The following is a 57,671-nucleotide window of genomic DNA, read 5'->3' as shown; positions in this document are numbered from 1 at the left end:
GGCAGCGAGAGAGCCGGATAAGATTCACATCATTGCTATGAGTATCTTTATTTTAAGTATGATACTGCTTTATGCGGCAAGCACGATTTACCATACCGTAGATTCCACGGAAAAGGTGAACAGAAGACTGCGAAAGATAGACCACATGATGATTTTTATTTTAATTGCAGGAAGCTATACGCCGGTATGTCTGATTGTTCTGCAGGGAAAAACAGGGATTCTTCTCTGCGCGGCTGTGTGGATTGTGGCGATTATCGGAATTTTGATAAAAGCGTTCTGGATTACTTGTCCGAAGTGGTTTTCTTCTGTTATTTATATTGGAATGGGCTGGCTTTGCGTTTTTGCCTTTGTTCCGATTGTACACTCTTTAGCGCCGGCCGGTTTTGCCTGGCTTTTGGCAGGAGGCGTGATTTATACAGTGGGCGGAATTATTTACGCGCTGAAGTTGCCGATTTTTAATTCCAGACATAAAAATTTTGGCTCCCATGAAATTTTTCATTTGTTTGTCATGGGAGGAAGTGTTTGCCATTTTATTGTAATGTATTTTTTTGTTATGCCCATGCATGTGTAAAATGAAATAAAAATGTGGATAAGGAGTCTTCCTGAAAATCGGAATGTGGATTTAGGGAAGCTCCTTTTTTATCTATTTAACTCAGAAATGCCTGTCGGAACTTGCGGGGAGAAAATCCTGTCTGCTTTTTAAAGTGGTTACAAAAGGAAGAAGAATCTTTAAACCCGCAGGAAAAGGCGATTTCTGTGATGGTATAGGAAGAGGAACAGAGCATCTGTGTGGCAATCCGTATTCGGTGGCGCATCAGATATTGTTTGGGGGAGATTTGTTCAGCCTCCATAAAGATTTTATACAGATAAGTACGGTCAATGCCCACATGGCAGGCAATGTCGGAAACCTTAATGTCATAGGAATAATTGTTGTCAATATATTCCCTGGCTCTTTGCAGGTATTGATGTGTTACCTCTTCCCGCTTTTTGTCAGAAGGATTCTGCATGCAGGACAGGAGAAGCAAAAAGTTGCCTGTGAGCCGAAGTTGGTTTTTATCAGGACTTTGAAAAGACTGCAGCAAAAGTTCTATAGAATCGCAAAGACGCCGGGTTGTTTCTTTAGAGGTGCTTCGGAAGACAAAAGAATCTGCAAATACGGTTTCAGCCAAAATGTGATTGCAGTTTTTGCCGTCAAAGCCTACCCAGGCATAGCTCCAGGGGCGTTCCCGGTCTGCTTCATAATAAGTGGATTCCATAGGCGGAATGAGAAAGGCATCTCCTTTATGAAGGGTATGCGTGATTCCGTTTTTTCGATAAAAGCCTTTGCCGTCTAAAACCACATGCAGCAGATAATGAGGGCGTATGGCAGGGCCGAAGGAATGGCAGGGGTCGCAGTCTTCTTTACCGCAAAAATAAACAGACAGAAAATCCTGTTCTGTGCTTTTCTCATATTCCATATGAAAACTCCTTTATGCAACAAATTAACAACTTTTATATACAAAATTGCATAGTAACTGTTTCTTTGAAATTATATAATAAAGAACAAAGAACAGCAATGATAGAAATCCTTTTACGCATTGACGGTTTTTTTGAAAGAGGTCTATAATGGAAACAAAAATACCGAAAAGGAGACCAGATAGATGAAAGAAAAGCTGTTGTTTTTTGATATAGACGGAACGCTGATTACAGAAGAAGACGGGACAATGCCGGAAAGTACAAAGAAAGCTCTTATGCAGGCAAGGGAGCAGGGACATTTCCTGTTTATAAATACAGGACGAACATGGAAAAGTCTGCCGGAAAGGATTTTGCATCTGAATTTTGACGGGTATGTCTGCGGCTGCGGAACTCATATCTTTTTCAGAGAAAAGGAGCTTTTGGCAGCAAGACTTTCCAATAAGCTGTGCCGGGAAGTGGCAGAAACGGTAAGAATGTATCATGTTCCTGTCTTTTATGAGGCCTCTGATGCAGTTTATATGGATTGGAAAATGCCGGAGGCTGCCAAATGGGAGCAGACGGCAAGGGACACTTTTCATGTGGAAAGCGGAGATATTGAGGACGTGCTGGGCAGTGAAACAAAGGTATATGACAAGCTTCTTCTGTTTCTGGAAGAAGGAGAGAAAAAGGAAGCGCTGTTAAAGTATCTGTCACAATACTTTTTTTGCATTGACAGACTGCATGGTATGTATGAAATTGTGCAGAAGGATTATTCAAAGGCAACGGGGATTCAGTTTATCTGTGACTATCTGGGAAAATCAAAGGAAGACTGTTACGTGTTTGGGGACAGCGAAAATGACAGAGCAATGTTAGAAGCAGTACCAAACAGCATTGCCATGGGGAATGCACAGGAAGCAGTGAAACAAATCTGTTCTTATGTAACAACAAGTATACAGGAAGACGGAATTTACAGGGCAATGAAACATTTTGACCTGATTTAGAAAGGGAGGCAGAAAAATGGCAATTTTCTACAATAATCAGATATTTTCTCTGCATACAAAACATTCAACATATCAGATGAAGGTGGACAGAGATTTTTTAATTCATACTTATTATGGCCCCTATGTGGGAGATATGGATATGTCCTACCTGATAAGGGAGATTGACAGAGGATTTTCCGGAAATCCGGACGGAATTACAAATAAGGGCTATTCTCTGGACACGCAGCTTTTGGAATATCCTTCTTACGGAACCGGAGATTTCAGAAACGACTGCCTGCGGGTAAGATATGCTGACGGCAGCCAGGTGACGGATTTGAAATATGTTTCCCATGCGATTAAGGAAGGAAAATATGCCCTGGAAGGCTTACCCGCCATGTATCAGGGTGATGAAAAGGCAGAAACTCTGGAAATTGTATTGAGGGACGCGTATAAAAATCTGGAAGTTGTGCTGTATTACGGTGTTTTTGAAAATCTGGATATGATTACAAGAGCCTGCAAAATTGTGAACAAGGGTGATGAGAAAATTCATCTTTTGAGAGTTTATTCCATGTGTCTGGATTTTAACAAAAAAGATATGGATTTCGTGCATTTCTACGGACGTCACGCCATGGAGAGAATTATGGAGCGTACTCCTTTGCACCATGGAATTCAGAGTGTGGGAAGCAGAAGAGGATTTTCCAGTCATCAGCACAATCCGTTTGTGATTCTGTGCGATAATGATGCAGGAGAAGAGCATGGAAACTGCTACGGCGCTTCTTTTATGTACAGTGGAAATTTTGCGGCAGAAGCAGAGGTGACACAGGCAGACTGTACCCGTCTGACCATGGGAATCCATGACGCACAGTTTGATTTTGAACTTCAGCCTCAGGAGTCCTTTGTTGCGCCAGAGGTTCTTTTGAACTTTTCCCAGGAGGGCATGGGACAGTTGTCCAGAAATTATCATAAAGCCATTCGCTACAACGTGTGCAGAGGCAAGTATAAAACTGCCCGCCGTCCGATTCTGATTAACAACTGGGAAGCGACGTATTTTAAATTTAATACAGAAAAGCTGCTGGATATTGCCAGAGAAGCAAAAAAACTGGGAATTGAGATGCTGGTTATGGACGATGGCTGGTTTGGCAAGAGAGATGATGACGTCAGTGGTCTTGGGGACTGGTTTGTAAATGAAGAAAAACTGGGCGGAAAACTGAAAGACCTGGTAGACGGAGTAAATGAAATCGGGCTGAAGTTTGGTATCTGGTTTGAGCCGGAAATGATTTCAGAGGACAGCGATTTATACCGCGCACACCCGGACTGGGCTTTAAAGATTCCGGGAAGAGCGCCTACAAGGGGAAGACAGCAGCTGGTTCTGGATTTTTCAAGAGAAGATGTGAGAACTTATATTTTTGACAGAATGTGTGAAATTTTGGAAAGTTCCAATATTGAATATGTAAAATGGGACGCAAACCGTCATCTGACAGACGTGTGGTCAGCACTTCTTCCGGCAGAGCGTCAGGGAGAGGTGTTCCACCGTTTTATTCTGGGCTTGTATGATTTCCTGGAAAAAATCACACAGAGATTTCCAAATGTACTTTTTGAGGGCTGCAGTGGCGGAGGCGGCAGATTTGACGCTGGCATGATGTATTATCACCCGCAGATTTGGTGCAGCGATGACACTGATGCAGTGGAACGTCTGGAAATTCAGTATGGTACTTCCTTTGCTTACCCGGTTTCTACCGTAGGCGCCCATGTATCTGTATGTCCAAATCACCAGACAGGCAGAAGCGTATCTATGAAAACAAGAGGTGTAGTGGCTATGGCAGGAACCTTTGGATACGAACTGGACATTACAAAACTGTCTGAAGAGGACAAACAGATGGTAAAAGCGCAGGTAGAGGAATTTAAGAAATATTATGATTTAATTCAAAACGGCGCGTATTACCGCCTGACCGATGACGGCAGAAAATCCCCGATTGTGGCATGGGAATTTGTGTCAGAAGACAAAAAGGAAGCCCTGGTAAATGTGGTAGTGCTTCATACAAAGGCAAATCCAATGCTGCATAATGTGTATGTAAAAGGTCTGAATCCGGATATGTGGTATCAGGACGAAGAAACAGGAAAGAAATTTACAGGGGCAGCGCTTATGAACGGCGGTTATCCTGTACCGGTAATGGGAGACGATTATCAGGCAGTACAGATTCATCTGATTCTATGTGAATAAGAGGAATGCGTATGAATGCAAAATTTTTGGAAAATGAGTTTTTGGTATGGAGGCGCTGTTTACGAGGGTTACAGACAGCCTGTAGGAGCAGAGGACACAGTAGAATGGGATTACAGAGAAAATCCCACAGCAAATCAGATGATGCCTTTTTTCATATCCACAAAGGGAAGGTATATATGGAGTGAGGAGGGCTTTCAGATTCAGTTTCACAGAGGAGAAATCCGTGCAGAGGGCAGAAGTGAAATCCTTTTGAAGGGGGGATTCAGAACCCTCAGAGGAGCGTATCTGGAGGCTATGAAGCAGCATTTTCCGTTCCATGACATAAAGCTTTCTAAAAGATTTTTTGAAGCACCGGTTTATAATACCTGGATTGAATTAACCTTTTATCAGGAGCAGGAAAAGGTTTTGGAATATGCCAGAGGAATTTTGAAACATGGACTTCCGGCAGGTATCCTTATGATTGATGACGGCTGGTCCCCCTACTATGGAAAGTGGCAGTTTCGGAAAGATAACTTTGCCGATGCAAAGGGAATGATAAAACAGCTTCACGATATGGGCTTCCAGGTCATGCTCTGGCTGTGTCCGTTTATTACTCCGGATACTGTGGAATACAGAGAAACCAGGGATAAGCATTTTCTTATCGAAACACCGGAAGGAAAGCCCAGAATTTTGGAGTGGTGGAACGGCTATTCCGCAGCGTTGGATTTAACCAATCCGGAAGCCTTGCAGTGGCTGAAAGCGCAATTAGATGACTTGCAGGAATTGGGCATTGACGGATTTAAGTTTGACGCAGGAGATTCCCTTTACTATACAGAAGGGGATAAGCTGCATAAAAAGGCTACCACAGATGAATTATCAAGACTGTGGGCAGCTTTTGGCGAACAGTATGCGTTTAATGAATTGCGCGTATGCTTTAAAACAGGCGGATATTCTCTGATGCAGCGTCTTTGCGACAAGCATCATACCTGGGACGAGAAGGGGGTAGGCGGACTGATGACCGGTATGCTTTTACAGGGGCTTACCGGACACCCTTTTGGAAGCCCGGATATGATTGGCGGGGGCGAGTATCTGAACTTCCAGGAATGTACCAATGGAAAATTTGATGCAGAACTATTTGTGAGATACTGTGAAATTGCTGCGCTTATGCCGGTTATGCAGTTTTCTGCAGCGCCCTGGCGGATTTTGGGAAAAGAAGATTATCAGAAGGTGCTGACGGCTATGCAGGTGAGGGGGAAATATCTGCCGATTCTGTTGGAAGTTGTGCAGCAGGCATATGAAACAGGAGAACCCATTGTGCGCCATATGGAATATGTATTTCCGGGACAGGGTATGGAACGCATTATGAATCAGTTTATGATTGGGGACAGGCTTCTGGCAGCGCCGATTCACGAAAAAGGCGTGACTGCACGGGAAGTATGGATTCCAAAGGGAAAATGGAAACTGGGAGAAGAGGTTCTGGAAAGCAGCGGAGAAAAAGTGGTGCTGGAGCAGAAGGCAGGACCGCTGGTGCTGGAAAGAATTTAAAGGGAAAATTTTATAGAAAATGTGTAGATTCAGGGCTATCCATAAGGACGATATACGGACAATGGATAGCCCTGAATTTGTATGGAATATGGGGGAAGTAAAATAAATTAGCCGATAACTGACAAATGTGTATAAAAAAGATACAAAATAACATGTAATATATGCTGTATTTACGTTAAAATGACGTCATACAAAACAGATATTACATCTGACCGTGTCAATTCATTGAATGATAAAGGTATGTAGAAAAAATTACAGGTTTTTTTTGTCAGATAAAACAAGGGTGTTAGAAGAGCTTCGGAAAGCTCTTGGGCTGATTCCTGTTTTCTGCTTGAAAATTTTGGAGAAGGCAAGGGCATCATGATAGCCGACCATAAGGGAAATCTGGTTAATCGGCAGGCTTGTAGTTTTCAGTAAAGAAGATGCTTTATTTATGCGTATTCCCAGAAGATATTCATATGGAGAGGTATGCAGACTCTGCTGAAAAATATGAGTGAGATATCCTCTGGTGATTCCTACATGGCTACAAATATCCTGAACCGTGATTTCTTTCTGGTAATTGTTTTCAATAAATGTAATGGCATAATCTACATAAGACTGCTGAGGCAGAACAAGATTTTCTTCAGGGTTTGCTGTAGATTCCTGGTACTCCTGAATTAAAATTGCCAGAAAAGAAAAGAGCTGGCTTTCCCGGATTAATTCATTGTAATAAGTGAGTTCATGGGAAGCCAATATGGTTTCAATACAATGTATGAGTTTCGTTTCTCTGTGGAAATGTCCAATTCTTTTTGCTTTTGAAAAACCTGCCTGTTCCAGGCACTCCCATGCCTTGATTCCATCAAAGGCAATCCAGACATAAGTCCAGGGGTAGCTGGAATCTGCCGTATAGGTAGTGATTTCTTCCGGGAAAATCAGAAAAGCATCGTGTTTTTTCAAGTGATAAGTGGTGTCATTGGCAATAAAGGTGCCTTCTCCGTCAATAACATAATGGAGAAGATATTCCTGGCGGCTTGCCGGACCATAGGTATGGCTGGGAGGACAGGTTTCCTTTCCGCAGTAGTTCAGGTAAAGCTCCACAGAATTTTTTCTGAGAAATTCCAGGCAGCTGTATTTTTCAATTTCTGTGTATTTAACTTCTTTTTTTGCAGAGTCCATTATCATTCATGCTTTCTTTCGAACAAACAGATTTACAGTGACAAGATGTATTATAACACCGGCTGTAAGGTTTGGAAAGAAAAACGGGGTATGGAAAGGAGAATTCTATGATTAAAAAGAAAAGAATCACTAAAAGTCTTTCTCTGTTTATGGCAATGGCGCTTTGTGTGGGAAACATCGCTCCCGTGGAGATAAAAGCTGAACCGGCGACAGAAGAAAGAAATGTTATGGCGGGATTGGAACCCACCACAAACGCAGACGAGGGGGTATTAAATCCTCTTGCAGCTACAGATGGCAATAAATCAGGAAGCAATTTGGACAGCAATAATACAAAAATTGTTGCCGGAGAAGAAACGGGAACAGAGGATAATGGTTATGCTCAGTGGCAGCCGGTATATCTGGAGTATGACTTAGGGGAAAATTATAATCTTCAGGAAATTTCTCTTTATCGAAATACTTATGACAATGCAGTGTCTACTTTTAAAGACGTAAAAGTAGAAATTGCAACAGATGAAGAATTTACAGACAGCAGTGTGGTATATGAAACAGCAGATGTAGAGGAAACCACAGAAAATAAAGGACAGGCACAGATTATTGACTTGCCGGAAGGAACAGAGGGCAGATATTTGCGTGTCTGGGGAAAAGGGCATTATATCCAGAATACAAACAGCGACTGGAAGGGTTATAGCAACGGTGTTCTGTTTAATGAAATCGAAGCCATTGCAACCGTGCCTGTGACAGAACCGGAACCTGAGCCGAATCCGGATCCAGACCCGGAAAATCCGGGAACAGGGGAAGAACTGGTAGATGCCAATATTATGCTTGGATTACAGCCGACTACAAACAGCACACATAAAATTGTAGTAGGAGGTCCTACGGTTCCTCAGGTTCTGATACAGAATCCTTCCAGCGCAACAGATGGCATAAAGGCTGGAAGTAATGATGACAGTAATAATACAAAAATTATTGCAGGTATGGAATCAGGAGGAGAAGACAATGGATATGCAGGTTGGGACCATGTGTATCTGCAATATGATTTCGGAAAGGTAAGAGATGTTAAGCAGATAGACCTGTATAGAAATACTTATGATACAGCGGTTTCTGATTTCAAAAATGTAAAGGTAGAACTTTCAGATACAGAGGATTTTGCAAACAGTACAGTGGTATTTGCGGAGAGTGATTATAAGGAAACTACAGACAACAAAGGGCAGGCACAGTCCATTGTTTTAGACGCGCCTGTAAAAGCACAGTATATCCGTATCTGGGGAAAGGGAACACTATATTCAGAATACAAATAGTTCCTGGAAAGGATACAGTAATGGCGTTCTGTTTAATGAAATCGAAGTCATTGCATCTGTTCCAAAGTCTGAGATTCCGACTCCGCCTCCAGAGGCAGAAGCGAGAAATATTGCTGCCGGAAAGATTCCATATGTACGGGGATTGACTCCAACCAATATTGAGGCGATTACAGATGGAAAAGCAGATGATAATTATGCGGTTCATAACAGCCTTGGAGAAAGATGGCTGCAGTTTGAATATAGAAACAGTTATTTCATGAAAGAGATTAAATTCAAACTGGAAAAAGGGACTTATAAATCTGTAAAGATATCCGTTTCCTCTGCGCCTACCAGTGAGGGTGAGGTTGTTTTTAATGAAAGCAACTGGACACAGGGAAAGGACATGACTGTCATTGACCTTGGAGAAGGAAAGCCCGGAAAATATGTCCGGTTTACCGTGAATAAAGAGGACAACAGTCCTGCGAAATATTCGGAAATTGAAATCTGGGCAACCGGAAAGAATTTTGATGAGTCCAAACCGGAATATGTTGCGCCGGAATCAAAATATGACACCCTGGTGTGGTCAGATGAATTTAACGGAGATACGGTAGATGAAACAAAGTGGAATATTATAGACGGAATGGCAAACCATGGCGCCATTTATAACAGAGGCGCTGTAAGCATTAAAAAAGACGGGGAAAACAGCTATCTGGCTATTAATTCTAAAAACTATGAAACAACAGAAAAGCTTATTGAAGCAGTAGGCTGGGATCAGTACCAGGATCAGAAATTAAAAGACAGTGTTACCTGGTCTTCCGGACGCGTGGAGTCTAAGGACAAATTTTCCTTCCAGTTCGGACGTATGGCAGTTCGAGCCAAACCAAATGATTCACAGGGAATCTGGCCGGCAATCTGGCTGCTGTGTCAGGACGAAACAGGACATGATGAGATTGACGTACTGGAATATCTTGGACAGGACGCATGGGACGCCTGGACCACAAATCATTTTGGGATTTTAGATGAAAATAAAGCTTCTGATGGCATTGCAACAAAGAACTATGAGGCGTGGTGTCAGGATTTCCATGTTTTTGAGGTAGAGTGGGATCCGGAAATCATAAAATTCTTTATTGACGGTGTGCAGGTGCACAGCACAACAACCGGAAAAGACGACGGTAGAGATGGTATGCATACCCGTCCGATGTTTGCGATTTTAGAAACACAGGTAGGAGATGGCTGGGTTGGACCTGTAGATTATACAAAGCAGGAAACCAAGCAGGACAGCGATTATCTGATAGACTGGGTAAGGGTATATCAGACAGCAGACCAGCCGGTTGCCAGATTTGATAATCTGGAGAGCATTTCCGGTGGGAAGAATGACAGCTATTATATTGCGCCGGAATCACATACAGACGGATTGATGGAATTATCTGACGGTGAGGAAAGCTATGAAAGCAAGGACAACTTCTATTATGGCGGTCAGCCAAGATATGAAGCCAGCAGAGTAGCGGTAAAAGAAGGCGCGAAAGACCAGTCCCTGGTTTATCATATACCGGAGGTTAAAGATGTACATCTGACCGCTTATTATCAGACTTTAGAGGGTGTGAAATTCCCTTCCTCAGTCGGGGATTTGAAAGGCGAATCCATGCGTTCTTCCCTAAAAGACGGAGCAGACCTGGACTTTAAGATTTATGCTTCTGTGGACGGAGCAGACTGGACAAGGTTTGAAAATGTAAAAGTTGTAAATAATTTCCCGGAACCAAATCCATCTTATGCAAGACATACCTTTGATGCATACGGCCTTCCTGAGGGAACAAATTATGTAAAGGTGGAATTTCCGAATTACGAAGGTGCGGAATATACACAGAAAAACGGAGAGGTTACGAAAGTTAAGAATACAGATATTCAGTTAGCTAAGGTGACATTCCTTCAGGAAAAAGATGCTGCAGTTCCGGAGCCGGAACCAGAACCGGAAGCAATGTTGGATTTCATCAAAATCACACAGGCACCGGAAAAGAGAGAATATGTTGAAGGTGAAATCTTTGACGCCAAAGGAATGCAGGTAACAGCAATCTACAGCGATGGAACAGAAAAAGATGTGACAGAAGCAGTAAGTTACAGCAAAGAGCCGCTGCAGGTAACAGATAAGGAGATAGAAATATTTTATACAGAAAAAGAGGTTACCAAGACAGCGAAACAGGCAATTATAGTGAGCAAGAAGGATATACCAAGTCCGAATCCAAACCCGAATCCAGACCAGAATCCGAATCCAGACCAGAATCCGAACCCAGACCAGAATCCAAACCCAGATCCCAATCCGGACGATGGCGATAATGGAGAAGAGCCTCAGAAGGGAGAAATCCTGAGTGTGAAGATTTCCCCGGATAAGGCAGAGATGAAAGCAGGAGAATCCAAAGAATTTACTGCAGAAGTCGAAACTAAAGGAGAGGTATCAAAAGAAGTCACCTGGCAGATAGCCGGAAATAAAAGCAAGGATACAAAGATTGACGAAAATGGAAAACTGACAATAGGAAAAGATGAAACTGCACACGAAATCAAAGTAAAAGCTGTTTCCAGGGCAAATTCCGACAAGTATGGAGAAGCAGTTGTAACAGTGAAAAAAGAAGCAGACAAGAAACCTGGTGCAAAACCATCAAATCCGTCAAAACCATCGGGAAGTAATAAAAATCCTTCCGGTTCTTCTGTAAAGACAGGAGATGAGGCACAGCTTGCATTGTGGGGAACCGTAGGACTTCTGGCAGCAGGAGCAATCCTTGTCTTAACTATCAGAAAAAGAAAACAGCATTAAGAGGTGAGTCCACCGCTTTCACAGAATTTATGTGGAAGCGGTGAATTTTTGTTCTTCCATACGTTTCTTCCGCTCTGCTTCCACAGAGGGGTAATTTTCCAGATTCGTGTGAGGAATCGCAGTGGCAGCCACCATTTCATGAAGGAAGTTTTCTACAGCACCAAACTGGAGGTAGGTCATCATAGATAAAAGCTTTGGAATTTTATCTATGAGATTTCGATTCAGAAGCAGTTTTGCAGCGCCGTTTAAGGAACTGTTTCCGGCCTGCTGAATACGTTCTAAGGGAATATCCGGATACATGCCAATGGTGACTGCGGATTTTTTGTTGATGTGAACCCCGAATGCCCCTGCCATATAGAAGGTTTCAACGTCCTGAATACACAGTCCCATTTGCTGCAGCAGAATTTCCACCATAGTGCTGGCAGCAGCTTTGGCTTTTAAAAATTCCTGAATATCGGATTCGTAAAACCAAAGTCCGGGGCTGTAGCAGACAGCGTATTCCTGTTCCTTTGGCTGCCAGGCAATCTTTTCAGACATATCAGGGACAAAATGCCCTTTGTTATCTACCCAGCCGTTCAAATATAATTCGGCAAGTAAATCTACAATTCCGGAACCGCAGATGCCCACAGGCGGTAAGTTATCTACCGTAGAGAGAAGAAACGCGCCCTTTTGGAGTTTGACATCAGTAACAGCACCGGCAGTTGCCCGCATACCGGTACGGACGGCTTCACCTTCCAGAGCAGGACCGGCAGCGCCTGCGCCGCAGAGCAGGAAATCTTTGTTTCCGATAACCAGTTCTCCGTTTGTTCCTACATCAAAAAATACCTGAATTTGTTCTTTCTCCTGAATATTGACGTCTATCAGACCGCTGGTAATATCTCCGCCCAGATAGTTTGCTCTTGCGGGAACCAGATAGACCGGGCAGGAGAGGGGGAGTCCTAATTCCTGTGCAGGATAAAAGCCAAGCTGATCTGCCCATACAGCATAGGGAGAGGAAAAAATAGGAAATGGGTCCAGTCCAACAAGAAAATGAATCATGGCATTGTTGCCGGAGATAACCATAGCGCCGCACTGATGAACCTCTATACCCGTATGCTTTTTCAGGTTTTCCATACCTTCCAGAATACTTTTTAAGGTGAGCTGACGCAGTTCTTCCAGATGTTCAGGATTATCTTTGGAAAAAAATATCCGGGACAAAATTTCCAATCCCTTATCCCGCTGATGATTCCGAACGCTGGTCTGTGCCAGGACTTTGCCTGAGATGCAGTCCAGCAGTTGCATGACAACTGTGGTACTGCCTAAATCTACAGCTAGTCCATAGAGATTAGAAGATGTATCACCTGTTTCCAGATTGGTAATCAGCCATTTGCAGCCGTCCCAGCTTAAAGAAACTGTAATTTCCCAGTCTGCGTTTACACAGACAGAGGAAAGCTGCCGAAGCGCTTTCATGGAAAACTGAACAGGGTCTGTTATGTCAGAAAGCTCATCTAAAATCCGTACTTGAGCAGAGCGGGAATCTTCTTCTGTGGGTGGTGTCAGTTTCAGATATTTTTTGTGGCATAGTCCGGTCATGTTTTTTCCTCCGATGGTGTTTATTTTAACTGCTTCTCCAGAATGGAGATGCGTTTTAGGGCTTCCTGCATTTCGTCAATCATATATTGCACTGTATTTTTGTCTGGCTCCAACAATTCTTTTGAGAATATTTCCATCACTCTTTCTGCGTTTTCACAAATTTGTTGGTTATATATTTATTTTGCATATGGGCGCGGAAGAAGTCAAGGGAAATAAAGATGTATTTTTGTAATAATTTTCCGTAAGAACAAAAGTGTGCAAAAATTCATTTAAAATCTTCATTTTGGAACTGGTTATACCAGATTCCAGAATTCGTAAAAACCTGGATTTTTTTCAAAAACCTGGATAAACCCTGATTAAATTGCTCAATAAAGCTAGAAATATTGACAAAGACATCATCAAACTATATAATGATAAAATAATAACAATCTTCTGGTATGACCAGATTAAGAGGCGAGGTGAGAGAATGAAAGAATTTAAGGTGATTGAAGTAAAACGAAGTATCTTTGAAGATAACGATGCAGACGCTGCCAGACTCAGACAGACATTGAAGAAACAGAAAACCTTTTTGCTGAACCTGATGTCTTCTCCCGGAGCTGGAAAGACCAGTACGCTGAAGCGAACCATTTCCATGCTCAAAGACGAAATGAGGATTGGGGTTATGGAGGCGGATATTGATTCTGACGTAGATGCACAGACTATTTCAGAAACCGGAGCCAAGGCGATACAGATTCACACCGGAGGCATGTGCCATCTGGATGCGGATATGACACGTCAGGGACTTTTGGAATTTGGCACAGAAGACCTGGATCTGGTTGTGCTGGAAAATGTGGGAAATCTGGTCTGTCCGGCAGAATTTGATACCGGGGCATGTAAAAATGCCATGATTCTGTCTGTGCCGGAGGGCCAGGATAAGCCCCTTAAATATCCTTTGATGTTTTCTGTGTGCGACGTAGTTTTGATTAATAAAACAGACGTGCTTCCGTATTTTGACTTTGATATGGAAAAGTGCAGGGAATACATAAAGGAACGTAATCCAAAGGCAAAAGTAATTCCCATTTCCGCAAAGACCGGGGAAGGATTTGCAGAATGGACAGACTGGCTGCGCCGGGAAACAGCGGACTGGACTGGTAAAGAAAAGCAGAAGTAAACCATGCGAACACCGATGTTCGAGAAGGAAAGTCGGATATAAGCAGAACAACAAAAGAAGCTACAGAAAAAGAAAGAGGGTAAAAAATGTTATTTCAAATCTATGGAGAAAACGCAGGCTGGCAGCTTTTTGGCTGGCTTATGGTATTTGTATGTCTGATTGCAGTAAATGAAATTGCGCGCCGTTCCAAGGTGGGAGGAATTTTCTGTTTCTTGATTCTTCCGGCAGCGCTTACCGTATATTTTATCGCTATTCAGGTGGGCGCGGCAAACGGCTCTGAATGGGCGTTGAACAATGATACTTATGTACATATGAACGGCTGGTTCCATTACGCCAAACTTTATGCAGCAACCGCAGGTTGTATTGGTTTCATGATGTTAAAGTATCACTGGGGAATCGGAAAGAAAGACTGGTTCAAGATTTTTCCATTTGCCATTGTAGCCATTAACATTCTCATTGCTGTGGGAAGCGATTTTGAATCCGGCGTCCGCGGCGCTATGGCGTTGGCAGCACAGGGCGACCGCTGGTGGCTGTCTTCTGAAAACGTATGGCTTTACGGCGGCTGGTGGAACTGGGTCAATGGAATTGCGGGAATCTTAAATATCTTCTGTATGACCGGCTGGCTTGGTATTTATACCTCCAGGAAAAAACACGACATGCTGTGGCCGGATATGACCTGGTGTTTTATTGTTGCTTATGATATCTGGAACTTTGCCTATACCTACAACAATCTGCCTACACATTCCTGGTACTGCGGCGTTGCGCTTCTTCTGGCTCCAACCTTTGCAGCTATGCTGTGGAATAAAGGCGGCTGGATTCAGAATCGCGCCAATACACTGGCGTTGTGGTGCATGTTTGCCCAGGTATTCCCGCTGTTTCAGGAACAGGGGAAATTTGCAGTGCTTCCCGTGTTGTATAAGGACGGTGTCATGGACGCGGCCGTTCGTCCTGTATCTGTAAATCCTACTATGCAGGGTGTGATTGCACTTCTGGCTTTGGCTGCCAATGTGCTTTGTCTTGCAGCGGTTATCAAACGTGCAAAAGAGCAGAAAAAGAATCCGTACACCAACGAAATTTTTACAGATCAGAGAGATTTCAAGCTTGCTATGGCAAGAGCAGAAAAACAATAAACAGATATTGATATAAGGAGGAGATGAACTATGGCAGATTCCCTGTTTCCCAATCCACACCCGGAAGAACCTTTCCGTGAACCCATTGCAAAGCTGGCAAAGATGATTACAGACCGGGCGCCTGTTGTGCTGGGACTGGAAAAAATCACAAAGGAATCCCCGGAATATATCGGGCTTTCCATTCTTTGTACAGATGAAATGGCAGAGCTTGCACTGAAAATGGGCAAACGTAAACCAAGAACCCTGGAGGACATGGTAAAACTCACAGGGAAAGATAAAGCGTATGTGGAAGAAATGCTGCAAAAGCTGGCAGTGAACGGAGTTATTGAGTATAACTGGGAGAATCCAAAGCATGAAAAGCAGTATGTGCTTCCCATGTTTGTACCTGGCAGCGCAGAGTTTGCAAACATGAATGAGGATATTTTAACCGAGCACCCGGAAATGGGGCGTTTCTTTGAGCGTATGAGCCGTGTGCCGCTGGAAAAAATCACCCATATGGTACCGCCGGGAGGCGCCGGAATCGGTATGCATGTCATTCCTGTGGAAAAAGCCATTCAGATGGAAAATCAGTCGGTATCTGTGGAGCATATTTCCCACTGGCTGGACAAATATGAAGGCAAATATGCGGCAAGCCCCTGTTCCTGTCGCCGTTCCCGCAAAACCTTTGACGAGGGCTGCGCTGACGACCCGGAAGGCTGGTGTATTGCTGTTGGAGATATGGCAGACTATGTGGTGGAAACCAACAAAGGCGGACGTTACATTACCAGAGATGAGGTTATGGAAATCTTAAAGCAGGCAGAAGAAAACGGCTTTGTTCACCAGATTACCAACATTGACGGCGAAAATAAGATTTTTGCTATCTGCAACTGTAATGTAAACGTGTGTTATGCACTGCGTACTTCACAGCTTTTCAATACGCCCAATATGTCACGTTCTGCCTATGTGGCGCATGTGAAAACAGAAAACTGCGTGGCATGCGGACGCTGTGTGGAATACTGTCCTGCAGGGGCAGTAAAACTGGGACAAAAGCTGTGTAAAAAAGACGGAAGCCAGGTGGAATATCCAAAACAGCCTCTTCCGTCAGAAGTACCTTGGGGACCGCATATGTGGACAGAGGATTACCGGGATAAAAACCGTATCAACTGCTATGATACCGGAACTGCGCCGTGTAAGACTGCCTGTCCGGCACATATTGCTATTCAGGGATATCTGAAAATGGCTGCACAGGGCAGATATACCGATGCTCTGGCGCTGATTAAGAAGGAAAATCCATTCCCGGCTGTGTGCGGACGTATCTGTAACCGCAGGTGCGAGGACGCATGTACCAGAGGAACCATTGACGAGGCAGTTGCCATTGATGAAGTAAAGCGGTTTATCGCAGAACAGGATTTAAAAGCAGAAACAAGATATATACCAAAAAAGGTGGTGCCTTCCTTAAAAGGAGAATTTACAGAAAAAATCGCCATTATCGGAGGCGGTCCTGCCGGTTTGTCCTGTGCTTTTTACCTGGCAGAAAAGGGATATAAGCCTACTGTTTTTGAGAAAAATCAGAAGGCCGGCGGTATGCTGGTTTATGGTATTCCGTCCTTTAAGCTGGAAAAAGATGTGGTACAGGCAGAGATTGATGTTATTAAAGAAATGGGAGTGGAAATCCGAACTGGTGTAGAAGTGGGAAAAGATATTACCCTGGACGAACTGCGGGCGCAGGGCTATCAGGCGTTTTATATTGCTATTGGCTGCCAGGGGGGAAGACTGCCGGGAATACCGGGGCAGGACGCAGATGGTGTGATGACAGCCGTGGACTTCCTTCGTGCCGTGGGAGAAGATCACAGTTATCCGATTTCCGGAAAAACCGTAGTTGTCGGCGGTGGAAATGTGGCTATTGATGTAGCAAGAACCAGTATGCGCTGCGGCGCGGACAGTGTTTCCATGTACTGTCTGGAGAGTCGGGATATGATGCCTGCATCAGAAGAAGAAATTCTGGAGGCAGAGGAAGAAAACGTATCCGTTCACTGTGGTTGGGGTCCGAAAGAAATTCTTACGGAAAACGGCAGAGTGAAAGGCATTGTGTTTAAGAAATGCGTATCTGTAAAGGACGCGGACGGACGCTTTAATCCGAAATACGATGAGCAGGAAACCATGACCGTGGAATGTGACCATGTATTTATGAGTGTGGGTCAGAGTATTGTCTGGGGCGATTTGTTAAAGAACGAGAAGGTAGAACTTGGAAGAGGAAACGGTGCAGTGGCGGATACTGTGACCTATCAGACTGCACAGCCGGATATTTTCGTGGGCGGAGATGTGTATACAGGACCGAAATTTGCTATTGATGCCATTGCAGCAGGCAAAGAGGGTGCTATATCTATTCACCGTTTTGTACAGCCGCACAGCAGTCTGACCATTGGACGAAACCGCAGACAGTTTGTGGAATTAAACAAGCAGGATATTCTGGTAGAGGAATATGACAATTCCAGCCGCCAGATACCGGGATATGATAAGAAAATAGACCGGAAAACCTCTTTTAAAGAGGCAAGACAGAGTTTTACAGAAGAGCAGGTAAAAAAGGAAACTGCCAGATGTCTGGGCTGCGGCGCTTCTGTGGTAGACGAAAATAAATGTATCGGCTGCGGTATCTGCACCACAAAGTGCGAATTTGATGCCATTCACCTGTACCGGGAAAATCCAGAATGCAGCACCATGCGAAAGAGTGAGGATAAGCTGAAATACATTCTTCCATATGGGGCAAAACAGGCAATTAAGATTAAGTTCTCCAAAAAGAAATAGGAAAAGGAGAGAAGCATGCACGAACTTGGCGTTGTATTTCATGTAATTAAAACCGTGGAAGAGGTGGCAAAGGAGAACCAGCTCACAGAAATAGAAGCTGTAACCCTGCAGCTTGGGGAAGTTTCCGGTGTGATAGAATCTTATCTGCAGAACTGCTGGAAGTGGGCAGTTGAGAAAAAGAGCGAAATATTAAAGGAAAGCGCCCTTGTGGTAGAAACCATTCCTGCAGTTACTTTTTGCGAGGACTGTGAAAAGACTTATGGGACAGTGGAGCATGGGAAAATCTGTCCTTATTGCGGCAGCGAGCGCACCTATCTGCAGCAGGGAAATGAATTTTTTATAAAAGAAATAAGTGGGTGTTAAAGAAGAGAAGGACTGGTACAAAAAAGCGGGGAGAAGAAATTTCTTCCCGGAACTTTGCACCAGTCTTTTTACTATCATAGAACATTACTCATAATAGATTTTTCTGTTTCCGTCAATGCTCTGGGCAACGGATTTGTTTATCCATTCAATGGCTCCCTGAGTATCTCTGTTTTTCAGAAAACCAAGGAGAGAAACTGTGTTTTCGTAAAGGGCGTCTGTGCCGTACAGGACGCAGAATCTTTCCCACAGGGAGGTGACTGCCACCTTAAAGGAGGAGAAAATCAGGGGAATTAGGGTATTGCCTGAGGCAAGGGCAAATTCGTGCTGAAATTCATAGGCAGCGTTTACTGCCTCGTCGATAGAAACAGCGTCTTTTATGCGTTCGGTAAGCGCCTCAAGATAATCCAGTTCTTTATCTGTGATATGGCTGGTACAGAGTGTGGCGGCAAGGGTGTCCAGGGCAATTCGTACCTCCAGGATGGAGCGTACTTCCTCCTGTTTCAATCTTCCGCCGTTGTAATTCATAATGGCAAGAAGTGTTTCGGCAGTGCCATTTCGCCGGTAATCCGCCACATAGGTTCCGCTTCTGGGTTTTACAATCAGGAACCCCTTTTTTTCCAACTCCGAGATGCCTCCGTTAATGACTGCCCGGCTTACCTGCATTTCCTGGGAAAGCTGTCTTTCCGGCGGCAGTTTTGTACCAACCGGGAGTTTTCCGGAGAGAATCATATGTTCCAGCTGCTGAACAAAAAGCTCCCGAAGAGAGGGAGAACTGATTTTTTCAAATTCCATGAGTTTCCTCCTGTGTCTGAGTTTTGTCTGTGGTGATGGCAGTGGGTTTTTCTGCTTCCTCTGCTTTTTCTAAAAACGGTTTAAACATTCTGTAGAGCAGTGATGAATTTATCAGGGCAGTCAGTGCAAAGCCAAAGAAGAACCAGCAGCAGGCATACAGGGGCATGAGCTTTAAATCCTGATAGGTCATATACATGGGAAGAATGGAAACCACTGCAATGACAAGGGTGGAAGGAAAATGCATAAAGGCAAAAATAAAGGCATTTTTAATCAGGTTCAGGGTTGTATTTGCAAAGGCTGCAATTACAGGAAAAATATACAGCGCCAGGATAATGAAAAGTCCGGCGATTCCCAGGGAAACATAGAAAAGAGGTTTCCCCATAGGGGAGGCGCTGTGCTGTAAAAAGCGTATGTTGGTAAACAGAACAAAAGCCGTGGCAGTCAGAAGCAGGGAAACCAGGAGGGATTGCAGGAAGTTCTGTTTAAAAGCGCGGAAGAAAGTTTTGGTTGTGCCGTTGTTGTTTCCCTTTATAGTTCTTAACATACAGTGGTACAGGGCGGTCAGGGACGGTCCTATGGTAATGATTGGAATGCAGCAAAAGACAAAAAGAAGATTGGCAATTACTACATCACCAATTTTGTTCAGAAAAATATGAACAGGATTGTTGTCGTTCAATAAATTCATATCCGTATCCTTTCCGGCATAAGCCATAAATTCTAAAAGGTATTCTAGCATTAATGAACGGAAAATGTAAAGGAAATATCACATGTGGATTTGAATAAATGAGCAAATATGGAAAAATGATAGAATAAACATGTATAAATGTCATAAATATTAATGGGGAATGAAAAGGAACATGTAAAAATACAGGAAAAGTCAATAAGAAATTAGGGAAATGAACATTTTGAATGGATAAAAAAGAAAAAAATATTGGGAAAAAGCCGACGCTGTGCCGGATAAAAGTCGAAAAAAGTATACAATACGCACAAACAAGTAACATTTTTCCATATATTAAAAACATATGGATATTTAACATAATTCCATATGCAATTATAATGAATGCATCGGTCGATAAGACGTGAAAAGTTGGTAATTATGACGAAAGACTTTTATTAAAGGAGGAAAAAACATGAAGTTTAAGAAAGTAATGGCGTTGGCACTTGCAAGTACAATGGTATTTTCCATGACAGCCTGTGGTGGTTCTTCTGATTCCGGAAAAGATGCAGACAAAGGTTCTGATTCCAAGGACGTGGAATTATCTGTTTCTATCTGGGACGCAAACCAGGAACCGGGTATTAAAGAAATTCTGGCAGATTTTACAGAAGAAACAGGAATCAAGACAAAACTCAGCGTTGTAAAATGGGAAGAATACTGGACAATGCTGGAAGCAGGTGCACAGGGCGGTTCTCTTCCTGATGTATTCTGGATGCACTCTAATGAAAGTGAAAGATATATGTCCAACGACATGCTTCTGGACCTGACAGACAAAATTGCAGAAAGTGATAAGATTGACCCTGAAAACTATCCGGAAGATATCTGGGGCTTATATACATATGAAGACAAATACTTTGCAGTACCAAAAGATGTTGATACCATTGCTCTTTGGTATAACAAAGCTATGTTTGATGAAGCAGGACTGGCGTATCCTACAGCAGACTGGACATGGGACGATGTAACAGAAGCAGCTAAAAAGCTGACAAAACCAGATGGAAGCCAGTATGGTCTTGTTTTAAGAAATGATAATAACCAGGCAGGCTATTACAATATGGTTTATGATAACGGCGGATACATTATCAACGATGATAAGACAAAATCCGGTTGGGACGATCCCAAAACAATTGAAGCTATGGAAATGTTGGAAGGCTGGATTAAAGATGGTGTAATGCCTCCTCTGGAAGTAATGTCTGAAAACGGTGAAGATGTACTCTTCCAGTCCGGCAAAGTTGCTATGGTTCCACAGGGCTCCTGGATGGTTGCTGCGTACAGAGATAATGAGTATACGGCAAAGAACTGTGATTTAGTAGAGCTTCCGAAGAGCGCTACAACAGGCAGAAGAGTTTCTTTATATAATGGACTTGGCTGGGCAGCGGCAGCAAACGGAGAACATACAGAAGAAGCCTGGCAGTTAATTGAATACCTGGGTTCTGAAAAAGCACAGAAGAAACAGGCAGAACTTGGTGTTACAATGTCTGCATACAATGGCACCTCTGATGCATGGGCTAAGTCAGCAGATTTTAATCTTCAGGCTTACATCAACATGATGGAAGATATGGAAATCAGACCATATTCTAAAACTACTGTAACATGGGAAAACGAAGACAACGAAATCCTGAAGAGTGTTTACACAGGTGAAAAATCTATGAAAGACGCTTGTAAAGAAATGGCAGCACAGATGAACGAGAAGCTGGCAGAAGAAGGTAAATAAATTCTACTGAAAAATGTTTTGCAACAGATAGTTAAAAATGAGAGGGCTGTCGCTGGGAAAATGTTATAGCGACAGCCCTTTATTAAAAAAGGAGTGAAGTTTTGTGGCAAAGAAAGGAAAACCTGCACAGACAGGCAGACAGCGCAGTGAAACAATCTGGGGCTGGCTGTTCATTCTTCCAACAATGATTGGATTGATTGTACTGAATATTATTCCTATTTTCCAGACCGTTTACCAGAGTTTCTTCAAGACAGGTGATTTTGGTAAGGGAAATATTTTTATCGGAGCAGAAAACTATGTAAAGGTTTTCGGAGATTCAGAAGTATGGCAGGCATTGCTGAACACCGTAAAATATGCGATTGTGGAAGTTCCGTTTTCCATTATTATTGCATTGGTGCTGGCAGTGCTTCTGAACCGGAAAATGAAAGGGCGTTCTGCCTACAGGACAATTATTTTTCTTCCTATGGTAGCTGCACCGGCGGCTGTTGCCATGGTTTGGAGATGGCTGTTTAACTCCGAGTTTGGTTTGATTAATAACGTATTCCATACAAATGTAAAATGGATTTCAGACCCGAAGATAGCTGTTTTTGCCATTGCGATTATTGGTGTATGGTCTATTATCGGGTATAACATGGTATTATTCCTTTCCGGTTTACAGGAAATTCCTCATGACTATTATGAGGCAGCGGAGATTGACGGAGCTACAGGGATTAAGAGCTTTTTCCACATTACAATTCCGCTGTTGTCCCCAACGATTTTCTTTGTACTGGTAACCCGTGTTATCGGCTCTCTTCAGGTATTTGACCTGATTTATATGGTTATGGACAGAACAAATCCGGCGTTGGATAAAACACAGTCACTGGTATACCTGTTCTATCAGTATACCTTTGTAAATAAGAATATGGGCTACGGGGCTACGATTGTAGTTCTTCTGCTTGTTATTACTATGATTATTACTGTGTTCCAGATGATTGGACAGAAAAAATGGGTATTCTACAATTAAGGGGGAAACAGAATGAAAAGTATGGAAACAAAAAAGAAAATTGTTACGGTTGTAATACATACTGTGTTGATTCTTGTGTCAATTACAATGCTGGTTCCCTTTTTATGGATGGTACTCACTGCTTTTAAATCAGTTACAGAAGCAACTTCCGTAGATCCCTTTGTTATTTTCCCAAAGGTTTGGAGAACAGATTCTTTCAGCGCAGTTATGGAAAATATGAATTTCCTGTTGTTATATAAAAATACATTGCTGTTGATTTTGTTTCGTGTTGTCTGTGCGGTATTAACAGCAACTATGGCAGGTTATGCATTCGGACGTTTGAATTTTAAGGGGAAAAATCTATGTTTTTCTCTGGTGTTGATTCAGATGATGGTTCCAGTACAGATTTTCCTGATTCCACAGTATTTGATGGTCAGCAAAATGGGTATGCTGAATACGATTTTTGCGCTGGTATTTCCAGGTATGGTAACTGCATTCGGTACCTTCCTGCTTCGGCAGGGATATATGGGACTGCCCAATGATTTGGAAGAAGCGGCAAGATTGGACGGCTGTAATATCGGACAGACTTTTCTTTACATCATGGCGCCGCTTACCAGATCCAGTATGGTAGCTCTGGGAATTTTTACTGCAGTGTTTGCATTCAAAGACCTGATGTGGCCTATGATTGTAAATACAGATAAGGATATGTTGGTATTGTCTTCTGCTCTCGCAAAAATGCAGGGACAGTATGCAGCGAAGTTTCCTGAACTCATGGCAGCATCTTTGATTGCATGTATTCCTATGATTATTATCTATGTTATTTTCCAGAAACAATTTATCGAAGGAATTGCGACCAGCGGTGGTAAATTATAAAATAAGAAACAGAAAAAAGGCTGGTGCAACGAGTTTGCGCCGGCCTTTTTTACAGGAGGTCAATATGGCGATTTTATTTCACGAAGAACAGAAAACATTTCATCTCTACAATAAAGAGGTAAGCTATATTATCCGTATTATGGAGAACGGACAGTTGGAAAATCTGTATTACGGAAGAGCAATCCGGGATAGGGAGGACTTTTCACATCTGCACGAGGAAATCTCCCGTCCTCTTACTTCTGTGTGTGTACCGGAGCCGGGTGTTTTGTCCATGGAGTACACAAAGCAGGAGTATCCGGTATACGGAACAGGAGATTATAGAAGCCCTGCGCTTAGTGTTTTACAGGAAAATGGCAGCAGAATTGTGAACTTTACTTATGTTTCTCACGAAATTTATCAGGGAAAAAAGCTGTTGACACCCCTTCCGGCTGTGTACACAAACAGTGATGAGGAGGCATGCAGCCTGGACATTTGTCTGCATGATGAGGTTATGGATACAGATTTGGTTCTTTCCTATACAATTTTTGAGGAATATCCGGTGATTGCCAGAAATGCAAAGCTCGTACACAGAGGAAAACAGAGCATTGTACTGGAAAAGGCAATGAGTTTTAGTACTGAGTTCCAGGATATGGACTTTGAAATGGTGCAGCTTTCCGGCGCATGGGCAAGAGAGCGATATGTAAAGGAAAGAAAGCTGGAAATGGGAATCCAGGCAATCCAGGGACTTCACGGCACAGCCGGCGGTGCAGAGCATAATCCGTTTCTGGCATTAAAAAGACCTCACACAACAGAAAATCAGGGAGAGGTTTATGGCTTCAGTCTGGTATACAGCGGTAATTTCCTTGCCCAGACGGAGGTATCTACCTTTGATATTACAAGAGTAATGCTGGGAATCCACCCGGAAGGTTTTTCCTGGACGCTGGAAAAAGGAGAAAGCTTCCAGACACCAGAGGCCATTTTGGTATACAGCGATAAGGGCTTAAATAAAATGAGTCAGGTTTATCACCGTCTGTTCCGAAAAAATCTCATGCGTGGGAAGTGGAGGGACGAACCGCGGCCCATTCTTCTCAATAACTGGGAGGCAACATATTTTGATTTTACAGAAGAAAAAATTCTGGAAATTGCCAAAAAGGCAAAAGAGGCAGGGGTGGAACTGTTTGTACTGGACGATGGCTGGTTTGGCGTGCGAAATGACGATTACAGAGGTCTTGGGGACTGGTATGTGAATCTGGAAAAACTGCCGGACGGGATTGCCGGGCTTTCTGAAAAAGTGGAAGCTATGGGACTGAAATTCGGTCTTTGGGTGGAATTGGAAATGGTAAACAAGGACAGCGATTTGTACCGGGCGCACCCGGATTGGGTTATCGGCGTGCCGGATAGATTTGAGTCCCATGGAAGACATCAGCATGTGCTTGATTTCTCCAGAAAAGAAGTGGTGGATTATATTTATGAAACGATTTCTAAAATCCTGCGGGAGTCTGAGATTTCTTACATTAAATGGGATATGAATCGCTATATGACGGAACCCTATAGCAAGGGTGCGGCGGCAAAAGAACAGGGAAAGATGATGCATCGGTATATTCTGGGGCTGTATGATTTGTATACAAGATTGACACAGGAATTTCCCGAAATTCTCTTTGAGTCCTGCTCCAGCGGAGGTGCGCGCTTTGACCCAGGTATGCTGTTTTTTGCACCTCAGACCTGGACCAGTGATGATACAGATGCAGCAGAGAGAGCGAAAATCCAGTATGGAACTTCTTATGTATATCCTCTGGTAAGCATGGGTTCACATGTTTCCGCGGTGCCGAATCATCAGCTCCTGAGAAATACACCTCTTTCCACCAGAGCAAATATGGCATATTTTGGAACCTTTGGATATGAGCTGGATTTGAATCTTTTAAGTGAAGCGGAAATGGAACAGGTAAAAGAGCAGGTGGCATTTATGAAAAGGTACCGCAGGCTGATTCAGGTAGAAGGCGATTTTTACCGTCTGCTCAGTCCATTTGAGGGAAATGAAACAGCATGGATTGTGGTATCCCCGGATAAAAAGCAGGCTGTAGCAGCTTTTTATCAGAAGCTGAATAAAATCAATGCCTCCTGGCTGCGTTTCCGTCTGGAAGGGTTGGACAGAGATACCCTGTATGAGGTAAAATGTAACGATATCGTATATAAGGCTTACGGAGATGAATTGATGTATGTAGGAATTCCTGTTGACAGAGAGCTTTTGAATAAAGCCGGCGGAGATTTCGCATCACTGCTTTATGTCTTGCAGGAAGCATAAAATTTAAAAGTAAAGGAGTGGATTCATTGAGCCGTACAATGGGCTATACCAGTCATGCCAGATATAAATGTCTGGAGGATTTACAGAAGGATTCCGTAGATTTGTGTCTGACATACTGTGGCTGGGAATGCTGCGATGCCGGTTATCGTTTCGGACCGAATAAGAGAGAGGCCTATGTCCTTCATGTAGTTAAGGAGGGGCAGGGCACTCTGGAAATAAATAAGAAAAAATATAAAATTGGACCCAAAGAAGCCTTTTTGATTCCACCCGGAGTAGAGGCCTGGTATGAGGCTGACAGAGAAGAACCCTGGGTTTATATGTGGATTGGTTTTGTGGGACTTAAGGCAGATGAATGTGTCAGCGGTTCAGGTTTTTCTCTGAAAAACCCTACACGAAAAATCGGGTGTATGGAAAAACTCTCAGGTTATATTGATCAAATGCTGGAAGCCCATCAGCTTTCTTATGGAGATGAGCTTACCCGAAATGCCATGTTGATGCTGTGTTTTTCGGCACTTATGAAAGACTATGCAGAGAGCCAAAAGGAAGATGGGGGATCATCAAACGGACGTTTTTATCCGGGCTCCGTATATGTTAAGCATGCCATGGATTATATTAAAGATCATTACAGTGAACCTTTGAAAATCGGACAGTTGGCGGATTTTATAGGGGTAAATCGGAGTTATCTCACCAGCAGCTTTAAGAAAGTGACAGGTTGTTCTCCGCAGGAATTTCTGGTGAATCTGAGAATGGAAAAGGCAAAATCCCTGCTAAAGAAAACAGATTTATCTATCAATGCTGTGGCTTCAGCAGTGGGGTATACAGATCAACTTGCGTTTTCGAAAGTGTTTAAGCAGCACTGCGGAAAAAGCCCCCGAATATACCGGGAGGAGAAGACAGAGTTAATTATTATGAAAAATAAGGGATATGTAGCCCAAGATAAGATGTAAGAGGGAGGTGTAAAGGGATATAAGTAGAAGAAAAACTCCGGGGAAAACAGCCAGAAATGGTTTTCTCCGGAGTTTTACACATTTGAAAAAGTTTACTGGTCAAGTTTTTCTTCCAAATTGTTTACACTTATCAGACAGCCTTTTTCCGCGGATTCTAATGCAGCAAATACAGCTTTCATGGACTCAAAAGAGGATTCCCCGGAAATTTCAGGAGGTGTTTTGGTCTTTAGACACTGAATCCAGGTATCAACCATACCGGTTCCATTTCTGTGTCCTTTGTAGTCGTCCATATTATAATAAATTCGTTCTCCACTTCTCTTTTCCAAAATCAAAGGATATTTGGTATCACTGTTGATTTTTAAACAGCCCTGGGTTCCGTATAGTACAGTAGATTTGTCTTCCTGCCCGTAACAGGTCCAGCTCACTTCCATGGTACCGAGAATACCTTTTTCAGTGCGATAGATGCAGATAGCATTGTCGTCCACAGAAATGGGGGTTCCATCTGGATTTTTTTTGTCAAGAGCGCCGGTTACAGCCATAGCGCTTTTAATTGTATCATCAAGAAGATAATGTATTAAATCTGCTTTGTGAATACCCAAATCTGCCATAGCGCCGAAAGCGGCAGATTTTTTATCAAAGAACCACACTTTGTCCTGGTCGATTGTCCAGGTTTCAGGTCCTGAATGTCGGAAATTAGTGCGGAAGCTTAAAATTTTTCCGATACTTCCCTGCTGAAGGAGCTCTTTTGCTTTCATATGGACAGGGAGCAATCTTTCCTGCTGGCAAATCATTAAATATTTTCCGGATTTTTTTGCAGCTTCCACCATGGCTTGACATTCCTCATAGGTTACAGCCATGGGTTTTTCACAGAGCACATGTTTTCCGGCAGTTAAGGCTTTTACGGAAATTTCACAATGGGAATAGTTTGCTGTACAGATACTCACAGCGTCAATAGCGCTGTCTGCCAGCATTTCCTCATAAGATTTATACGGGATAGCGTGATATTTTTCGGCCACTTCTTTTGCTCTTTTTTCGTTGATGTCATATACGCCATAGATACGGGCATCTTGATTTTTATCGTATTCCGGAATATGCCGTACCTGAGCAATTCTCCCACAACCAATGATTCCAATGTTTATCATATAAGGTACCTCCTTGAGTTTTTTTTGATTATAAAGTAGAAAAAAGCAGAAAAAAACAAATATTTTTACTGGAATTATGCATATTTTTACTGTGGCAGAGGAGGTCTTTACAGTAAAAAAAGGTAGAATTCCGGTAAAAAAATTAAGAAAAGCACTTGGTAAAAAAATGTATACTCAAGATATCTTAAAAGAGTCAGGAGGTATTTAGAGTGAATAAAACGGTTGTTTTTACATCAGCAGGAGAAGTAGAACTGCAGGATAAAGAAATGCCCAAACCGGCGGCTGGGGAAGTGTTAATTGAAACAGAAGTTTCTTTGGTAAGCACAGGAACAGAACTTACTTTTCTTAGTGGGGAATGCCCGGAAAATTCCAAATGGTCCGGATATATTCATTACCCTATGACAAGCGGTTATTCAAATGTTGGTATTGTAAAAGAAACAGGAGAAGGTGTTTCTAAGGAATGGATTGGAAAAAGAGTTGCAAGCTTCAGTAAGCATGCTCAGTATGTAATAGCAAAAGAGGCGGAATTAAGAGTAATACGATATGATATTACACCGGAAGAAGCGACTTTCTTTGCAATTGCAGAAGTGGGATTAAATGGTATCAGGCGGACAAAGATAGAGATAGGAAACCGTGTAGTTGTGTACGGAGCAGGGGTTATCGGACAGCTTTTGGTAAGATATTTATTGGCTGGAGGCTGTACAGAAATTATAGTGGTAAACCGAACTGAAAAAAGATTAGAATATCTTCCAAAATCCCTGGCTGTTATTCCAGTATCTTCCCTTCGAAAGAATGTAGCAGACGTTGTCAGAGAAGTGACACAGGGAGAAATGGCAGATATTGTATTTGAAACGACAGGTAATGCGGATTTGATTCCGGAGGAATTTAAAGTACTGCATCAGCAGGGGAAAATGTGTATGCTGAGTTCTCCCAGAAAAGCTACAAAATTTGATTTTCATGATTTTTGTAATGCAGGAAGTTTTGATATTATAGGAGCTCATATATCTTCCCAGACAGAGCAGCCGAGTTTTGACAATCCCTGGACCTGCGTAAGAAACAGTGAAACATTTTTCAGAATGCTTGCCACAGGACAGATGGAGGTGGCGAGCCTTATCAGCCATCGAGTGCCTTATACGGAAGCTCCACAGGTATATAAAAATCTTTTAAAAGATCGTACGCAGTCTATGGGTGTAGTTTTTGAGTGGAGATGAGGAGAGAAGTTATGGAAAGAAAGTGTTATGCTCCGGAGAAACTGACGTGTGAATATCGGGAAAATCCAATTGGTATTCACAGTCAAAATCCCAGATTAGCATGGAAAATGACAGGGAACGGGAGAGGAAGAAGGCAGACAGCTTATCAAATTATAGCGGCACATAGCGATGCTCAGCTTAAAGAAGAAAAAGAATTGTGTTGGGACAGTAAAAAAGTAGATTCATCAGAGTCATTAGGGATTCTTTATGGAGGAAAAGAGCTGGAATCCAGAGAGAGAGTTTACTGGCGTGTGAGAATCTGGGACGAGGAAGGAAGACAATCTCCGTGGAGCGCAGTACAGTTTTTTGAGGCAGGACTTTTAAAAGAAGAGGATTGGAATGCAGACTGGATTTGTGCAGAAGATGAAGTAAGCGCTCCGCATTTTCGTAAAGAATTTTTTTTGGAAGAAAAACCCGAAAAGGCGAGAGTGTATATATGTGGGCTTGGGTTTTATGAATTTTCCATGAATGGAAGAAAATGTGGAAAAGATTTGCTGACTCCTAATAGAACAGATTTTACAAAAACGGTTTATTATCACACTTATGATATTAGGGAGGAACTGAGAAAAGGAACAAATGCGCTGGGCATTATTTTGGGAAATGGTTGGTACAATCAGAAAGATAAAGTGAATGTAAAACTTTTATGGTATGGATATCCCCGGTTGCTCTTTCAGGTTGAAGCGTATTATAAAGACGGAACAAAAAAAGTTATCAAAAGTGATACTTCTGTAAAATGGCATAGAGGTCCTATAGAATATAACAATATTTATTTTGGAGAAATTTATGATGCCAGACAGGAACTTCCAAACTGGAATGAACCCGGATCGTGTACAGAAGACTGGGAAAATGCAAGGATAGCAGAAGCGCCGGGAGGAAAATTAAAAGAACAGAGGGCTTCCTCAGATATCGCATTTGGTACTATTTCACCCAAAACGATTACCCGAGTGAAGGAAGATATGTATGTATTGGATTTCGGACAGAATATTACAGGCTGGCTAAGACTGAAAATCCAAGGGAAAGAAGGACAGACGGTTACTATGCGTTTTGGTGAAGAACTGTGGCCAGATGGAAAAATTAATTATTACAGTACAGGAACCGGGTGGAAACAGCAGAAAGATGTCTATATTTTGAGTGGACAAGGAAAAGAGATATATGAACCAAAGTTTACCTGGCATGGTTTCCGATACGCAGAAATACAGGGATATGAGAAGATGCCTGAGCCAGAGGATATAGAGGCGGTTGTTGTCCATACAGGCGTAGAAGAAGACGGAAGTTTTACCTGTTCTAATGTACTCATGAATCAAATACAGCAGATTTCCAGATGGTCTTTAGTCAACGGTCTGCATTGTGGCATGCCTTTGGATTCTCCTCACAGAGAAAGACAGGGATATGGAGGAGATGCTCTGACTGCGGCAAAAGCATGTATTTATAATTTTAATATGGAGAATTTCTATGCTGCCTGGATAGATGATTTTGCAGACGCACAAAACAAAGAAAACGGTTTTATTCCTCATACAGTGCCCTGTCAGGACGGAGGAGGCGGACCTGCATGGGGCTGTGCATATATTGTGATTTCATGGCTATGTTATGTTTACTATGGGGATAAAGAAATACTTAAAAAGCATTATGAAAATATGGAGCATTGGCTGGAATTTTTATCAACAGGGGTAAAAAATGGAATTGTTGAGGCAGAAGGTGAAGATAAAACCTGTCTGGGAGAGTGGTCCACACCTGGAGAAATTTTAATTCCGCCACGTTTTGTAAATACTTATTTTTATGGATATTGTGCGGGACTTATGGAATATATATCTGATATTCTGGGCAAGGAAAAAGAAAAAAAGAAGTATGCTGTATTAAAAGAAGATACGATAAAAGCATTCCGTAGAGAATTTTTCTGCCAGGAAACCGGACAGTACAGTATTGGCGCACAGGGAACCGAAGCTTTTGCATATAAAATGGGGGCTATTAAACCTGAGGAAGAGAACAAGGTATTTGCCTTTATGGCAGAACATATCGAGAAAGATTGTGGAAATCATTTGGACACAGGGATTTTCGGAACCCCGTATCTTTTTGAAACATTGATTGACAGTGGATACGGAGAAATTGCATACCAGATGATAACCGGTAATACCTATCCAAGCTATGGATTCATGATTGCCAATGGCGCTACTGCATTGTGGGAATATTGGGAAAAAGACTATGGTTTTTACCAGTGTTCCTGCTGTCATAATCAGCCCATGTTTGGCAGCATAAGCGGAAGCTTTTATGAAAAAATAGCAGGTATTGGACCTGCATCTCCTGCTTATAAAGAAATTCTGATAGCGCCGCAGCCCATTGGTGAATTGCGTTTTGCTGCTGCAAAGAAAGAAACAATGTATGGAATGGTATCTGTAGAATGGGAAAAAACGGAGAAAGGATTTTCACTGTATCTTTCTGTTCCATGTAATACGAGAGCAACTGTCCAAATACCGGATTTAGGAAATACGCTTTTGGAGGGAGAAGAGATATTGTATCCCAGGGAAAGTTCCAAAGAGGGTATCGAAGAAGTTCGCAGGACAGAAAAAGGATATTGTGTTTTGATTCAATCTGGAAATTATCATTTTTACTTGGAAAAATAAGGATTGGGAAAATGTATGAAAACAAGAAGCAGTGATATTTTAGAAGGCCCTGGGTGGGCAAATGTAAGAGCTTTATATAAGGCAGACGGATATTCTCAGGAAGAATTAGAGAAGCCCATAATAGCAGTAGTAAATGCTTATAGTTCCATTTGTCCCGGACATGTGATTTTCAGACAGCTTTCAGAGCGTGTCAGAGAAGGAATACAGGCCGGAGGAGGGACTCCTGTTGAACTTGGAATGATAGGAGCTTGTGATGGAATTGCTATGGGCCATAAAGGAATGAAGTATATTCTCCCTACCCGTCAGATGATAGCAGATAGTATAGAAGCAATGGCGGAAGCGCATAGACTGGACGGATTGGTACTTTTGGGAAGCTGTGACAAAATAATTCCCGGAATGCTTATGGGGGCTATGAGAGTGAATCTGCCTACCATTCTGGTAAATGGAGGACCGAGTCTTCCCGGACGTATGAAGAAGGATAATCCGTACGGAGGGGAATTTATCGATCATTCTATTATACAGGAGTCCGAAGGTGCATTACAGAAAGGAATGATAAGCAAGGAGAAGTTTCAATGGATAGAAGATCATGCAATGCCGACCATGGGCTCTTGTGCCATGTTGGGAACTGCAAATACTATGGGGTGTCTGGCTGAAGCAATGGGAATCATGTTACCTGGAACGGCTGTTATTCCTGCTGTATACAGTGAAAGATTGGCAGCAGGGTATCGGAGTGGAAAACAGATAGTAGAACTTGTAAGAAGAAATATAAAGATAAGGGATATTATAACGAAAAATGCTATTTATAACGGTATAAGAGTAAATGGAGCTATAGGCGGTTCCACAAATGCAGTTCTTCATTTAATTGCTATTGCATATGAGGGAGAAATCGAATTATCCATATCTGATTTCGGAAAAATCTGTGAAGGGATTCCGCATTTAGTGCCATTGATTCCTTCCGGAAACCGTACGCTTTTAGAGTTTTATGAAGCCGGAGGAGTTCCGGTACTTATGAAGGAATTAGAAAGTATTTTATGGGTTCAGGAAAAAAATTGTCAGGGAAAAATACTGAGAGAGGTTCTTGAAAAAGTACAAAATTTTTATCCTGAGGTTATTCATTCTATAGAGAATCCCGTACATACCAGAGGTGGAATTAAAATCCTTTATGGGAATTTGGCTCCGGAAGGCGCTGTATCCAAGCCTTCCGCTATTCCGGATAAAGCATTGGTGTTCAGGGGAAAAGCAAAAATCTATGAGGGGGAAGAAGAGGCTTTAAAAGGAATACGTCGAGGAGATGTGCAGGAAGGTACTGTTATAGTTATCCGAAACGAAGGTCCAAAAGGGGGTCCGGGAATGCCGGAAATGTACAAAGCTATGAAGCTTCTGGTGGGAATGCATTTGGGAGATAAGGTATGTCTGATTACAGATGGAAGATTTTCAGGGTCTAACAATGGCTGTTTTGTGGGACATATATCTCCGGAAGCAGCACAGAATGGACCAATTGCCTACCTGGAAGATGGCGATGAAATTTTTGTGGATATTTCCAGGGGCTTGATTGAAGCTGCAGATGTGGATTTTGAAGAGCGTCGAAAGAAAAAGAAACCTTTTGTCAGAGAAGTTAAAGGCTGTCTTTATCAATACGCTCAGAATGTCAAATCCGCATCGCAGGGGGCAATGATTCCTAACCGCAGAGAGTATGACCGTGAGGAGGAAAACAGATGATGAAAATAATAGATGTCCATGCTCATTTAGGCGATGATTGCGTTTTTGATCATCATATTACAGAAGAAGATCTGCTGGAGGGATATAGAGGAACGTTTGTAGAGGGGGCTATTGTACAGCCCTCTCTTCCAAGATTTTCTTTAAAGGCAAACCAGGAAATACATGACCGAATTGCCCGTTTATGTGAAAATAAGCAAATGAAATTTTGGGGAATGGCTTCTATATATCCTCATTTTACAAAAGAGGAATACAGGCAGGAGGCATACAGATGTATTCATGAATTGGGATTTGTGGCGCTTAAGCTTACACCGATAGGACATGCTGTAGACCCGGAATCAGAGGACGGAATGTTTGTCTTTTCAGTAGCTCGTGAACTGGGAGTTCCTGTTATGGTTCATACAGGAACTGGATTACCTTTTTCGCAGCCTGTAAAGATATTGAAAGCTGCTCAGAAATATCCTGATGTAAAAATCGTACTTGCACATTCCGGCATGGACTGGTTTACTCATCAGGCTATTTTGGTAGCAGAGCAATGTCCCAATATTTATTTGGAAACTACCTGGACAGGAATATTTCAGACTAAAGAAGTTTATCAGAAAATAGGACCGGACAGGCTGATGTTTGCGTCAGATCATGTAAATAATGTTTCTGTAGAATTAGAGAAATATCGGCAAATATTAAAGCCGGAGGATATGGAACAAGTGATGTGGAAGACAGCAAAAGAAGTGTTTTGTCTATAGGATTGGAAATATTTGGAAGTATGCATTTATTGTTTGACAGCAGAAAGTAGTATATAATATACATAATTCTATGAAAAAACGGACAATTGACAAAAAAGAGGGGGATTATGTTGAAAATAAGAAAGTGGAAGCAAAAAATACAATATTTTATATATTCAAAAAGAATGGCAACGAAAATGTCGGTATTTATGATTTCTATTGTCACACTCACACTTTTTTGTACAATTGGGATTTATCAGACCTATAACAAACGGATTTTGTATCAAAATATTCAAGAGGCTGCCAGTACAAATTTAACAAGCGTAAAAACCCTTATAGAAAATACTATAGAAAGTATTAATACATATTCTTATATCTGTCTTTCTAACTCCGCAGTACAGCAGGGTCTTGGAATGGGAGGAGAATCTATTGATGATTTTCGGAATATTGAAAAAATAGAAGCTTCTCTTACGGAAACCATTGCTAAGATAGATTTAATAGAGTCTATTTATATCTTTGACAGAGAAAAGTTTCTTTGTTATTCCGATAAATCAGGAAATCATTCTCTTCTTTACAATGAAATACAGGATTACGACTGGTATTCAAAAGTTTCTCCAGATGGAAAGTACTATGTAATGTACCATTGTAAAGAGTTTTTCAAAAATCAGGATAAAGTGCCAGGTATCTCGTTTGTCAGGGCTATAAGAGGTCTGGATTCTATGCAGACAATAGGATATATGGTAATCAATATTTCTCAGGAAGTAATGGATAATCTTCTTCTGGAGTTGGAAGATAACGAATTTCAAATGAAATTTCATATTTTTGCGGATCAGAATCATGTTCTTTTAGATACTTTGGAGGAGGGGACGCAGGAGGAAGTGCAGAATCTGGGAGCAGAACTTATAAAGGAAGGGAAAAGTTCTGTTATCCGCCCCGTTAATAAAATACGTTGTCAGGTATCTGTACAGGAATCAAATGATTTGATTTATACAGGAGTTATACCCCTTGATGATGTTCATCAACAGAGTAGGAATCACATTCTTCTCATGTTGCTGTTTGCTGCTCAGGCTGTCATAGTTATGATTGCAGCTTTGTTTCTTTCACATTGGTATACACGTCCCATTGAAATGCTTATGGAATCTATGGAAGGAGTAAAGCAAGGTAAATTTAAGCGTATAGAAATTAAAACCAGCCATTATGAAGTACAGAATCTGATTGATGATTATAATAAAATGATGGGAGAAATTGAAGAATTATTAGATAAAACAAGGCGTGTAGAAGGGCAAAAAAGGAAGGCGGATTTAGAAGTGTTGAGTATTCAAATGAATCCCCATTTTCTTTATAATACTTTTGATTCTATTAAATCTTTGTTTTTACTGAAAAGATATGAAGATGCTTATAGAATGATGTGTGAATTATCCCAATTTTATAAGATTAGTTTAAGTAAGGGAGATGAACATATTCCTATAGAAAAAGAAGTGCAGATGGTTGCTAATTATGTAGAAATACAGAAGATGCGTTATGGAGAAGGTCTTCAGATTTATTATGAAATCTCCCAACAAGTAAAAGAATATAAAATTTTGAAATTAATCTTGCAGCCATTGGTGGAGAATGCAATTGTTCATGGGATTCATGGCTTTGTAGAAAATGGAATTATTTATATACGAATAAAAGAAGAAAATGGATATCTGCATTTAGAGGTAGAAGATAATGGGGTAGGAATGTCAGAGCGTACCTTGTCAGGAATTTTACAGGGGAAAAATACAGGAAAAGGAAAATCTTTTGGACTTATGGGTACGATTAGAAGATTATCTTATTGTTACGGGGAAGAGATGCAATATAAAATAACCAGTAGAATTCATCAGGGTACGCGAATATGGATTTGTATTCCTGTTGAAAAACTCCAAAGATAGAAGGGGGAATTCTATGTTAAGACTTATGATTGTGGACGATGAATATTTAATCAGGCAATATATTCGTAATTGTATCAACTGGGAGGAAATAGGGTATACGATAGTTGGAGAACTGGGGTCAGCACAGGGTGCTCTTCGTCTTGCAGAAGAATTAAAACCTGATGTTGTGTTGACGGATATCTGTATGCCGGGATTAGATGGATTATCATTTGCCGGACTTTTAAAGGATTTGAATCCTAACGTCAGGCTTATTGCAATTACGGGGTACAACGATTTTGAATATGCACAAAGAGGAATCAGAGTTGGTTTAGATAATTATCTTTTAAAGCCCATAGATGAGAATGAACTAAGAAAGGTTATGGTAGAAGTCAGAGAAAGTATTTTATCGTGGAAAACACAGGAATCCCTTTTTAGTGAATTATCCGATTACCGAAGACAAAATGAGCCGATTGTCCGCGAGTACTATTTGCAAAAATTATTGGAACCGGATTTTTCCGGTGAGTTGAGAGATGAAAAAATCATAGATTCTATATTGCCTGGGAGTGGAAATTTTTTTGAAGTTTTAGTGCTGAGTTTTGATGATTTTTCTGCACTTCTTTCAGGAAAAGAAGTGAAAAAAGGAAACAGAGAGTGGATTGAGAAATATCTGGAAGAACATTTTAGAAACAAAAGTATAACATGGGTATCGGATAAGTTCGGTCACCTTGTTTTATTTTGTAGGGAGAGGGATTGTTTCTGGGATAAATTTTTGAGTGAATTGGAAAATGATTGGAGAAAAAATTTTCATTTTGGAATCTATTATGGAAGAGGAACTCCAGAGCATTCGTGGGAAGATATTTATAAATCGTATATGTATGCCAATAAACAATTAAATGCAGCGGTTGCTTTTGGGAATAATCAGTATTGGAAAGAAAAAAAGTATTTTACGTTTAAGGAATGTGCTGACTTACTTTCTATGGAAGATTTGAAGCGATTGTATACATATATTGAAACAGATTCTCCGGAAAAGATAGAAATGCTCATTAAAGGGTGGTTTCAGGAATGGAACAACATTCGCATGCCGGATTTATTTTATTTAAAAATTCAGCTGTTAAACGCTGTTTTTTATATTTATTCCAGAGGTGAAAATAAAGAGGATTCTGTGAGTTTTCAAAAGAAGTATAAAGACTATTATCAGCAAATAGTTCAAATACCGACATTGAAACTTCTTCAGGAATACTTTTTGGAAATCTGTGGGACAATTATGAAAACATTTCGTTCCCCAAATTCGGTGCGTCCGTCAACACTTATCTTTTCGGTAAAAGAATATATAGACAGTCATCTTGAGGATACAGATTTATCGTTAGGAAAGACAGCAGAAAAGTTTTATTTAAACAGCAGTTATCTAAGTAGAATTTTCAAACAGGAGGCAGGTATTTCTTTTATAGAATATGTGAATTCTCAGAGAGTAGAAAAGATAAAATTTCTTCTGCTAAATACCGATTTGAAAATTTATGAGATAGCAGAGAGGGTAGGAATTGAAAATGCGAACTATTTAGGTATTATTTTTAAAAAAATGGTAGGCTGTTCCCCCTATGAGTATCGCAGCCAAAAAATGAAGATAGATTAAATCCGTTGGTGGTAAAAATAATGAGGAAAATAGTAAAAACCTAAAGAAGAAAGAAAGGAGAAAATCAGTATAATGAAGACATAAAGAACAACGTAAAAACCCGGAAAGGAGGAAGGGGCATAGTATAAGATACATAGCCCTGAAAACAAAATGAAGAAAAGGACGAAACAAATATTGGCAGCGTTATTCTCTGCAGCTATGGTGCTGTCGGTGACAGCCTGCGGAAGTGAAACGGCAGAGGAAAAGGGAACTGTGTCTGACAGCAGTAAAGAGGAAGGTGGTTCAGAAAAAATTGAATTATCGGTTTCTCATATTATGGTCAATGAATCAGATAGTCAGGTGGCAGCCTGGAATAAAGCTTTGGGCGAGTATAAAGAAACACACCCGGACATTGTGATTAAAGAAGATAAGGCTGACAATGATGCCTATAAGACGAAATTAAAGACTACTTTAGCAGCAGGCTCTGCGTCAGATATCTTTTATTCCTGGGGCGGTGGATTTTCCGAATCTTTTGTAGAGGCCGGAATTGTGGAAAATCTTGATTCTTATGTGGAAAGTGGTGTCATTGATATGGACAAGATGATGCCTAATATCTGTAATAATTTTTATTACGATGATTCGTTATACGGACTTCCGCTTGATAGTTTTATGGGTGTGCTTATGTGTAACCAGGAACTATTCGATAAGTATAATTTAGAAGTTCCTAAAACAATGGAAGAACTTTATCATGTATCAGAAGTATTTTTGGAAAACGGAATTACGCCTCTGGCACTCGGGGAAAAAGATAAGTGGCCCGGATTATTCCCATTTGGGATTCTTTCCCTTCGTTATGGCGGTGTAGAAGAAAATACTGCACTTTTAAATGGGGAAGGTAATTTTGACCAGGAATTTGTAAAAAGAGCAGCAGGGGAACTGGAGAACTTAGTGGAGAAAGGTGTGTTTTCAGATAGTGCTGTAGCGCTTACAAATGATGAAGCAAAAAATGAGTTTTTAGAAGGCAGAGCAGCTATGTTTTATAATGGAAGCTGGGGTGTTGCAGATTTAGATGTTAACTCCAAGCTTGCCGGGAAGCTTACAGTGACGAATTGGCCTACAGTAGAAGACGGAGCAGAACATCAGAATGAATATATTGGCGGCGCCAGCGCAACTTTAATGGTATCTTCAAAATCTCCTCATAAAGAAGAGGCAGTAGAATTTGCTGTATTTATGAGCCAGAAGTTTTCTGAATATGGGTATGAAAGCGGTGCACATCTTCCTACCTGGAAATATGAAGGAAATGCGGAGTTGTCAGATATGCAGGTACAGCTGAGGGAAATGATGGAAAAAGCAGATGGCTTCTGTTTGGCATGGGATACCTTGCTAGATTCGGAAACAGCAGATATTCATAGTAATTCTTTGCAGGGAATTTACGCAAAACAGACGACAGCGGAAGAATATATCAAAGCAATGACAGCAACCAGAGAGTGATGATAATTTCGACAGAGTAATCCTTGGAGCAGAGATTGCTCTGTCGAATTTTTGATTAGGGGGTATTACTTATGGATAAGTTTTTAGGAAATAAAAAAGCGGTTATGCTGTTTACACTTCCCTCCTTGCTGCTCTTTGGCGGCTTACTCCTTGTATCTGTAGTATTTTCTTTTTATTACAGTACATTGGAGTGGAATGGTATTGGAGAGGGAGTATTTATAGGTTTAGACAATTACATAGAAATGTTTCAGAATACGATTTTTGATAAAGCAATTTTAAATTCTTTTTTACTTTGTGTGTTTACTCTGGCAATACAGCTTCCTTTGGCGCTGATTTTGGCATTGATACTGGCATCTCACATAAAAGGAGAGGTGTTTTTCCGAACTGTTTTTTTTATCCCGGTTACTTTATCAACTGTAGTAGTAGGACAGCTTTGGCTTAAAATTTATAATCCAAACTATGGGGTGTTAAACGAACTGTTAAAAATGATTGGCTTAGAGCAATTTACACAAAATTGGTTAGGAGATGTAAACACAGCTTTATTCAGTGCGTTTGTTCCCATTATATGGCAAAACATAGGTTATCATATGCTGCTTATGTATACGGCTATAAAATCTATTCCAAAGGATATTCATGAATCCGCTCAAATAGATGGCGCCACAGGAGTTAAGGCAGCTTTTAAGATTACAATACCGTTGATTTTACCTACGATTAAAACCTGTGCCATTTTTGTAATTACCGGTTCATTAAAAGCATTTGATATGATTTATGTATTAACAAATGGAGGACCGGTAAATTCTACGGAAGTGCCCAGCTCTGTAATGTTTAACAGTATTTTTGTTATTAATCGTTATGGATATGGAAGTGCTATGGCTATTTTTATCGTAGTAGAGTGTATTGCAATTGCTTTTATACTTCAACGGTTTGTGAAAACGTCGCCTATTGAATATTAATGGGAGGAAATTGTAAATGAAGGGATTTTTACAAAATATTATGGGGAAAAAACTTGTGAGAATAATTTTGGCTTTATTTTTATTCTGTTTTGTAGTTACTTCGATATATCCTCTAATCTGGCTGGTGTTTTTCTCATTTAAGAGTAATGAGGAGATTTTTGGAGGTAATGTCATAGGACCGCCAAAGGAGTGGCTGATAGAAAACTATAAAGACGCATTGCTTGGAGGAAAGGTTTTAGGATATCTGGGAAATAGTGTGTTTGTTACGTTTGTAGTAATTATAGCGTCTACCGTTCTTATTTCCATGGTAGCGTATGCAGTGACCAGAATGAAGTGGAAACTTCGGGGAGTCACTTACTGGTTTTTTATGGCAGGATTGACCATTCCGGTACATGCTACTTTACTTCCGCTATTTATTATATTGAAAAGGTTTCATATCCTAAATACACCTTTGGCAATCATCATTCCTTATACGGCCTTTGCTCTGCCATTTGGGATTATGGTACTTGGAAACCATTATGCATCAGTACCATATGAAATGGAGGAGGCTGCCTGTATAGATGGTTGTAACATTTATCAGACTTTCTTCAGAGTGATTTTACCACTCGTTCGTCCGGCATTAGCAACAATTGCCATTTTTACTTTTTTGTCTTCGTGGAATGAGCTCATGTTTGCTATGACTTTTATCAGTGATGATAAATATAAAACGCTTACGGTAGGAATTCAAAGTTTGGCAGGTATGTACTATACGGAATGGGGGCCTATAGGTGCGGGAATGGTAGTAGCTACATTTCCGGTTCTTCTGATTTATATATTGTTGAGCCGACAGGTGCAAAATGCTATTTTAGCAGGAGCCGTAAAGGGGTAAAGAAGAGAAAGCTGTCGTTTTAAACATTATCCAAAAATATTTTGGGTATGTACTTAATGCGACAGCTCTCCCTTTTTTATTTACGAGAGAGTGTGCAGAAGTTCTTTGACAGAAATATTTAACTGTTCCATCGCCCTTTCCAATACACTTCTGGGACAGCCGATGTTCAGTCGCATATGTCCTTCTCCTCCCATACCGAAAATATCCCCGCTGTTTAACCAGATTTTGGCTTTGTTCAGGAGAAAGTCATTTAAAGCTTCCTGGGACATTTGAAGCCCGGAGAAATCCAGCCATGCCAGATAAGTACCGTCCAGAGGCATCATGGTAATCTGAGGCAGATTTTCGGCAAGGAAGTTCTGTACATAATCGGAATTCTGTTTTATGTAAATTAAAAGCTGCTCCAGCCAGTCTTCTCCATGGGAATAAGCTGCTTTGCAGGCTTCCATGGAAACCAGGTTGACAATGTCCAGTCCGGTGCAGTCCAATTCTTTCTGGAAAGCGGTTCTCAGTTCTTTGTTTGGAATAAAGATATTGGAAAGCCCAAGTCCTGCAATGTTAAAGGTTTTGCTGGGTGCGGTACAGATGATACAGTTTTCCTGCATGTCTTTGTTTAAAGGGGCAAACTCAGTATGTTTATGTCCCGGAAATACAAAATCATGGTGGATTTCATCTGCGATAACCTTGACCTGATATTTCAGGCACAGGTCAATGAGACGTTCCAGTTCTTCCTTTGTCCACACCCGTCCGCCTGGATTGTGGGGTGTGCAGAGAATCAAAAGTTTTACTTTTTCTTTTGCAAATTGCGCTTCGATTTTTTCAAAATCCATATAAAAGCGGTGGTCTTCCCCAAGAAGCAAAGGATTTTCCACCAGAGTACGTTCATTTCGAACCACTGCATTTTTAAAGGGGTGGTATACAGGCTGCATAATCATAACGGCATCGCCGGGAGCTGTCAGCGCTTTTACGGCAATGGAAATGGCGCAGACGACCCCTGGGGTACAGATAAGCCAATCTTCTTTTGGAGTCCAGTTATGCCTTCTGGTGAGCCAGTTAATAACTGCATGATAATAATCCTCTTTGGGACTGGAATAGCCGAAAATACCGAAGTGTCCGGCCTCTTCTACAGCCTGACATACCTCATCAGGAGAACGAAAATCCATGTCTGCAACCCAGAGAGGAATAACATCTGCAGGAACATGATATTCTTCCTTGAAAGCATGCTTAATGGAGGTGGTTTTTGTGCGGTCAATGTATTTGTCAAAGTCATAAAGTTTCATAATCCGGGGTCCTTTCTCAGATAAAATATAGAGTGCTTTTATTATACACCCAAAGCCTGTGCAATTCAGCAAAATATCGGATTTTTATAGAAAAAGTTCATTGATTCCAAAGGATTCTTTCTTGCGGCTCAAGTTGCGGAAGAGTATAATGTAGATTAAGAATATACCAAAAACTGCAGGGGGGAAGAAAAGTGAAGCAGGCAATAAAAAAATTTGAAAAAGCAAAGGACTTTTTGATCTGTATTGATTCGGATGGGTGTGTATTGGATACTATGGACGTGAAACATATGCGCTGTCTGGGACCGTGCCTGGTACACCAATGGAATCTGGAGGAATACAAAGATGAGATTATCCGATTGTGGAGAAAGGTAAATCTTTTAAGCAATTTCAGAGGGATCAACCGATTCCGTGGTCTGGCAAGAGTACTTGCCGACATTCATGAAAATTATACCTGTATAGAAGGGCTTTCGGAATATGTATATTGGGTACAGACAGCAAGCGAGCTTTCTGATGAAAGCCTTCGGGAAGCTTTTGAGAGGACAGGAAGTATATGTATAAAAAAAGCAATAGAATGGTCGGGGTTGGTGAATCAGTCTATGGCAATGATTTCAGACAGGAAAAAACCACCCTTTGAAGGTGCGCGGGAAGCGTTGGAGCTGGCAAAGAAATACGCGGATATAGCTATTGTAACTTCAGCCAATGGTGTGGAAATCAGAAAAGAATGGGAAAATCAGTCCCTGATTCAGTACACAGACCTTCTGGCTTCTCAGGAAACAGGGCGTAAAGCGGAGTGCCTAAAGGAACTGGTGGAAAAGGGATATGAGAAGAAAAAAGTCCTGATGATAGGGGATTCTCCTATAGATCTGGAGGCAGCACGGGAAGCAGGAGCCCTTTTTTACCCCATACTGGCATATCAGGAAAGGGAATCCTGGGAAATATTTCCAGAGGTGCTGAAACAGTTTCTGGAAGGAAACTATGAAAGGAAAATGCAGGACAGATGTATTGAGGAATTTCAGGGGAATTTGAGTATATAGAAGTTGAAATGTGAAGAGCATTTTTATCTGTGATTTAAGTAATCAATCATTGCGAAAACCTCAAAGAACCGTTATACTATAAAGGACAGGAATTAAATTTAGCGGAAAATATAGAAAATACAAAAAGGCAGAGTGATTCTATCATTTTGCCTTTTTAGCGATAAATGATAAATATAGTAAGAAATAGTTGTGCTTGTGAGGCTTTTTTATTTCCGGAGAAATAGATACGATTAATCAAAAAGCAGGTGGCAGAACAAAATATAGAACCTATACAGATAAAATTTATCAGAGCATTTTTAAGGAAAAAGCGAAGGAATTGGGACACAAAAAAACAAGGAGAGGCTGCCTCAAAGGGCAGAAACAGGGAGAACAAATGAAACGTTTATTAATTTTAGGAGCAGGCGGATTTGGACACATGATTCAGGAAATGGCAGGGCTTTTGGGCTATGAAGAGGCCGTATTTCTGGACGATGCGGTAAAAGGCGCGGATGTAGTAGGGAAATGCTGCGATTACAGAGCCTTTGTAAAAGAATATGATACAGCAGTGGCAGCTTTGGGTGACAATGGTATGCGTCTGTACTGGACAGAAAAGCTGATGGAAGCAGGATACTATGTACCTGCCATGATTCACCCCACAGCAGTCATAAGCCCAAGTGCAGAGATAGGAAACGGTACCTTTGTTATGCAGAGAGCCGTTGTGAATACCAATACCGTGATAGAGCATGGCGTACTGATTAACAGCGGCGCAGTGGTAGACCATGATTCTTATGTGGCATGCGGCGCGCATGTCGGGTTAAACAGTGTGGTAAAGGCAAACTGTAATATTGAAAGCAGGAGAAAGGTAGAGGCAGGGGAAGTGGTGTTCTCCACAAGAAGAAAAATTGATGGTGTTGCAAGCCGTGATTTGGAAGATGCTCTGTATGCTTTTGGATTTGGTCCGCAGTGCAGTTATGTGAAACCTTTCGGTGAGGGTCATATTAACGAAACTTATGCGGTTTACATGCCAACAGAAGAAGGGGACGAGTTTGCTTACATTCTACAGAGAGTCAACAACAATGTATTTAAAGACCCGGCAGGAGTTATGGAAAATATTTTTGGTGTAACCGAGTATCTGAGAAATGTGATTCGGGAAGAGGGAGGCGATCCGGACAGAGAAACTCTGTCCTGTATTAAGACAAAAAGCGGCTGTACTTATTTTGAGGACAGCGAGGGACAGCCCTGGAGATGCTATAATTATATACCGAATTCGGTGTGCTATCAGCTTGTGGAAGAACCGGAGCAGTTCTACCAGTCCGGCAGCAGCTTTGGACATTTCTTAAAACAGCTTGGAGATTATCCGGCTTCCAGTTTAAAGGAAACCATTCCGGATTTCCACAATACGGTAAAACGGTTCGAGAACTTTACACGGGCGCTGAAAAGAGATATTAAGAACCGGGCAGCAGCATGCAAAGGGGAAATTGCTTTTGTCCTGGACAGAGAAAAGGATTGTAGTGTTCTGGTGAAGCAGCAGGAGGAAGGAACACTGCCTCTCCGTGTAACTCATAATGATACAAAGCTGAACAATATTTTATTTGATGCAGATACGGGAAAAGGACTTTGCATTATTGATTTGGATACCATTATGCCAGGACTGGCAGCTAATGATTTTGGAGATTCTATTCGTTTTGGTGCAGCCACAGCAGAGGAAGATGAGCAAAATCTGGATTTGATGCATTTTGATATTTCTCTGTATGAATTGTATGTAAAAGGGTATCTGGAAGCAACGAAAGATGTTCTGACGCCGGAAGAGATAGAGAGTCTGCCATGGGGAGCGCGTCTTATGACTCTGGAGTGTGGTATGCGTTTCCTGACAGATTATCTGGAAGGGGATACTTATTTTAAAACAGCGTATCCGGAGCATAATCTGGTGCGCGCAAGGACACAGTTCCGTCTGGTAGATGAGATGGAGCAGCAGTTTGAAAAAATGCAGGAGATTGTCAGAAATTATTGTTAAGAAGGCGTTGTAAAAAGTGAGAAAAAAGAAGATAAAAAACGGATTAATCATCGCATTGGTAACGGTGAGTATGCTGCTTTTAGTGTGCTTTACCATGTTCAATTTTTATTACAAAATTCAGGAAAGAGAATTTGTCCTGCAGATGAATTCCTTAAAAGATCTGTCCAGTCAGGGGGCGAGTGTGCTGGAGGCAAAGCTGGATGGCTTTATCAGCACACTTGACAGCCTTTCAGGGATATTTAAAGAGGGAGAGGTACACGACGAGGAGAAAATAGAAAAACTAAAAGGTGTCATTGAAGATGGAAGTGTAGAATTTCAGAGAATGGGAGTGGCAGACAGTGAAGGAAACTCCTGGATTACAAATGGGGCAAAGGCATATATTAGGGGACAAGGATTATTTTATCCGGTGTATGAATGGCGCTTCTTTTGCTATTACAGAAAACTATGGATCCATTATTGTGGACAAGGACATTTTTATAGTATCTGTTCCCATTCACGACAGCCGGGAAATTCCAAGAGGAATTTTATACGGAGTAGTAGAAACTGACAGTTTTCAGATTTACAAAAATACCAGTATGGATAAAGAAACCGATTATATGCAGATTATAGACCGCGATGGGGAATATATTCTGCGTCAGCAGGGAATCAATCTGATGACAGAAAGTGAGAATATTTTTGATTCCATAGAAAAGCTGGAATGTAAAAAAAATCTGAGTGAGATAAAAGACAGAATAAGGGAAGGGAAGCCTCTGGTAATAGAGGTGAGCCGGGGTGATGATGAGAGAGTTGTTTATTTTTCTCCCCTGCATATGAATGAATGGTATGTTGTTACGGTTATGAAGAAGTCAGACGTTACGGCATCGCTGAAATATCTCCTGGATAATGATATTTATATTCTGATAGGAGAGGTACTTGGCGTATCTGTAATCCTTACAGTTGTGCTTCTTTCGCTTTCTGCAAAGGAAAGAAAACGGGTGGAAGAAATGAATCAGGAGCTGCAGTTTAACGAAAAGGTATTCCAGATTACTTCTTCACAGTTTTCCTATGTAATTATGGCTTATGAAATCGAGAGCCGGAGGCTGCGCTTTTTAAATCAGAGCGCTTTGACAAAAAATGTGCCGCGGATTATTGAAGATGCGCCCCAGAATCTGCTGAAATACATTCCTCAGACAAAGGATACAAAGCAGCAGGTAGAAACAATTTTCCAAAACATGGGAAATGGAAAACAGAATCAGGAGTTTTATGTTTCTATTATTGTGCAGGGAGAAGAGCGTATGTTTCAGGTTCAGGAAACCGATCTGACGGATAAGAAAGGAAGAGTTACGCAGTGTTTGGCATTGATGAAAGATGTCACCGAGGAAGTGCAGCTTAGAAAAAAGGCAGATATGGATCAGCTTACAGGGCTTTTCAACCGAACCGGCGGCATTGAGCGTATTGATGCAGAGTTGAAACAGACAGATTTGCCGGAGGGCGTGGTACATGCTTTCTGCATTATGGATTTGGATAACTTTAAAACTTTAAATGATACTATGGGACACCAGGCAGGAGATAAGGCTCTGAAAGAAATCGGAAGAATTTTAAAACAGCATTTTCGGGAGTACGACATTGTCTGCCGTCTGGGCGGAGATGAATTTGTTGTTTTTCTGGAAAATATTCCGAGAGAAATTATTGAAAAGAATATAAGGAGTCTGCTGAAAAAACTTCATCTAAGGTATTACAGCAAAGGAAAATGTGTGGAAATCAGTGTTTCCGTAGGAGTTGCTCTGGCTCCTTTAGACGGAAATAAGTTTCGGGATTTGTACAGCAAGGCAGACCGAATGCTTTACGAGGTAAAACAGACAGGAAAAGACGGGTTTAAAATCTACACAGAGGAAGAAGGAAAAAGAAAATGAGAAAAGACCAGGAGAAGGCCGGGTATTTTTCAGAACTGCTATATAATGCCCTGGTGTTAAGTACAGATGACTTTATTTATGTTTGTGATCCGCAGACGAATACTTTTCGCTATCCCAAGGCCTTGGTGGAACTTTTGGGACTGCCGGGGGAAGTAATAACAAATCCTTTGCCGTACTGGAGAAAGATTGTACACCCGGAGGATTGGGAACGTTTCTATGAATCCAATATGAGGCTTTTTAATGATGAAGAGGATTCTCATTTTGTGGAATTTCGTGTCAGAACAAAAGGCGGAGAGTATATCTGGGTGCGCTGCAGAGGGCAGCTTATGCGAGATAAAGATGGAAAAAAGGAACTTTTTGCAGGGATTATGAGCCTGATGGGAAAGAGAAATAAAGTAGACCCTTTGACACAGCTTTTAAATTATGAAGAATTTCGTAAAAAACTGGAAAGTGATATAAAAGAATCGGACACAGAGGAACTGGTGGTTATGGAAGTGGATATTGATGAGTTCCATCAGGTAAATGAGCTGTACAGCCGTTCCTTTGGGGATAAAATTTTAAAGATGGTAGGACAGATGATACAGACAATTTTGCCTGACAATGCCTTCCTGTATCGAATTGAAAAGGACAAAATGGGGATTCTTGCAAGAAATATGTCAAAGGGCGATGTGGAGCTTTTGTATGGAACCATACAGGAATATTTAAGAAAGATACAGGAGAGAGACAGCCAAAGGCTGAATCTGGAAATTTCTGCAGGTTGTGCCGTATATCCGAAACATGGAAAAAGTGTGGAGGAGCTTTGCCGTCACGCAGACTATGCCCTGCAGTACGCAAAAGAGAGAGGAAAAAACAGACTGATATTTTTTACAGAACAGATTCAGCAGAAGAAAAGCCGCACTTTGGAACTGCTTGGTCAGTTAAAAGAGGATATGGAGCAGGGATACAGAGGATTTTATCTGGTATATCAGCCTCAGGTGAATCCGCAGACCGAAGAAATTACAGGAGTGGAAACTCTGGTTCGCTGGACAGACAAGGACGGAGCTTTTGTATCACCTGTAGAATTTATTCCGATTTTGGAAGAAAACAGATTGATTTATTATGTGGGACTTTGGATTTTACGGACTGCACTTCAGGAAGGAAAGGCATGGATAAAGGAAAAGCCGGATTTTCGTATCAGTGTCAATATTTCAGCGCTGCAGTTTATGGAGGAGCGTTTTCTGGAGGATTTATATGCAATTATTGAGGAAGAGCAATTCCCCTGTGAAAATCTGGTTTTAGAGCTTACAGAAAGCTATGCGGTCAAGAACATGGAAATATTCAGGGAAAAGTTTGAGGATATGCGGAGCAAAAAGATCTGTATGGCATTAGATGATTTTGGCACAGGCTATTCTTCTCTTGCTGCTTTGAAAAATACGCCCGTAGATATTGTGAAAATTGACAGAGCCTTTGTAAAGGATATTTTAAACAGTGAGTTTGACGCAGCGTTTATTCAGTTAGTGGTACAGATTTGCCATACGATTCAGATGGAGGTATGTCTGGAAGGTGTGGAAACAAAAGAAGAGCATGAATTTTTAAAAGGAACACCTTTGGATTATATACAGGGCTATTACTTTGGAAAGCCTGTAAGCAGAGAAGAAATAACAAAAATACTGGAAAGAGAAAGAGGGAAAATCTGTGAATCTACAGAGTAACATGCAGAAGGAAACAGGGAAATATCTGAACGCTATGCGTCTGTTAGACGAGAGCATAGAAGACTCCCTTTTCTTATGGGATTTAAAAAGTGATGAGATACATTTTGCAGACAGTATTTATGAAAAATATGCGATTACAAAAAACAGTGAAAATACCAATTCTCTTCAGGAGTGGATAAAGCTTGTCTATGAGAGAGATTTGAAATCTGTAAAGCGAAATCTCAAAAAAATAAAGGAAAACAAGATTAAAAATTATAGCATAGAATACCGGATTTTGGATAAGCATGGCAATTATATCTGGATTAACTGTAAGGGCGCTGTGCGCTTTGACAACAATCAATGCGCCAGATATGTGTCCGGAAGCTTATCCGATACTGCTTTCCGAAACAGGACAGATACGCTTACCGGTCTTTTAAATACGGTAAAGTTTATGGAGGACTTGGAGTGCTGTCTGAAGAAAGGGGAAACAGGGTGTCTGCTGATACTTGGAGTTGATGATTTTAAAAATATCAATATCAAATACGGAAGGCCTTATGGAAATCAGGTTTTGGTAAATCTGGCATCAGTCCTGGAAAAGGTAAGAGTGCTGCCATCGCTTGTCTATCGTCTGAATGGAGATTGCTTTGCTCTTATTCTGACAGATTATACGAAAGAAAAAACAGAAGAACTGTACCATCAGGTGCAGGAGGAAGTAGAATCCTATTGCAGAGTGTCGGGAGGTGCTGTGCTGTATGACAGGGATTCTATCAAGGACGGAAGTATTCTTTATCAGTATGCAGAGAATACGCTGGACAATGCAAAGAAAAACGGAAAGAACAAGCTGATCTTCTTTTCTATTGATGATTATGAAAAACGGAAAATGAAGATTGAGATTCTGGAAGAAATGCAGGAATCCATTCATCATGATTTTCAGGGTTTTTACTTATGTTACCAGCCTCAGGTGCAGGGACAGACCTTTACCCTGTTTGGCGCAGAAGCTCTGCTTCGTTTCCGTTCTCCCACAAGAGGGGAGGTAAGTCCGGCAGAGTTTATCCCTGTTCTGGAAGAAACGGGGCTTATCTGTCAGGTGGGGGCATGGGTGTTGGAAACAGCGCTTCTGCAGTGCAGAAAGTGGCGGGAAAAGATTCCGCATTTTCATATTAATGTGAATATTTCCTATGTTCAGCTAAAACAAAAGGATATTGCCCGGGAAGTCCTGCAGGTTCTGGAAAAGGCAGGGCTTCCGGGAGAGGTTTTGACCCTGGAGGTTACAGAGAGTATACAGCTTCAGGATTATGAATATTTTAACCAGATTTTTTATCAGTGGAAACAGCATGGGATTAAGATTGCCATTGATGATTTTGGAACCGGATACTCCAGCTTAAGTTATCTGAAAAGTATTAAGGTTGATGAAACAAAAATTGACCGCTGTTTTGTAAAGCAGATTCAGAACAGCAGTTATAATTATCAGCTTCTTCGAAATATGATTGAACTGGCACACAGCGTACATATTCAGGTATGCTGTGAGGGTGTGGAAACAGAAGAAGAGCTTGCCTGTCTGATGGAGCTGCAGCCAGATGTTCTGCAGGGCTTTTTATTTGCAAAACCTTATCCAAACGAGCAGTTTGAAGAGGTATATCTGCATGTGGGAAGTCAGGCCTACAAGGATAGAAAAAAGCAGGAAGAAAGATTTTTCTATTTAAATGTAGATGAAACCCAGAAATATTATGGAGTGCTTTGTTCCAAAAGTCAGCTTGTGAATATTATGAGAAACGCCAGCATAGGACTGTGGGCTATTCGTATAGACCCTAAAAATGAACGGTATGAAATGTATGCAGACCAGGTTATGCTGGAGGTTATGGGACTGGAGGGAAAACCAACACCGGAAGCGTGTTATCAGCACTGGTACGGAAGGATTCAGGAGAGATATTATCCGCATATTCATTATACAATAAAGAAGATGATGGAAACCAGACAGCCTGTAGAAGTGGAGTATATCTGGAAGCATCCCAGCAAGGGAGAAGTGCAGGTCAGATGTCTGGGTGTCCGTGTTGAAGATTCAGAAGGAATGATTTGTCTGGAGGGACACCACCGGATTATCAGCAATATAGAGAAGCTTAAATTTATTCCGGAAAGAAGTAACATGGATTCGTTTGAATATAATAGAAAGACCCACAGTATTTGTTTTCATACAAAGCGCAGACTACTGGCAGGAACAGCGGACAGGGAGGGGAAATTCCCGGATTGTTGGATTGAGGAGGGGGTTGTTCACCCTCATTTTGCAGAGAAATTTCGGGAGATTTTTTCTCAAATAGGAAGCAGGAAGGAACTTCCAGAGCTGGAGATGCTGTTAAAAACCAGTACAGGAGCATATGAGTGGTTTAAACTGTGTATACAGTATCTGGGAACAGAGGAAAAGGATCTGGACAGAGTTATGGTTTTTGCAGAGCCGGCAAGTCAGGAATGGGCAATGGAGTTGGAGTACATGCGGAAAATGGACTTTTATGAAGTGGTGCTTGGAGAAACCATTGCTTATGCAGAGGTAGATGTAGAGAGCGGACACCTGAAAAGAGCAGGCGGTCTTTGGACGGACTATATGGAAGAGTGCATCAGAAGCCAGAAGACTTTTACAGAGGTAATGGAAAAGCATATGCAGGAAGCAGTTTCACAGGAGGAGCAGGAGGCATACAGCCGCTGCCTGGACGTGGATTTTATGAAGGACAGGTACAAAAACGGCGAATCTACTTATAAATATTGCTTTCAGCGGATTATAGACAAAACCAGATGTTGGGTAGAACTGGTGGTGCATATTTTTCAGGAAGGATATTCAGGTAATATGTATGCACTCCTGTATCTGAAGAATATTGATGCAGAGAAGAGACGGTCTTTGGCACAGGAGGTAGAGGCAAACAGGGATCCACTTACCAATGTATATAACAGGAGAGCCTTTAAGGAGGAAGTTGTGTCCTTTATGACCGATGTCCGGGAAACAGAAGGAGGAAGTCTGATTATTCTGGATCTGGATAATTTTAAGAAGATTAATGATGAATACGGGCATATGAAAGGGGATTATGCATTAAAGGTTCTGACAGATACTTTGATGGCGATCTTCCGCAGGAGAGATATTATCGGGCGTCTGGGAGGAGATGAATTTCTGGTCTTTATTAAGAATGTGACTACAAAGGAGATTCTGGACAGACGAATGAAGGAGTTATTTGCAGCTTTGGAGAATATCAAAGACCTGACTCTGACCTGCAGTGCAGGAATCAGTATTCTGGAAAGAGAGCATTTCTCTTACGATGAGGGGCTTAAGAAAGCGGATTTAGCACTGTATGAAAGCAAGAAAAAGGGGAAAAACAGGTTTTCTTATTATGATGAATGTGGCTTGAGTTCATGATGAGGCCGCTGCACGAAAACCGCTGCCAGGGATATGGGATTTCTGGCAGCGGTTTTGTGCGGCGGTCTGTTGTTATGTGAGGGGAAGAAGCCTCTTACATCAATTTTCTCTTCAGCATTTCGGCATTCACCGCATGAGTCAGAGCATCTTCCTTTGAAATGCGTCCGGATTTATATAAGGATAACAGGCTGTTGTCCATGGAAAACATATTTTCTGAGGAAGAGGAGTAAACCAGACCGTCAATCTGGGGAATTTTGTTTTCCCGAATCATATTGCGGACAGCCGGGGTGGCAGTCATCATCTCAAAGGCGGCATGCATACCTGTCTGGTCTGAGGCAGGGATAAGCTGCTGGGAAACCACTGCCTGCAGAACAGAAGAGAGCTGTACGGCAATCTGTCTTTGCTGGTTAGGAGGAAAGACGTCAATAATACGGTCAATGGTATTGGCAGCTCCCAGTGTATGCAGGGTAGACAGCACCAGATGTCCGGTTTCTGCAGCCGTCATGGCAATGGACATGGTTTCAAAATCACGCATTTCCCCTAAAAGGATAACATCAGGGCTTTGTCGTAAAGAGGCGCGCAGAGCAGCCACATAGCTTTCTGTATCTGAGCTGATTTCCCTCTGGCTGACAATGCTTTTTTTATGTCTGTGAAGAAATTCCAGAGGATCCTCCAGCGTGATAATATGCTTTTCCTGTGTTTCGTTAATCGCATTAATGATGCAGGCAAGAGTGGTTGATTTGCCGCTTCCGGCGGGTCCGGTTACCAGAACCAGTCCTTTTTTCAGATTGCCAAGCCCGATAATCTGAGGCGGAATACCAAGAGCAGAGGGATCCGGCAGGTCAAAGGTAATAATACGGATAACTGCTGCCATAGAACCGCGCTGCATATAAGTGCTGACACGGTAACGGGAAAGTCCCTTTACTGCAAAGGAGAAATCATCATCGCCGCAGTGCAGAAACTTATTGATATCCCGATGGTCAGCCAGTTCATAAATTTCCCGTATAAGCGATTCAGACTGTTCTGGCATAATGCGTTCCTCGTTCAGCCAGAGAATCTTTCCACCCTTTTTATAGGACAGAGGGCGTCCTGCTACAATGAAAAGGTCAGCAGCGCCTGCGTTTGTCGTTTCTGTCAAAAAATCCAGTATTTTCATATCCTGTATGCCTCCTAAATGCGCTTTATTCTTCCGGAAAATTCTCCTCTGTCATAAGAGGAAGAGAGGTATCCGGATTCCATTCATAGTCAGAACCGGTTTTCCAGGAAGTAATTGTATAATGCTTTCCGTTTTCCAATGGTTCAAAGGACAGAAGCAGAGATACGGAAAGGAATTGCTGTTCTGCCATTTCTACTGGATAGTCCAGCTTATCTGCATCAGAAAAGGAAATGCCGTCTTTTCCATCCAGCTCTGTCTTCACATTCTCGTAAAAGACAGTTTCGTTTTCACTGTCCAGATTCTTTTCAATGGTCTGAGAGATTTTCAGTAAAATATCATTTGCCTTATTTTCCGCTTCGTAGTAAGCAGTGGTTCGGTCTGCACTTTTCTGACTGGTACGCAGGTTGGTTCGGGCGCTGACAAGAGAAAGTACAGCAAAAGCCAGCATACACAGCAGAGAAAAAATCAGCACCAGAGAAGCGGTTCCTGTACTGATGACACTTCTTCTGTTCTTTTTCATGAGCCTGCCTCCTGTAGGGAAATATTGTTTTCTCCCGGTTCTGCCTCAGAAAGGGGAAAACGAAGAGAAAGCTGATATATAGAAGTCTTATTATCCAGTCTTGTTATCTGTATCCGGGCTGTCTGCATATGGGATTCTGTCTTTCGTGTGATGTGCAGAGTATAAAAACGGTCTTTTTCCTCACATTCCTCATAATCCTGATTGTAAAAGACAAGAAAGTTTCCGTCTTTTTCCTGAATATGGGGGAAATATTCCCGTAAAGACTCTAAGGTGTTGTCTGTATATTTCAAAACAGAGGCTGTTTCTGATGCTTTCAGAGAAGCAAAGCTTAAATCCTGTGCCTTTTGGCTTGTCAGATGCGCCTTTGTGAATGCCTGTATGCATACCGCGCTTCCCAGAGAAAAGAACAGAATAACGAAAATCAGTTCCAGGAGAAACAGGCCGGATTTTGCATTTTTTAACTGTTTCATAGAGTAATCCTTTCTTTTCAGGTATCAGACTGACGGACTTCACTTCGCAGATGGAAGAGAAAGGTCAGGTTTTTCTCATGGGTGTCAGAGGCGGAAAGCTCAAAGAAGCCATTGCCTTTATCCGTAATGGAGAAATCCTGCACCTGAAGGATTTCCTGCCCCATATCCCTGGAAACAGCAGCGCCTTCTTTTGCAGAAAGTTCAAAAAGAGCGTTTTCATAGGGATATATGTAGGTGAGATAAGTTTCCCCTTCTGCATCGTCCGCCAGTACCAGGGCAGTTTCCCCCTCCAGAGAGGTTACGGAAACACCACCTGCAAAATCATGCTGCCTCAGCTTTTCTGTTACATAAGAAAGGGCGGTTTTGGAAGAATAGTTGTCCTCCAAATCAGAAACCGTTGTCTTGTATACCTGTATTCCAATCAGGATTACCAGAAAGGCGCAGGCAGTGAAAAGACAGAACAGGGACAGGGTAAAAAGTACATCTGTCACATGGGTATGATTTTTTTTCTTCATGGAAGCCCTCCTGTTTCTTTCTGTGGTGTTTTTTTGGATATTACCTGAATATCCGGCATCATATTTGAACCGATAATTTCATAGGAAACAATGTATTTCTTTTTGTTATAATGGACAGCATAGTGTTCTTCCAGATACGCCAGGCTGTCCGGATAAAAACCTTCCAGAGCATAACACTGTACAGCGCCCTGGCGGATAGAGGCTTCTAACTGTTTTTTCTCTTCCGAAGAGGCGGTTTTGGATACAGAAGAAAGCCCCAAAAGAAAAACAGCCAGGATTGTGATAAAAAGCAAAACGGGCAACAAAAAGGAGGGAAGGTAGAAGTATCTGTTTTTTTTCTGGAAACGGTTCATGCAAGCATTCCTCCTATCAGCCCATGTTTGACATAATGCCCATGAGCGGCAGCATAACAGAAAGCAGAATCATACCCACTGCAATGGAGAGTATGGCAACCAGAGTGGGTTCAATTCCTGCCACCAGACGATTCATCTGGTCTTCCACTTCCTCGTCATATTGTTCTGCAATTTGTTTCATAACTTCATCTATAGCTCCGGTTTTCAGTCCAATGTTTACCATATGGGAATACAGCCCGGAGAAAATGTCGGCTCTTTCAAGGGCTTCCGCAAAGAGCATGCCTTCTGTCAGATTGTCCTGTATGGTTTTGATTTTTTTGCTGATACCTGCGTGTTCAATGAGCCGGGCGGTCATTTCCAGGCTTTGTTCTGTGTCCAGGCCGCTGGAAAGACACAGATACATACCGCTGGCAAATCTGGCACAGGCTGTCTTTTCAGAAAGATGGCGGGTGAGGGCAAAGCGTCCTGCAAAACGGCTGAGGGCTTTTTGTCCTTTGGGATTTCTGAGAAAATAAAAAATCAGGAAGGCCAGAATCAGAGCCAAGATGAGAAAAACTGCGCTGAAGCGGTTCATAGCTGCGCCCATTTTCAAAACCGTGCCGGAAAAACCGGTCATGGCAATGCCAAGCTGTTCAAATACCTGTTGAAATACAGGTAAAACCTTGATAATCAGAACCAGCATAACGGCTGCCATCATACCCAGCATAATCAGAGGATAAGTAACTGCGCTTCGGATACTTTTGGAAAGCTGGTCTTCTCTCTGGTAATGGTGGGACAGATTTTCCATAACATCGTCCAGACGTCCGGACTGTTCACCCAGCTCTGTCATGCTGCACATATAAGGCGGAAAACAAGAAACAGACTGCACAGCCATGGCAAAGCTGCCTGTGGCTTCTACCTCTTTTTGCAGGGCTTCCAGAATGTCATGTCCTTTGCCCTTTGGCGTATCATCCAGCATAATGGAAATTCCCTCCAGGGAGGAGATGCCGGAGCGGAGAATCAGGGCAAACTGACTGCAGAAGGTATGTAATTCAGTGTTGGATAAAGGTTTCATAAATCTCCTTTCTTTTGTATCTCCGGGACAGTGGTATTAACGGGTATACTGCAGCGTATAGTTGGAACCGTCCCCGATATATTTTAAAACTTTTTTACTGTTGTTATTGCCTGCGGCAAAGGTAGGATCCATTCTTGTCCAGGCATCTCCGGTAAATTCAATCATTTTATCAATCCAGCCAATGTCTTCAATATATACGCTGATCCACGAATGATAAATATCTCCGGAATAGCCAATCTCCAGCTTTGCGGGTATCTGCTGGGAGCGAAGCATAGCAGCAGTCAGGGACGCATAATCAAAGCAGATGCCGGTTTTTTCAGACAGAGTGGAGTCAATATCCGGCAGATAGCCGGTTTGCACAGATTCTGCCTTTTTTTCATCATAAGCAATATTTTCAATTACAAAGTGATAAATATCTTCCACAGCCTCCAGGTCAGAGGCGGAGTTCTGTACCAGCTCTGCTGCTTTTTCCACAGCCTTTGATTCAGGTGTGAAAAATACATACTGGTTTGGATAAAGGAAGGGGAGAAGTTCGTTCTCCAGTGTGACTTCTATGGATTCCTTAAACAGGGACGCATATTTGTTGTCCATAATATTTTCGTAGCCTGCGATTTCATAGGTTCCGCTGCCACTGGTGAGAGGAAATGTCACCCAGGTATCGGAAGAGGTGAGAAAATATTTATAGGTAATGCCGTCAGAACCGGTAATCTGTATATTGGCTTTGGCAGCGCTGCCGTTGTACCGAACTGTAATATACCCCTGGTCAGTATTGGAAATATCTGCGACCAGAGGTTCGGCGCCAAGGAGAACAGTGCCGGAAGCCTGAGGCGTCAGTACATTGGGGGTACTGTCCCGTACTGCTTTTGACTGAGCCTGGTCATTCAGGGTGTTTTCAGAGGACGCATTTGAAGCATCACTGCCGCCGCAGCCTGTCATCATAAGCAGGGGAAGCAGAAGCAGAGATAACATACGCCGGAAAGTTCCCAGGAAACCCACAAAAAAATGTTTCAGGTGCATAGGGATACTCCTTCATTTGTACAATTATTGTATGAAATAAGTATAGCACTGTACAGGAGATTTTTCCAACAGGAAAATGTCTTGATTTTTTGAAAAAATGGGATAGAATAGAAAGGACATAAAAGGTATAAAGAGGAAGCAAAGGGGAGAAAAAGCATGACAAATGATATGACAAAGGGAAGTCCGCTGAAGCTGATTATTCAGTTTATGATTCCCATGTGTCTGGGAAATATTTTTCAGCAGTTTTATAATATTGCGGATTCTATTATTGCAGGACAGTTTCTGGGAGTGGACGCTTTGGCGGCTATCGGAAGCACAGGTTCTCTGATTTTTCTGGTAACCGGGTGGCTGAATGGGCTGACAAGCGG

At 41.8% G+C, this 57,671-nt stretch carries 45 protein-coding genes (2 of these 45 running past the window's edge); 31 read left to right on the top strand and 14 right to left on the bottom strand.

Annotated elements, in window-relative coordinates; genetic code table 11:
• Positions 1–571 carry the 3' portion of a PAQR family membrane homeostasis protein TrhA gene (trhA, locus tag DQQ01_RS15765; protein ID WP_111920776.1) on the top strand. The gene continues 116 nt to the left of window position 1, outside the view, so only the last 571 of its 687 coding nucleotides appear in the window; the start codon falls outside the window, past its left edge; it ends in the stop codon at positions 569–571.
• Positions 572–647: 76 nt separating this feature from the next.
• Here the strand turns inward: trhA and DQQ01_RS15760 are convergent, their stop codons facing one another.
• Complete coding sequence (locus DQQ01_RS15760; RefSeq protein WP_111920775.1) at positions 648–1,457, bottom strand: AraC family transcriptional regulator; 810 nt, start codon at positions 1,455–1,457, stop codon at positions 648–650.
• 183 nt (positions 1,458–1,640) lie between these two features.
• On the opposite strand from DQQ01_RS15760, the gene DQQ01_RS15755 reads away from it, so the two are divergent.
• From DQQ01_RS15755 to DQQ01_RS15745, 3 genes are read left to right on the top strand one after another with little or no spacing between them, the layout of a single operon-like run.
• On the top strand, positions 1,641–2,435 hold the full coding sequence (locus DQQ01_RS15755; protein WP_111920774.1) for an HAD family hydrolase: 795 nt from the start codon (positions 1,641–1,643) through the stop codon (positions 2,433–2,435).
• 16 nt (positions 2,436–2,451) lie between these two features.
• Positions 2,452–4,635: an alpha-galactosidase gene (locus DQQ01_RS15750; RefSeq protein WP_111920773.1), complete on the top strand. Its 2,184-nt coding sequence runs from the start codon at positions 2,452–2,454 to the stop codon at positions 4,633–4,635.
• A 15-nt stretch (positions 4,636–4,650) separates the two neighbouring features.
• A complete protein-coding gene (locus DQQ01_RS15745) occupies positions 4,651–6,159 on the top strand; it encodes a glycoside hydrolase family 31 protein (protein WP_111920772.1) in 1,509 nt (502 codons plus the stop codon).
• A 252-nt stretch (positions 6,160–6,411) separates the two neighbouring features.
• On the opposite strand, the gene DQQ01_RS15740 is transcribed toward DQQ01_RS15745, so the two are convergent.
• Positions 6,412–7,314, bottom strand: coding sequence for an AraC family transcriptional regulator (locus DQQ01_RS15740; protein WP_207657633.1), 903 nt, complete (start codon positions 7,312–7,314; stop codon positions 6,412–6,414).
• Between the two features lie 107 nt (positions 7,315–7,421).
• Here DQQ01_RS15740 and DQQ01_RS16805 point away from each other — a divergent pair, with 107 nt between their 5' ends.
• Positions 7,422–8,612 carry a discoidin domain-containing protein gene (locus DQQ01_RS16805; RefSeq protein ID WP_242980447.1) on the top strand — a complete coding sequence of 397 codons (1,191 nt, stop codon included), beginning with the start codon at positions 7,422–7,424 and terminating at the stop codon, positions 8,610–8,612.
• A 142-nt stretch (positions 8,613–8,754) separates the two neighbouring features.
• Positions 8,755–11,397, top strand: a complete 2,643-nt coding sequence (locus DQQ01_RS15730; protein WP_242980446.1) for a glycoside hydrolase family 16 protein — start codon at positions 8,755–8,757, stop codon at positions 11,395–11,397.
• A gap of 27 nt (positions 11,398–11,424) precedes the next feature.
• Here the strand turns inward: DQQ01_RS15730 and DQQ01_RS15720 are convergent, their stop codons facing one another.
• Positions 11,425–12,969 carry an ASKHA domain-containing protein gene (locus DQQ01_RS15720; protein ID WP_111920770.1) on the bottom strand — a complete coding sequence of 515 codons (1,545 nt, stop codon included), beginning with the start codon at positions 12,967–12,969 and terminating at the stop codon, positions 11,425–11,427.
• Between the two features lie 466 nt (positions 12,970–13,435).
• On the opposite strand from DQQ01_RS15720, the gene hypB reads away from it, so the two are divergent.
• The 4 genes from hypB (at position 13,436) to DQQ01_RS15700 (ending at position 18,396) form a co-directional block, all read left to right on the top strand.
• Positions 13,436–14,119: a hydrogenase nickel incorporation protein HypB gene (gene hypB / locus DQQ01_RS15715; RefSeq protein ID WP_111920769.1), complete on the top strand. Its 684-nt coding sequence runs from the start codon at positions 13,436–13,438 to the stop codon at positions 14,117–14,119.
• 86 nt (positions 14,120–14,205) lie between these two features.
• A complete protein-coding gene (locus tag DQQ01_RS15710) occupies positions 14,206–15,249 on the top strand; it encodes a DUF5692 family protein (protein ID WP_111920768.1) in 1,044 nt (347 codons plus the stop codon).
• Between the two features lie 30 nt (positions 15,250–15,279).
• Entirely contained in the window at positions 15,280–18,033 is a 2,754-nt protein-coding gene (locus tag DQQ01_RS15705) for an FAD-dependent oxidoreductase (RefSeq protein WP_111920767.1), read from the top strand.
• Between the two features lie 15 nt (positions 18,034–18,048).
• Positions 18,049–18,396: a hydrogenase maturation nickel metallochaperone HypA gene (locus DQQ01_RS15700; RefSeq protein WP_111920766.1), complete on the top strand. Its 348-nt coding sequence runs from the start codon at positions 18,049–18,051 to the stop codon at positions 18,394–18,396.
• A gap of 84 nt (positions 18,397–18,480) precedes the next feature.
• On the opposite strand, the gene DQQ01_RS15695 is transcribed toward DQQ01_RS15700, so the two are convergent.
• Both DQQ01_RS15695 and DQQ01_RS15690 read right to left on the bottom strand, forming a co-directional pair.
• On the bottom strand, positions 18,481–19,188 hold the full coding sequence (locus DQQ01_RS15695; RefSeq protein WP_111920765.1) for a FadR/GntR family transcriptional regulator: 708 nt from the start codon (positions 19,186–19,188) through the stop codon (positions 18,481–18,483).
• Positions 19,178–19,873: a YesL family protein gene (locus DQQ01_RS15690; RefSeq protein ID WP_111920999.1), complete on the bottom strand. Its 696-nt coding sequence runs from the start codon at positions 19,871–19,873 to the stop codon at positions 19,178–19,180. Before DQQ01_RS15690 ends, DQQ01_RS15695 begins: the two co-directional genes overlap by 11 nt.
• Positions 19,874–20,318: 445 nt before the next feature.
• Here DQQ01_RS15690 and DQQ01_RS15685 point away from each other — a divergent pair, with 445 nt between their 5' ends.
• The 5 genes from DQQ01_RS15685 to DQQ01_RS15665 all read left to right on the top strand — a co-directional run bounded on the left by DQQ01_RS15685 (position 20,319) and on the right by DQQ01_RS15665 (position 26,697).
• Positions 20,319–21,614 carry an ABC transporter substrate-binding protein gene (locus DQQ01_RS15685; RefSeq protein ID WP_111920764.1) on the top strand — a complete coding sequence of 432 codons (1,296 nt, stop codon included), beginning with the start codon at positions 20,319–20,321 and terminating at the stop codon, positions 21,612–21,614.
• A 103-nt stretch (positions 21,615–21,717) separates the two neighbouring features.
• Positions 21,718–22,617, top strand: coding sequence for a carbohydrate ABC transporter permease (locus tag DQQ01_RS15680; RefSeq protein WP_242980445.1), 900 nt, complete (start codon positions 21,718–21,720; stop codon positions 22,615–22,617).
• A 12-nt stretch (positions 22,618–22,629) separates the two neighbouring features.
• Positions 22,630–23,469 (top strand): carbohydrate ABC transporter permease, encoded by an 840-nt coding sequence (locus DQQ01_RS15675; RefSeq protein ID WP_111920763.1) that lies wholly within the window; start codon positions 22,630–22,632, stop codon positions 23,467–23,469.
• Between the two features lie 64 nt (positions 23,470–23,533).
• The gene (locus DQQ01_RS15670) at positions 23,534–25,750 is read left to right on the top strand and encodes an alpha-galactosidase (RefSeq protein WP_111920762.1); all 2,217 of its coding nucleotides are present in this window, start codon (positions 23,534–23,536) and stop codon (positions 25,748–25,750) included.
• Between the two features lie 26 nt (positions 25,751–25,776).
• A complete protein-coding gene (locus DQQ01_RS15665) occupies positions 25,777–26,697 on the top strand; it encodes an AraC family transcriptional regulator (RefSeq protein ID WP_111920761.1) in 921 nt (306 codons plus the stop codon).
• A gap of 92 nt (positions 26,698–26,789) precedes the next feature.
• On the opposite strand, the gene DQQ01_RS15660 is transcribed toward DQQ01_RS15665, so the two are convergent.
• On the bottom strand, positions 26,790–27,839 hold the full coding sequence (locus DQQ01_RS15660; RefSeq protein ID WP_111920760.1) for a Gfo/Idh/MocA family protein: 1,050 nt from the start codon (positions 27,837–27,839) through the stop codon (positions 26,790–26,792).
• Between the two features lie 209 nt (positions 27,840–28,048).
• Between DQQ01_RS15660 and DQQ01_RS15655 the strand changes: the two genes are divergently transcribed.
• The 9 genes from DQQ01_RS15655 (at position 28,049) to DQQ01_RS15615 (ending at position 40,955) form a co-directional block, all read left to right on the top strand.
• A complete protein-coding gene (locus DQQ01_RS15655; protein WP_111920759.1) occupies positions 28,049–29,050 on the top strand; it encodes a zinc-binding dehydrogenase in 1,002 nt (333 codons plus the stop codon).
• An 11-nt stretch (positions 29,051–29,061) separates the two neighbouring features.
• Positions 29,062–31,707 carry a family 78 glycoside hydrolase catalytic domain gene (locus DQQ01_RS15650; RefSeq protein ID WP_162624344.1) on the top strand — a complete coding sequence of 882 codons (2,646 nt, stop codon included), beginning with the start codon at positions 29,062–29,064 and terminating at the stop codon, positions 31,705–31,707.
• A gap of 15 nt (positions 31,708–31,722) precedes the next feature.
• The gene (gene ilvD, locus DQQ01_RS15645; RefSeq protein WP_111920757.1) at positions 31,723–33,426 is read left to right on the top strand and encodes a dihydroxy-acid dehydratase; all 1,704 of its coding nucleotides are present in this window, start codon (positions 31,723–31,725) and stop codon (positions 33,424–33,426) included.
• Positions 33,423–34,166 (top strand): amidohydrolase family protein, encoded by a 744-nt coding sequence (locus DQQ01_RS15640; protein ID WP_111920756.1) that lies wholly within the window; start codon positions 33,423–33,425, stop codon positions 34,164–34,166. Before ilvD ends, DQQ01_RS15640 begins: the two co-directional genes overlap by 4 nt.
• 107 nt (positions 34,167–34,273) lie before the next feature.
• Positions 34,274–36,058, top strand: coding sequence for a cache domain-containing sensor histidine kinase (locus DQQ01_RS15635; RefSeq protein ID WP_111920755.1), 1,785 nt, complete (start codon positions 34,274–34,276; stop codon positions 36,056–36,058).
• Positions 36,059–36,071: 13 nt separating this feature from the next.
• Complete coding sequence (locus tag DQQ01_RS15630) at positions 36,072–37,667, top strand: response regulator transcription factor (RefSeq protein ID WP_111920754.1); 1,596 nt, start codon at positions 36,072–36,074, stop codon at positions 37,665–37,667.
• Between the two features lie 174 nt (positions 37,668–37,841).
• Positions 37,842–39,134, top strand: a complete 1,293-nt coding sequence (locus DQQ01_RS15625; protein WP_162624342.1) for an ABC transporter substrate-binding protein — start codon at positions 37,842–37,844, stop codon at positions 39,132–39,134.
• 71 nt (positions 39,135–39,205) lie between these two features.
• Positions 39,206–40,087, top strand: coding sequence for a carbohydrate ABC transporter permease (locus tag DQQ01_RS15620; RefSeq protein WP_111920752.1), 882 nt, complete (start codon positions 39,206–39,208; stop codon positions 40,085–40,087).
• 16 nt (positions 40,088–40,103) lie between these two features.
• A complete protein-coding gene (locus tag DQQ01_RS15615; RefSeq protein WP_111920751.1) occupies positions 40,104–40,955 on the top strand; it encodes a carbohydrate ABC transporter permease in 852 nt (283 codons plus the stop codon).
• Between the two features lie 80 nt (positions 40,956–41,035).
• On the opposite strand, the gene DQQ01_RS15610 is transcribed toward DQQ01_RS15615, so the two are convergent.
• Complete coding sequence (locus tag DQQ01_RS15610) at positions 41,036–42,232, bottom strand: MalY/PatB family protein (protein ID WP_111920750.1); 1,197 nt, start codon at positions 42,230–42,232, stop codon at positions 41,036–41,038.
• Positions 42,233–42,423: 191 nt separating this feature from the next.
• On the opposite strand from DQQ01_RS15610, the gene DQQ01_RS15605 reads away from it, so the two are divergent.
• The 6 genes from DQQ01_RS15605 (at position 42,424) to DQQ01_RS15585 (ending at position 52,218) form a co-directional block, all read left to right on the top strand.
• Positions 42,424–43,266, top strand: coding sequence for an HAD family hydrolase (locus DQQ01_RS15605; protein ID WP_242980444.1), 843 nt, complete (start codon positions 42,424–42,426; stop codon positions 43,264–43,266).
• A 373-nt stretch (positions 43,267–43,639) separates the two neighbouring features.
• Positions 43,640–45,259 carry a phosphotransferase gene (locus DQQ01_RS15600; RefSeq protein WP_111920749.1) on the top strand — a complete coding sequence of 540 codons (1,620 nt, stop codon included), beginning with the start codon at positions 43,640–43,642 and terminating at the stop codon, positions 45,257–45,259.
• A gap of 16 nt (positions 45,260–45,275) precedes the next feature.
• Positions 45,276–45,806 carry a hypothetical protein gene (locus DQQ01_RS15975; protein WP_162624341.1) on the top strand — a complete coding sequence of 177 codons (531 nt, stop codon included), beginning with the start codon at positions 45,276–45,278 and terminating at the stop codon, positions 45,804–45,806.
• The gene (locus tag DQQ01_RS15595) at positions 45,691–47,151 is read left to right on the top strand and encodes a sensor domain-containing diguanylate cyclase (protein WP_330407746.1); all 1,461 of its coding nucleotides are present in this window, start codon (positions 45,691–45,693) and stop codon (positions 47,149–47,151) included. Before DQQ01_RS15975 ends, DQQ01_RS15595 begins: the two co-directional genes overlap by 116 nt.
• On the top strand, positions 47,148–48,842 hold the full coding sequence (locus tag DQQ01_RS15590; protein ID WP_111920747.1) for a bifunctional diguanylate cyclase/phosphodiesterase: 1,695 nt from the start codon (positions 47,148–47,150) through the stop codon (positions 48,840–48,842). Before DQQ01_RS15595 ends, DQQ01_RS15590 begins: the two co-directional genes overlap by 4 nt.
• Positions 48,826–52,218: an EAL domain-containing protein gene (locus tag DQQ01_RS15585; protein WP_207657632.1), complete on the top strand. Its 3,393-nt coding sequence runs from the start codon at positions 48,826–48,828 to the stop codon at positions 52,216–52,218. Before DQQ01_RS15590 ends, DQQ01_RS15585 begins: the two co-directional genes overlap by 17 nt.
• A gap of 94 nt (positions 52,219–52,312) precedes the next feature.
• On the opposite strand, the gene DQQ01_RS15580 is transcribed toward DQQ01_RS15585, so the two are convergent.
• Genes DQQ01_RS15580 through DQQ01_RS15550 form a run of 7 tightly spaced genes read right to left on the bottom strand, consistent with a single transcriptional unit; the run spans position 52,313 to position 57,303 of the window.
• Complete coding sequence (locus DQQ01_RS15580; protein WP_111920745.1) at positions 52,313–53,374, bottom strand: type IV pilus twitching motility protein PilT; 1,062 nt, start codon at positions 53,372–53,374, stop codon at positions 52,313–52,315.
• Positions 53,375–53,399: 25 nt separating this feature from the next.
• Positions 53,400–53,894: a hypothetical protein gene (locus DQQ01_RS15575; protein WP_111920744.1), complete on the bottom strand. Its 495-nt coding sequence runs from the start codon at positions 53,892–53,894 to the stop codon at positions 53,400–53,402.
• Positions 53,891–54,364: a hypothetical protein gene (locus DQQ01_RS15570; RefSeq protein ID WP_111920743.1), complete on the bottom strand. Its 474-nt coding sequence runs from the start codon at positions 54,362–54,364 to the stop codon at positions 53,891–53,893. Before DQQ01_RS15570 ends, DQQ01_RS15575 begins: the two co-directional genes overlap by 4 nt.
• A 17-nt stretch (positions 54,365–54,381) precedes the next feature.
• Complete coding sequence (locus tag DQQ01_RS15565) at positions 54,382–54,879, bottom strand: DUF4860 domain-containing protein (protein ID WP_111920742.1); 498 nt, start codon at positions 54,877–54,879, stop codon at positions 54,382–54,384.
• A complete protein-coding gene (locus DQQ01_RS15560; protein WP_111920741.1) occupies positions 54,876–55,232 on the bottom strand; it encodes a hypothetical protein in 357 nt (118 codons plus the stop codon). Before DQQ01_RS15560 ends, DQQ01_RS15565 begins: the two co-directional genes overlap by 4 nt.
• Positions 55,233–55,248: 16 nt before the next feature.
• Complete coding sequence (locus tag DQQ01_RS15555; RefSeq protein WP_111920740.1) at positions 55,249–56,286, bottom strand: type II secretion system F family protein; 1,038 nt, start codon at positions 56,284–56,286, stop codon at positions 55,249–55,251.
• Between the two features lie 36 nt (positions 56,287–56,322).
• Positions 56,323–57,303 (bottom strand): transglutaminase-like domain-containing protein, encoded by a 981-nt coding sequence (locus tag DQQ01_RS15550; RefSeq protein WP_242980443.1) that lies wholly within the window; start codon positions 57,301–57,303, stop codon positions 56,323–56,325.
• Positions 57,304–57,459: 156 nt separating this feature from the next.
• On the opposite strand from DQQ01_RS15550, the gene DQQ01_RS15545 reads away from it, so the two are divergent.
• Positions 57,460–57,671 carry the beginning of an MATE family efflux transporter gene (locus tag DQQ01_RS15545; RefSeq protein WP_111920739.1) on the top strand. The gene runs 1,135 nt beyond the window's last position, so 212 of the gene's 1,347 nt are visible here — the first part of the coding sequence; its start codon is at positions 57,460–57,462; its stop codon lies beyond the right edge, outside the window.

The sequence above is a fragment of the Blautia argi genome (genome assembly GCF_003287895.1).
Taxonomy (GTDB): domain Bacteria; phylum Bacillota; class Clostridia; order Lachnospirales; family Lachnospiraceae; genus Blautia; species Blautia argi.
This window is presented reverse-complemented; position numbering and strand designations above follow the sequence as displayed.

Coding starts and splice junctions, on each gene's coding strand:
- DQQ01_RS15760 (WP_111920775.1), bottom strand. CDS start 1,457: ATGGAATATGAGAAAAGCACAGAACAGGATTTTCTGTCTGTTTATTTT.
- DQQ01_RS15755 (WP_111920774.1), top strand. CDS start 1,641: ATGAAAGAAAAGCTGTTGTTTTTTGATATAGACGGAACGCTGATTACA.
- DQQ01_RS15750 (WP_111920773.1), top strand. CDS start 2,452: ATGGCAATTTTCTACAATAATCAGATATTTTCTCTGCATACAAAACAT.
- DQQ01_RS15745 (WP_111920772.1), top strand. CDS start 4,651: ATGCAAAATTTTTGGAAAATGAGTTTTTGGTATGGAGGCGCTGTTTAC.
- DQQ01_RS15740 (WP_207657633.1), bottom strand. CDS start 7,314: ATGGACTCTGCAAAAAAAGAAGTTAAATACACAGAAATTGAAAAATAC.
- DQQ01_RS16805 (WP_242980447.1), top strand. CDS start 7,422: ATGATTAAAAAGAAAAGAATCACTAAAAGTCTTTCTCTGTTTATGGCA.
- DQQ01_RS15720 (WP_111920770.1), bottom strand. CDS start 12,969: ATGACCGGACTATGCCACAAAAAATATCTGAAACTGACACCACCCACA.
- hypB (WP_111920769.1), top strand. CDS start 13,436: ATGAAAGAATTTAAGGTGATTGAAGTAAAACGAAGTATCTTTGAAGAT.
- DQQ01_RS15710 (WP_111920768.1), top strand. CDS start 14,206: ATGTTATTTCAAATCTATGGAGAAAACGCAGGCTGGCAGCTTTTTGGC.
- DQQ01_RS15705 (WP_111920767.1), top strand. CDS start 15,280: ATGGCAGATTCCCTGTTTCCCAATCCACACCCGGAAGAACCTTTCCGT.
- DQQ01_RS15700 (WP_111920766.1), top strand. CDS start 18,049: ATGCACGAACTTGGCGTTGTATTTCATGTAATTAAAACCGTGGAAGAG.
- DQQ01_RS15695 (WP_111920765.1), bottom strand. CDS start 19,188: ATGGAATTTGAAAAAATCAGTTCTCCCTCTCTTCGGGAGCTTTTTGTT.
- DQQ01_RS15690 (WP_111920999.1), bottom strand. CDS start 19,873: ATGAATTTATTGAACGACAACAATCCTGTTCATATTTTTCTGAACAAA.
- DQQ01_RS15685 (WP_111920764.1), top strand. CDS start 20,319: ATGAAGTTTAAGAAAGTAATGGCGTTGGCACTTGCAAGTACAATGGTA.
- DQQ01_RS15675 (WP_111920763.1), top strand. CDS start 22,630: ATGAAAAGTATGGAAACAAAAAAGAAAATTGTTACGGTTGTAATACAT.
- DQQ01_RS15670 (WP_111920762.1), top strand. CDS start 23,534: ATGGCGATTTTATTTCACGAAGAACAGAAAACATTTCATCTCTACAAT.
- DQQ01_RS15660 (WP_111920760.1), bottom strand. CDS start 27,839: ATGATAAACATTGGAATCATTGGTTGTGGGAGAATTGCTCAGGTACGG.
- DQQ01_RS15650 (WP_162624344.1), top strand. CDS start 29,062: ATGGAAAGAAAGTGTTATGCTCCGGAGAAACTGACGTGTGAATATCGG.
- ilvD (WP_111920757.1), top strand. CDS start 31,723: ATGAAAACAAGAAGCAGTGATATTTTAGAAGGCCCTGGGTGGGCAAAT.
- DQQ01_RS15640 (WP_111920756.1), top strand. CDS start 33,423: ATGATGAAAATAATAGATGTCCATGCTCATTTAGGCGATGATTGCGTT.
- DQQ01_RS15635 (WP_111920755.1), top strand. CDS start 34,274: ATGTTGAAAATAAGAAAGTGGAAGCAAAAAATACAATATTTTATATAT.
- DQQ01_RS15630 (WP_111920754.1), top strand. CDS start 36,072: ATGTTAAGACTTATGATTGTGGACGATGAATATTTAATCAGGCAATAT.
- DQQ01_RS15620 (WP_111920752.1), top strand. CDS start 39,206: ATGGATAAGTTTTTAGGAAATAAAAAAGCGGTTATGCTGTTTACACTT.
- DQQ01_RS15615 (WP_111920751.1), top strand. CDS start 40,104: ATGAAGGGATTTTTACAAAATATTATGGGGAAAAAACTTGTGAGAATA.
- DQQ01_RS15610 (WP_111920750.1), bottom strand. CDS start 42,232: ATGAAACTTTATGACTTTGACAAATACATTGACCGCACAAAAACCACC.
- DQQ01_RS15600 (WP_111920749.1), top strand. CDS start 43,640: ATGAAACGTTTATTAATTTTAGGAGCAGGCGGATTTGGACACATGATT.
- DQQ01_RS15590 (WP_111920747.1), top strand. CDS start 47,148: ATGAGAAAAGACCAGGAGAAGGCCGGGTATTTTTCAGAACTGCTATAT.
- DQQ01_RS15580 (WP_111920745.1), bottom strand. CDS start 53,374: ATGAAAATACTGGATTTTTTGACAGAAACGACAAACGCAGGCGCTGCT.
- DQQ01_RS15575 (WP_111920744.1), bottom strand. CDS start 53,894: ATGAAAAAGAACAGAAGAAGTGTCATCAGTACAGGAACCGCTTCTCTG.
- DQQ01_RS15570 (WP_111920743.1), bottom strand. CDS start 54,364: ATGAAACAGTTAAAAAATGCAAAATCCGGCCTGTTTCTCCTGGAACTG.
- DQQ01_RS15565 (WP_111920742.1), bottom strand. CDS start 54,879: ATGAAGAAAAAAAATCATACCCATGTGACAGATGTACTTTTTACCCTG.
- DQQ01_RS15560 (WP_111920741.1), bottom strand. CDS start 55,232: ATGAACCGTTTCCAGAAAAAAAACAGATACTTCTACCTTCCCTCCTTT.
- DQQ01_RS15555 (WP_111920740.1), bottom strand. CDS start 56,286: ATGAAACCTTTATCCAACACTGAATTACATACCTTCTGCAGTCAGTTT.
- DQQ01_RS15550 (WP_242980443.1), bottom strand. CDS start 57,303: ATGCACCTGAAACATTTTTTTGTGGGTTTCCTGGGAACTTTCCGGCGT.